Here is a 57,671-nt window from a genome sequence, read left to right on the forward strand (position 1 = left end):
GTACCGGTAGTCACTCCTACCGACTGTGTTACGGTCGGGGAACCATCCCCAAAATCCCATACCAATCTATCGGGAATATCTACTGCTCCTATCAACGATAATGTCAGGGAAAGCTTCGAACTGTTCTCGGTACAAACAAAAGGACTAGCCTTAGCTACAATATTAAACCATGAGGCCGCAAACGAAGGCAGCCCGATCCGGCATTGTCCGGTGGTTCCTAAAAAAGTATTGGGCAACTGATAGATTTTCAAATTATCATACTCATCCGGATTATCAATAACATACAAGTACCGTTGTTGATAAGCACACATATAAATACGCCCGTCAGGTGCCAGCTGGGGTGTATTACGATCAACCCCAAAACTAAAATATTTAGGAGTAACTGTAGTCGGGTCACTGGTAGCTAATAAAGCATCAAAATCAAATACATACAGAACTTTCGTTCCTCCGATATACAAATACTTCATCGAAGGCGAGAACTCCAGCCCATATGTGTTAACAAGTCCTGCAACTCTCCTCAAGTTAGAAAATTGTCCGGTACTGTTATCAAAATCACCGTATATAAATGTAGCGTCATTACCACCCCATGCAAAATGTTTTCCATCTGCAGTGAACTTTATATAACCACATGCCGAAGAATGTGTTATCGTAACTCCACTAGGAGCCTGTGTTACTACGGGAGTTGTTGCCTCAACACCACTGCTTGTTACCAACCACGCATTCAGATAAGAAGGATTACCACGCCCCGGAGCTACAACCCAGTAATCCACACCATTGGCATGCCTGATAGAGGTAACGCTCTCTCCTATACCTCCGCTTCCACCGGAAAGGGCTATATTTTTTTGACCGGAAATAACATCTCCCAAACCACCATTCAACGTCATGTCTATAACCGAACAAGACAGTCCGTTAGTCCAGTTTATATTGATAGCGACTGCGATATATTTATCGGCACTACCGGGATAAGGCAATATAATCCCTGATTGTGCAGAAGAGTCATGTCCTGTCAATCCCGTACCATTAGCCATTGCCGCATTATTCTTATTCCATATCGTCTTTCCATCCGAATAAAATAATAGGTTACCATCCTTATCTGATAAAGAGAAGCATCCTTCTTGTGTAACGATAGATGTATACATATATGTGGGTAATCCATCTAATGTAGCATTTGTTGTGCCGAGCAAACCTGTAGCAGTCAGGCTCTGGGTTGTATTCCACGTCAGGCCTATATTCTGCCCGAACGCCCAATTGTTAGCTTCTTTCTGCGCTAACATATCCGGAATCAGTAATAACCCGAATACAAACAATATAATTATCTTTTTCATTTATCCTTATTTTACCACAAATACAACATTCATAAACGAGTTATAGTCAGCTTCCAGAATCACATCGTAATTAACAACTCCACTTACACTGATACTATTTACTTTTAATACCGTATTATCATAATAAGTAATGTAATAATACAAATCTGTTGCAGCCGGAAAATAGGGTATGCTTACAGGAGCACCGGCACTTGAGGCAGTAGGGCTTCCGAATTGTTTTTTGTATTCGTCGTACAAGTCCAGACTTTTAGATGTTGCCAGCGTCGAAGCATCAATAGCTATAGAAGGCATATAAAATGACCTGACATGTGTATCCAGATCCATAAGGCAGACCCAAAGGGGGGCACTCTCCGATCCCGTATTCTGGGATATACACTTACGGTCGGTATCATATACCAACAAACCTTTAGCGGGAGTTGCGATCGCCAGTTTCTGCGCAGTAGTCATTCTGGGCAATAGGACGCCTTGATTATTACCGGGGCTTGTTATATCTAAAGCCGCACTTGAATGAGGGGTAGTAGTGTTGATTCCTACCTGAGCTTGTAAAGTTCCTATAACCGAAAGGCATAGGAGAGTAAAGAAATACTTTTTCATCGTCATCATATATTGAGTTGTTGTTCTTAATTTCCGAGATTTTCAGCCCTTTTATGTAAGAAGCTGTTCTTGAGTAATATAAAATGGTAACAGGGAACCATCGCAGCCCCCTGTCCCAATAGATAGTTGGAACATGATCAATCTGCTATTCAAAGTAGTATTCGAACGACAACAAAACAACAACGACCCTACCCGAAGTAAATTGACAGACCAACTAGAGTTAGTAAATGATAATATGTTTACACATTCAAAAAAGCGGACCCTCAAAGAGTCATTAAGACACATTTTAAAAAAACCATAAAGACACATAAATATTAAGTTATAATACTTCAAAATAAAAACTACTTTGAAATATAAAAAATATATATTATTTACGCTTGGATATACGTGTGTGGCTCTCTCTCTCTCTCTCTCTCTCTCTCTCTCTCTAATATTTCAGAGCACAAAAACAAGTCTAAATTGTTAAAATTCAGATTATTTTTTAAGCTCGCATGTAATGAGACATAAGCCATTACTCTTCAAAAAACGTTGTTTTATGAAGCAAATATAAGAATTAATTTTAATAAATAAATCTAAAATTCGGCTTAATAACAAAACCTAAGCGGAATCGTTGGTGGAACTTGTCATAATCGAGGAGATTTTCCCCGTAACCGTTATATAATTCGAAGAATAAATACTGATTTTCGTCACTGAAAATCCGGTAAGAACAATTTAAGGTTATATTGGCATTCATAAAGCCCGAACGGGGATTCACGACCAGACTGACATTGTATTTATCGCGCTGGTTATAGCTTACGGCAAACGTACCCCATCCTTTGTAGTGAACCAGGTCTTTGTTATTTTCTCCATCGACAAAAGGTATCCAAACCTTTCCGAAATAACTCCAGTGCCTGTTTATTTTGAACTGTCCCGAAAAGCTTATTTTATTCCAGCTTCTCGAAGCAATGCTATCTTTTCCGTTCGATTCGTGCTCCAATTGGAACGAAATATCACCCAAATATCTGTTGTTATGGATCAGAGGTTTACCCAGACCTACGGTAGGATTAAAATTCAGATCTCTGAATGGAAAGGACTCTTTAAAAACGTCCCAGATTGCCAATTGTGTATATGTAAGGAACAAATAAGTTTTGAAAGGTAAAATACTGTTTGTCAAACGTTGCATAACACTAATCTGAAACTTGGCATCCGAGTTATTACGATCCGGATTACGGAGGAGGTCAGAACCCAAAACGATATAATTATCTTTATATATCCCAAAAGAAGGAGTGTCATCAAAAGCCTTTATCAGGCTATCGGCAAGAAACTCGGGATCAGGCTTAAAAAATCGTTCCAGAACCTCATCTGTTCTGGATGTAAAACTAGAATGTGATTTTGTAGAATCATTCACTGCTCTCGTATGCTTTTGGGCATACCCGGTTTGCATTCCGACTAAAGCGAGTAAGGCTATAAACAACACTCTCAGCACATCTCGTTTCATAATAAATTTATCAAATAAAGTTTAAGATCTTGCCTGATCTCTAAATAATTTAAGTTAGTGTAATCTACCGGTCATTAACAACCTGATAACATACAATCTAATAACCAACATACTTACCAATAATACCGCTCTTCAGCCCTCAACTTTTAACAAGATCCTTCAGAACTTCGTAAGCAATAGGGCATGTACTTGTATTCTTTACTGTAAGCTTATATATCTGGGCGAACTTTTTTCTGTCGGTATGCGGATATTCACGGCAAGCCTTCGGTCTCGATTCATAGATCGAACAATAGTTATCAGGCATCAAAAAAGGGCAAGGCATTGTTTTAAAAACATAATCGCCATCCTCATCTATCCGTAAATACTCCGTCATCATATCAGATGGTTTCATGCGTAAAGCCTTAGCCATCCGTTCGATATCTTTATCGTATATCGCAGGGCCTAACGATTTGCAACAGGCTGCGCACGATAGACAGTCTATCTCCGCCGAATGCCGTTCGTGCAGATCATGAACAATAGAATCCATCTTTTCCAGACGTTTTTTATTCTTTTTATAGAATAATAAAAACTCCGGTTTATCCTTTTCTGCTTTAACAGCCAACGCGGCGTATTTGTCAGATTTCTCTTTCATCGAACCGGGTCATTTCTCCTGCCAAAGGCACACGCATTCTTACAATAATTTCTTCTCTCGAATATTTATGTCCCAGTAAGTACATAAGTTTCGCAATAGTGGCTTCCACAGTAGCATCATATCCGCTGACCACACCGGCCCGCAAAAGCTCACGTCCTGTCTCATACCGTTGCATCTCTACGCAACCCATTTCGCACTGAGTAATGTTAACAATAATCAAGCCACGTTTTACGGCATCTTGCAAAGCTTCTATAAACCACTCATAACGAGGAGCATTACCTGACCCGTAAGTTTCTAGCACAACGGCCTTTACACCCTCAGCATTGAGTATCGCTTCTACTGTTTTTTGATTAATACCCGGAAAGAGTTTAAAGATCACAATTTCCGAATCCATCAGATAGTGAAAACGTACCCGCTTTTCGTAATCGGGTTTCAATATCTTGCTTTGATCGTAGCGGATATGTATACCCGACTTGCCCAAAATAGGATAGTTATACGAGGCAAACGCATTGAAATTGTCCGCATTAACCTTTGTAGAACGATTCCCGCGCAAAAGATAATTCTGGAAGAAGATGCAGACTTCAGGTACTACAGGATTTCCTATAGAATCTTTATCTGCGGCTATTTCCATAGCTGTTATCAGATTCTCTTTGGCATCGGTACGTAATTTCCCGATGGGCAATTGAGCCCCGGTAAATACGATCGGCTTTTGCAGGTTTTCTATCATAAAACTAAGAGCCGATGCCGAATATGCCATAGTGTCAGTTCCGTGGAGTATAACAAAACCGTCATGAGAATCGTAATTCTCTTCGATCAGCTTAACAAGCCTTTTCCAATGGACAGGTGACACATCCGAAGAGTCTATTATAGGCTCAAAGACAATTGTCTCTATATGAAACCTAAATCGCTGAAGTTCGGGTAGATGCTTCGTCAGATGGCCGAAGTCGAAGACTTCTAAAGCCCCGGTGACATTATTCTCAACCATCCCGATTGTTCCTCCGGTATAAATCAAAAGTATATTGGCATTGTAATCAATCATGAAGTTCGAACCTGATAAATGTGTTATGGACGCTGCAAAAATACGATATTACGGCGAATAAAAACAAACAAAATGTCAAAATAATCAGAATTATTCCAGTTTCAACAGAACAAAACGATATTTTAACATCCATTCACCTATCATAAAGCAAGAGAAAGCACTTACTATCCCCCAGTGAACCTTTTATAAAGTATTATTGATAATCAGAAGACAAAACCGGAACTGTTTTTCAACCCTGCATATTTACCTAAAAGTGAGATAAGAAATTCAGCGGCCGGATAAAGATTCTCCTGTCCGTCATATCCGTTTATAATTGCAAGCAAATGTGTAGTTTGTATATCCAGCTTGGTACGTTCGTTATCGCTCGTAGGTGTACCTACCCCACCCAGAGCATCCCTATATACAGGTAACCCTTCTATATTCAGCATTCCTTTTCCTATTCCTTCATAAGGTTCTCCGGCCTGCCCAACCCCCAAAGTCAGCACGTTTCCTTCTATTTTATTCAGATCAAAGCCTCCGATAGAGTAACCGGTTTCAATCGAAACCAAATTGATTATATCCACCAATGTATCGATCTGATAAAGTTCCATGCCTCTCATTATCCGGCGACATAAACTTTCGGACGAAGGGCGATAGCGGTTCGGATCTTTACCAAACTGCTTATAAGCCTGACGGGTTGCCTCAATTGCCGGATGCTTCTTTATATCATCCATTGTATGTTGCAATTTATACACCCGGATACATTCGTTTATCTCCTTCCACAAATCTGCGTTATAAGGTGAATTTTCGACTTCGGCAACCACTGCTATCCCTGCAAAACCGGGACATTTTTTCTTAAATTCATCAGAAACATGTATCGATAACATAGAACTTTCTCTTTTCAAATCTTATCTTTAAAATAACGGCGCATCATTATTTTATAAATCAACGAATCGAATTTATTATACATCATTCCCATTTTCTTAAACTCTTCACGAGTATCAAACTCATGGTTATGGTACATATGTTTTAAACTTTCGATTATACGAAAAGCATGTACTTTCAGAAAACTACTCCACAAACTTCTCTTTATAAAAGATTTATCCTGAACAATCCCCTTCCTTATTATTGTATCATGATATGCCATAGCCAGCAAAGTTTCTTTCTTGGCACTGACATTGTCTTTTATGCGGTAGATTAGCAAAGGATGCTTATCCAGCCTGCAGATAGGATAATAGTGAGACAACTTGACATAGAAATCATAATCCAGATTCAGGTCAAACTCCTTGCTGAACCCACCCATATCAAGAATTGCCTGACGTCTGAAACACACTCCTGATGGAGGCCCTGCAATATTGCCCCAAATAAAATCCATCGTTTTCATCTCCACTATATCCACACTTCCTTCAGGCTGTACAGGTGCTTCGGTCATTTTCTGCATATCATAAACCATATAGGTGCTGCAATATGCGGCATAATAGGATTTGGTTTGCTCCAGAACCGACTTCATTACGGGTAGGGCATCAGGATATAGCATATCATCATCATGCAGCAGAATCACATTTTCGCTCTGAGCTAATGAGAACAGCCTGTTCCAAGTTCCGGACATTCCCATGTTCCGGGTATTTTTATAATAAGATATCCGTTCATCCGAATATTGCATTATCAGATGCTCAGATTCATCATTCCGCTCAGGGTTGTCATCAACAATCAGAATAGAAAAATCATCGAACCCTTGTTGAGAAAGAACACTATCAATAGTTTCCTTCAGCAGGTCGGCTCTCTTATGGGTAGAAATAGCTACAGTAAAAAAAGCAGTATTATTTTCACCTTTTTTTATCAGAAGTGTCTGAATATCTTCTGTTTCTTTAAAATTATTCTTTAATGCAAAAAAATCTCGATGTTGCTTTTCCATTTACCTATATCTTTGAAAAACAAAGATAACCATTTTTATATAAACCATCCCTTATATACCTCCATCTCAAAAAAACAAAGATACGGCATCTGTTATTTAAAACTTTTGGCTAACTTGCAACTTTTAGAATTCTTATATAAATATGGACTTGTACGACATACATACACATGATGCAGTGACGCCAAGTGCCGATGATGACGGCGTCCCGTGGCAAAGATTACATTATATATTAAATGTATATCCTCTCGGATTTGAATACGCTAAAGACAGCGAACTTTGCACATGGTTTTCCTGCGGAGTACACCCTTGGTACTCAGAAGATGCAGAACCCCAATTAAAATTTTTACAAGAAATAGCAAACGATCCACGCATCATTGCTATCGGCGAAACCGGATTAGACCGGCTGAAAGGGCCCGGCCTGCAAATACAGGAAGCAGTATTCCTGAAACAAATCGAGTTATCGGAAAAATTACATAAGCCACTGATTATCCATTGCGTAAAAGCATGGGATGAGTTGCTTCATATCAAAAAAACGGTTAAGCCTTACCAACCATGGATCATCCATGGATATAGAGGGAAACCGGAGTTGACCAGGCAGTTGCTTTCGCATGGATTCTTTTTCTCTGTCGGGGATAAATTCAATCCCGACTCGGTAAATGAAATTCCAATCGACAGGCTATTCTGTGAAACGGACGTATCCGACACTCCGCTTGTTGATGTGTATTCGAAAATTGCAGATTGTTTAGGTATTCCGCTCGAGATATTAGCTCGCCACATACAAGAAAATGTAATAAACATATTTAAACTCCCTGCCATCAACATGCCTTCTAAAGAAGCAATGCCGGTCGGAGAATAATCCTTTTCAGATAATAAACAAGCTATAAAAACTGAAAGCTTTTAACTGTCAGAACTTCCAATGAATGAAGAAGTAATTATTGAGATCAAAGGGGCTGTACCCCGTATGAAAAACCTTGCATTTAAATCTCCCCTGAATTGGAGCATACGGAAAAACGAAAACTGGGCTGTGGTAGGCCCGAATGGAGCAGGCAAAACCCTTCTCATAGATATACTCACAGCGAAACATGCCCTCAAAGCAGGAGAGATCAACACCCTCGGCAATCAGAGCATCAACAAGATAGTAAAATGTGTTGCATTCAGAGACATTTACAGTCTCGCTGATATACAAAACAGTTATTATCAGCAACGGTGGAATGCCGGAGACGAGCATGAAGTTCCTTTCGTCAAAGACTTATTTTCGAAAGGAGATAAGGCTTGGATGGACTCTTTAGTAGAAGCTTTCGGGATAGAAGACCTGATCGAAAAACCAATCAACCTCTTATCCAGTGGAGAGTTGCGCAAAACTCTGATCATCCGCTCCCTGATAAATAAACCCCGGTTGTTGATTCTGGATAATCCGTTTATAGGGCTAGATAAGAAATCAAGAGCTTTACTTAACGATGTTCTCGAAAAGCTATCAAAACTCGAAAAAGTACAGATAGGATTAATACTCTCCCATCCTAAAGATTTACCCCAGAGCATCACTCATGTATTACCCGTAAAGGACATGACACTTTTACCTGAAATGAGCGGTGATACTTTCAGAGCAGATCAGCAATTCCAGACAGAGTTATTCGGGTCAGCACCCAAAGGTATTACAGATCAACTTCTTTATAAAACAGAAAACATACCTTTTGAGAATGCATTGGAGCTCAAAGACATTTTAGTAAGGTATGGATCGCGCACCATACTCAAAGACTTAAACTGGAATGTAAAACGGGGTGAAAAATGGGCTTTACTGGGCGAAAACGGTTCCGGAAAATCCACCCTACTCAGCTTAATATCAGGAGATAACCCTCAGGCATACGCTAATAACATTACATTATTCGACCGGAAGCGCGGATCTGGCGAAAGCATCTGGGATATAAAAAAACGTATCGGATATATATCTCCCGAAATGCATTTGTATTATCTAAAGAATGTGCGCTGCCTCGATGTTGTCGGATCCGGATTTTTCGACACCATAGGTTTATACCGGAAATGCAATGAGGAGCAAGAAGCCGTAGCCTTAGAGTGGATGAAGGCGTTTGGTATAGACCACATTAAAAATGTATCGTTTCTCAATATCTCCACAGGTGAGCAACGGCTTGTGTTACTAGCCCGTGTATTCGTCAAGAATCCCGACTTACTCATTCTCGACGAACCGTTGCACGGACTTGACATATCGAATAAACAACATATCAAATCGATGATCGAAAAATTCTGTACCGAAGACAAGTCACTAATCTATGTAACCCACTATGAAGAGGAGATTCCGGACGTAGTTACACAACGGCTGACTCTGACTAAACGGACGGATTAAATAAACAACCCAAAAGGTCTGAGACCTTAATAAGATACAGTTTAACTACTATTTATATAAAAAGCCATGTTCTTTTTCGGTTTTTTATGTAAGTTTGCGACGATGAAAAGATTCGCCTTAGTATCAGCCTTTATATGCATATGTGTGCTCACAGTCAGTGCACAAACTCCGCGTTTTATCTTCGACAACGATAGTCTTATGCAACAGATAGAAACGCCTCAGGCTCAACCCAAACCACGCCCGATACCGACTGACTCTACAGCTCGGGCTTCGATGGCTGATTCGTTAAGTAAAATTCCTCCGGCTATTCCGGCATGGAACATCGACGAACGTTTCGGCGAACGCATTCCTATAATAATGGACACGATGTTCATTAATTTCCATAACGAAACACTGGTTGAAGGATATGATGTAGCTGTTGCCTATCTTGGAAATATAGGGTCGCCGGCTCAATCCCGAATATTTTTCAACAGACCCGAGACCTCTCAGTTTCCGGTGGCGGATGCATTCTATTTATATCACAAAAGACCGGGAAACCAACGTTTCATAGATACTAAAAAACCCTACTCCAATATATTTTATCAGACCGGAGGTAGTAGTTTGAGTAAAGAAGACCGCTTCTCTGGGGAGATGGCTATCAGCTTAAACAAAAAACTAAGCTTCGGGTTTAATGCCGATTACCTCTATGCACGGGGATACTATGCATATCTGGCAAATAAACAGAACAATTACGATTTATGGGCGAGCTATCGTACAGACAATTATCAGATGCATGCCTTTATCGCGAATAACAACTACACAAACGCCGAAAACGGTGGGCTTGCCGATGATGATTACCTAACCGGAAATGTCGGAGGTGCACAGATCAATACGAGTAAAACCCAAGAGTTTCCGGTCAATATAGAAAGTACATGGAATAAATTAAGAGGACGCCATATTTATTTAACCAACAAGTATAGCTTGGGTTATAGGAAAGACGACGACAGCGAAACATTTGTACCTGTGGCCAGCATTATCTTCACCAACAATTATACCGATCAGCAACGCCGTTTCCATACAAGTCAACCGGGCATCCTGAGTGATTATTATGGTGCTGCGACAGGCTCGAATACCAACTCGAGCCTGACTGTAATCGACGAAAGAATGTCCTACTGGTCATTCAAAAACACATTGGCCGTAGCTCTGAATGAAGGATTCAGACCATGGGTCAAATTCGGGTTAACTGCATTCATTGAACAAGACACCCGGAAATATCAAATACCCGGAGAGAAATATCCGTCATTTTCGAGTGAGCAATACTCACAAAATTCAACTACTATCGGAGGTGTTTTAAGTAAGGACAAAGGACGTTTTTTGCATTACAATCTATCCGCATCATTCGGGGTCCTCGGATATAACATCGGTGAATCGAGGCTTACAGCTGATATCAGTTCACGTATTAACATCAAAGGAAAAGATGCTATAATAAAAGCCGATGCTTATATAAAGAATTTGAAACCGACCTTTTTCGAGAATCATTTCATGTCGGCATATCGCCGTATAGACGAAGATCTCAGTGATGTAAGAAGAGTATATATCGGCGGTGAAATAATTATCCCACATACAAAAACACGCATCAAAGGAGGAGTCGAAAACATAGAGAACTACATATATTACCAAGCTCCCGACTCAGCAGTTGCCAATATAAAACAAGCAGGAAAAAGCATACAGGTAGTTTCCCTGCAACTCGACCAGAATTTCAGTTTCCGTGCCCTTCACTGGGATAATCAACTGGTATTCCAAACCAGTTCGGACGAAAGTGTACTGCCTTTACCTAAATTCAATGTATACAGCAATCTGTATATAAAGGTGAAACTAGCCAAAGTATTAGGAATACAGTTAGGCGTAGATGCCCGTTATTTCACAGAATATAACGGACCGGGATACGACCCTGTAACTCTACAATTTTACAATCAGGAAGACCAGAATATCAAAATCGGTAACTTCCCCCTGATCAATGCTTATGCTAATTTTCACTTGAAAAAGACCCGCTTCTTTGTTATGATGTATAACATAGGCAAGGATTTTAACAACTCGAGATATTTCTCGGCAGTCCACTACCCCATCAATCCAATGATATTCAAGATGGGATTATCATGGAACTTTACCGATTAACCAAAAACGACACAAATCATGGCTGGTAAACAAAAGAAACGTATCAGTTCAGCGGTAACTATTTCAATTATTATAATTGCCGGACTGGTATTATACAAATGCTATCCGCAAGCTCAAGAACGTGACTACCCGCAAATAGAGAAATCGGGAATATTGCATATTGTAACCAATATGGATCCTATCGGATACTTTGCCTCATCGGATACCATTGCCGGATATAACCATGATATGCTCGCAGCCCTGCAAAAATACACCAATATCAAGTTCGAAATCTCATTGGAAAACAGCCTCGACGAATCTTTTAAAGGATTACAATCAGGCAAATATGACCTGATCGCACGCAATATAGCGATCAATGCCAACCTGCGAGAATCATACAGCTTCGTTACACCGATAACATATAATAAATTGGTATTGGTACAACGCAAACCCGAGTATAACGAGGGTAAGGCCCCCATCCGCAATCATCTCGAATTAGGTAATAAAACCCTGCATATCCCGTTAAATTCGCCCAACAAAATCCGCATAGATAATCTGGCACACGAAATAGGCGACTCTATACATATCAGTGAAGACAGCTTGTATGAAGATGAACAAATTGTAATGATGGTAGCTTCGGGCGATGTAGATTATGCAGTCTGCGATATTCAAACGGCACAACTGCTATCTGCAAAATTCCCTGAGATCGATATAGCAACCGATATAGGCTTTACACACCTCGAAGGCTGGGCGGTAAGAAACCAATCTCCAGCCCTACGGGATTCTCTCAACATCTGGATCGAACGGTTCAAGCAAACTGATGAATACAAACTTATTCAGAAAAAATACTACACTAAATAAGCAAAACCGTCATTTTTTTCACCCGCAAATTACCGCAATTCAATCATAAACAAAGGGAAAGAGAATAAAAAGTGAACTTATCAATAGTATTTCATGAAAAAAGAATAAAAATGCTATGCTGACTTTGCAATAAGATAAAAAACAGTTACCTTCGTGTGGATTAATTTATATATCTGTGGAGTCTTTTTTCAGAACACATAAATATTTAGTCGAACATCTGGGTAATACTGTCGAAAGGCGTCTTATGGACGAAATCGACTGGAATCATCGTCTGATTGCCATCAAAGGAACCAGAGGAGTAGGTAAAACAACATTCTTATTGCAATATGCTAAAAAGTACTGCGATCTGGATAAGCGAGACTGTTTGTATATAAATATGAACAATTTCTCTTTTACATGTCGCGGATTATACGAGTTTGCAGAAGAATTCTTCTTTAAGGGAGGAAAAACACTACTCATCGACCAGGTATTTAAGTACCCGAACTGGGCAGCAGAATTGAGAAGCTGTCATGATAAATTCCCCGAGCTGAAAATTATTTTTACATGCTCGACTGTGATGAAGCTGGACGAAGAACCCGAACTCTCGCCAATAGTAAAACACTATAACCTGAGAGGATTTTCGTTCCGTGAGTTTCTGAATATCATAACCAACAGCAACCTCAAGCCTATTTCGCTGGAAGATATTATTTCCAACCACAAAGAAATTGCGACCGAAATATGTACAAAAGTAAAACCGTTGGCATATTTCAGAGATTATATACATCATGGGTACTACCCGTTTTTTCTGGAGAAAAGGAATTTTTCGGAGAATCTATTGAAAACCATCAACATGATGCTGGAGATAGATGTATTGTCGATCAAACAAATAGAACAATCGTATTTACCGAAATTACGTAAATTAGTCTATCTGTTATCTATCGCTGCTCCCGGAAAACCCAATATAAGCCAGCTTAGTGTAGATTGCGAAATCTCCAGAGCAACTGTAACCAATTATCTTGAGTACCTGAAAAGTGCCCGTTTGATAAACCTGTTGTACCGCGAAGGGGAAGAGTTTCCTAAAAAACCTGACCTGGTGTATATGCACAATACCAACCTGATATTCGCGATGAAACCGGGTGTGGCAGACGACCATGCATTACGTGAGACTTTTTTCTACAACCAGTTGCATCACAACAACTCTCGATTGAAGAAAGGACACAAAGCCGGAATATTTATTGTAGAAGATGAAGATAAGAAATTCCAGTTCAAGGTTGACGATTCGAAACCCAAAAGCAATAAGAAAGCAGATATATTCACTACTGCAGAAATGATGGAAATAGGAGAAGGCAATACGATTCCGTTATGGCTTTTCGGATTTCTATATTAAGCAAATAAAGATAAAGTTCAATAAAAGAAGTGAGCGTTTTTACATTAAGAACAACTGATTAATAGATATAATCCCTGCTACTTAAGGCTAAAAAGCTCACATTTAAACAGTTTCTATAAACAACTAAATAATCAACTATTACAGAGTATGGCAAAAGAAAAAAAATTTTTAACCTGTGATGGTAACCAAGCTGCCGCACATATCTCGTATATGTTCAGCGAAGTAGCTTCGATCTATCCTATCACACCATCATCAACTATGGCTGAGTACGTTGATGAATGGGCTGCCGCCGGCCGAAAAAATATCTTCGGCGAATTGCTAAAAGTACAAGAAATGCAGTCTGAAGCAGGGGCAGCAGGGGCTTTGCACGGTTCGCTTCAAGCAGGTGCATTAACTACGACTTATACAGCGTCGCAAGGTCTTTTGCTGATGATTCCAAATATGTACAAGATTGCAGGGGAGTTACTTCCTTCTGTATTCCATGTATCGGCACGTGCACTAGCGGCACAGGCTCTTTCTATCTTTGGTGACCATCAGGATGTTATGGCTGCACGCCAAACAGGATTCGCAATGTTCTTCTCGGGTTCTGTACAAGAAGTAATGGACCTTTCGGCAGTACCGCATCTGGCAACACTGGAAGCTCGTATTCCATTCATGAATATATTCGACGGATTCCGTACTTCTCACGAGATACAGAAAGTTGAATTGATGGAACAAGAAGACCTTATTCCTCTTGTAGATCAGAAAGCACTTAAAGAATTCCGTGAGAGAGCATTAAATCCTGACAAACCTGTAACCAGAGGTACCGCTCAGAATGATGACATTTACTTCCAGTCACGCGAAGCTTCAAATAAATATTATGATGCAGTTCCCGGAATTGTAGAAAAATATTTGACAGAAATCGCAAAAATCACAGGACGTAAATATGGATTGTTCGATTACTACGGAGCAGAAGACGCTGACCGTGTAATCATTGCAATGGGTTCTGTAACAGAAGCTATCAAAGAAACAATAGACTTCCTGAACGCTAAAGGCGAAAAAGTAGGTCTTGTTGCAGTTCACTTATATCGTCCGTTCAAAGCCGAAGCATTCTTGGCTGCTGTACCTAAAACAGCGAAGAGAATTTGTGTTCTTGACCGTACTAAAGAACCGGGAGCTGTAGGACAACCTCTTTATCTTGATGTTAAAGACTGCTTCTACGGAAAACCAGATGCTCCTACTATCGTTGGTGGTATCTATGGTCTTTCATCAAAAGATACAACTCCGTCTCAGATCATGTCGGTTTACGAAAATCTGGCAATGAACCTTCCTAAGAACGATTTCACAATCGGTATCGTAGACGACGTTACATTTAAATCTCTTCCTTTGAAAGAAGAAATTTCAGTTGACGACTCTAACTACGAAGCTAAATTCTACGGATTAGGATCTGATGGTACAGTAGGTGCTAATAAAAATACAATCAAGATTATCGGTGAAAACACCAATAAATATTGTCAGGCATATTTTGCTTACGACTCTAAGAAATCTGGAGGTTTTACATCGTCTCACCTTCGTTTCGGCGACCACCCTATCCGTTCTACCTATTTGGTTAATACGCCAAACTTTGTAGCTTGCCACGTTCCTGCATACCTGCATCTTTATGATGTAACTAAAGGTTTGAAGAAAAACGGAACATTCCTTCTTAACTCTGTATGGAGCAAAGAAGATGTAGGTAACTATTTACCTGACCACGTAAAAAAATACCTGGCTGTAAATAACATCAATTTCTACATAATCAATGCAACTAAAATTGCTACAGAAATTGGTCTTGGAGGTCGTACAAATACCATCCTTCAATCAGCATTCTTCAAAATTTCGAATGTTATTCCTTACGATCTTGCTGTAGAGCAAATGAAGAAATTCATTGTTAAATCATACGGACGTAAAGGTGAAGACGTTGTTAAGAAGAATTATGCAGCAGTAGACAGAGGCGACGAAATCGAAAAAGTAGACGTACCTGCAGAATGGGCAAATATCCTGGTGAAGAATACAGAAGAAGATAATGCTCCTGAATTTATCAAGCAAGTAGTTCGCCCTGTAAATGCTCAAAGAGGATATGATATCCCTGTATCAGCATTTGTAGGCCGCGAAGACGGAACTTGGGACAATGGTACTACTTACTACGAAAAACGTGGTGTAGCAGCATTTGTACCGGTATGGCATATGGAAAACTGTATACAGTGTAACCAATGTGCTTATGTTTGTCCTCACGCTACCATCCGTCCATTCGTTTTGGATGCCGAAGAACAAGCTAAAGCTCCCGAAAGCGCAACATTACTGAAAGCACAAGGAAAACAATTCGAAGGAATGGGATACCGTATTCAGGTAGACGTTCTTGACTGTTTGGGTTGTAACAACTGTGCAGAGGTTTGTCCCGGTAAAAAAGGAGAAAAAGCCCTTGAAATGGTCGAAATCGGAACACAATATCCGGAACAAGCCAATTGGGATCATATGGTTGCAAACGTAACCAGCAAAGCTCATTTAGTAGACATCAAACAAAACGTGAAGAACTCTCAGTTTGCTACACCTTTGTTTGAGTTCTCTGGAGCATGTTCAGGCTGTGGTGAAACTCCATACATCAAATTGGTGACTCAATTGTACGGAGACCGTATGTTGATCGCTAATGCAACAGGATGTTCTTCAATCTACGGAGGATCAGCACCTTCTACTCCTTATACAACTAACGAAGAAGGTAAAGGTCCGGCTTGGGCAAACTCTTTGTTCGAAGACAACGCTGAATTTGGATTAGGATATGCTTTGGCAAATATCACTATGCGTGACCGTATCGAAAAACTGATGAATCAAGCTATTGCAGGTGCTGAAACTCCAGCTAATGTAAAAGAACTATTCCAATCATGGATCGAAAACAAACACGACGCTGATAAAACCAAAGAACTTTATCGCCAGATACTTCCAATCATCGAAGCAGGTGCAAAAGACTGCGAGATCTGCAAAGAATTGCTTTCACTGAAATCATATATCGTGAAACGTTCTATCTGGATATTCGGTGGTGACGGATGGGCATACGATATAGGTTTCGGAGGTCTTGACCACGTTATCGCTTCCGGTGAAGATGTAAATATCCTTGTTCTCGATACTGAAGTATATTCAAATACAGGAGGTCAATCATCTAAATCGACTCCAGTAGCTGCTGTTGCTAAATTCGCTGCTGCCGGTAAGAGAATACGTAAGAAAGACCTTGGTATGATCGCTACTACATACGGTTATGTCTATGTAGCTCAGGTAGCTATGGGAGCTAACCAGATGCAATGTCTGAAAGCATTTAAAGAAGCGGAAGAATACAAAGGACCTTCATTGATCATCGCTTATTCTCCTTGTATCAGCCACGGATTACGTAAAGGTATGGGACAAGCTCAGGATGAAGAGAAAGCGGCTGTAGAGTGCGGATACTGGCATCTATGGCGCTACAATCCAATGTTGGAAGAAGAAGGTAAGAATCCTTTCACCATGGATAGCAAAGATCCTGACTGGACTAAATTCCAAGCATTCTTAGGCAACGAGGTACGTTATACAGCCCTTCAGAAATCTAATCCCGGATCGGCCAGTGAATTGTATGAAGCTGCTCAAAACAATGCTATGTGGAGATGGAAAAGCTACAAACGCTTAGCTGCCGGAGTATTCGATGTTGCAGATGAAACTAAGAATCTACCTAATGACTAATAAGTAAAGGTAAATTATAACTCAAAAAAGGATTGTTCGATGGGACAATCCTTTTTTTATGGACTATAGCGAGTCTAATATATTTGCGGAAGGGAAACTTTATAATTTCAAATATTGGATTCTCAGAGGGATAAAAAAACCCTGTTGTCACTGTCTTATACAAGAAGAAAGTAACGAGCTATAGATATAGTACACAGAAAAGCCTCTAAAATTCTAATTCTTAGAGGCTTTTGATATTGTTGTTTTGTTTAAAATCAGTTTTTACTTACTGAATTTCGTCTTCTGTACAATATAACTGATCCATAAATTATTACAGCGGCAAACAATGGCAATACAGCATCACCAACCGGCGAGCCAACCCAGCCACCACCACCCCAGCCGTTACCTCCGGGATCTAAATCATCATCATCAGTAGTACCTAATGTAGGAGCATCTGCACCTACCATATTGACGGCAATATTCTCGTTATAATATACCTCAGATGGTAATAAATCATCTGCAGCGAAAGCCAAAGAGTAATTAGTAATAACCAAAAAGGCCAGAACTAGCGTTGTTTTTATACTTTTCATCATCTTAGTTTTTAACGAGCCATGAATTTAGTTGCATATGACCTGCTTCCAGTCATTTTCACGATATAAGCACCAACATTAAATCCATCGTTGAATTCAAGCGAACTTCCCTCAACTTTTTTCCGATTTATTAGTCGACCTTGTATATCGTATACCGAAACAAAATTACCTTGATCTGAATCATTAAACCCTGATACAGTTAATTTACTATTATCATAATATGCTGTAATGTCCGTATTATTAGGATTAGTTACACCTGGATCAATACCACTTACTGGTCTAATGAAACGAAGTGTAAAACGATCTACCGCATCTGTTGGTTTTGTTGTGGTAGAGTATATCGCTCCATCACTAAGTTTAATGGATTTACTATCTCTTTTATCATCGAGCCATATCTCCTGAACTCTTTCTTTCGTATAATTCCTATAAGAACGAATCTCTATACTCTGATTCTCAGCAGCAGGGGTTAGATAAAGCGTTGTTGACACCGTACTTGTTGAAGATGTAACCGCTTCATCATTCTGTATAGATAAAAACTTCGATTCCAGAGCATTACCATCGGTATCTTTTGTATAAAGTAAATTCATATAAGTCTGAGACACATCTCCGCTCTTTGTTGTAGCAGTTGCAGAAGTTTCATCAGGGATTATAGATGTTCTAAGTTTTGTTATATCAACAAAATTTTTATTACTACTGATTTCATCGAATGTTCTCAAAACAACAGCAGTTCTATCTTCTTTTCCTGTTTTTACATCTTTTACCTGAAACAAGAAGTCATCTTTCGCATAATCTGTAGTACCAGATCTTAAGAACAAAGCATTGCCATCCAGAGATCTTGCAGATTTAGGTATGGTCATTGTCTTTCCTACCCCTGTTGTGTTCGCATAAACAACAAACATTTGCAAAGGACCGATCAATGTTGAACTACCTCCACCATTATCATACGTAATACTTGCTGTACCACCTACACCTCTCATCAAACGATACATATAACTAACTACAACCCATTTATTACCCAAATTCGCTTCTTTTCCGGGAGAGAGAAAGTTATAAGAACCTGACGCTGTAGAATTGGAATCCAAAATCCAAACACGGTTTGCAATATCACCATTAGTAGTAGTACCATTACTATATCCGGAAGTTACACCCCACGTAGATGAGCTTGTATTATACAATAGCGCATCTAAGTCCAATGGTGTTGTATACGGATTAGATAAATAATTGAACCCTGCCACTAATGCAGGAGCCTGAACATCATCATTATTCAAAAATTCGCCCGAATAAGCATCACTTGAAACAGAAGATACTGTTGACGTAGAAGTTACAGCAGTCAACGTTCCTGTTAGCTGGAATAAGTTATTTTTATTAGAGTTCGAATAAGCAAAACGGCCAAATTTATAACCATCTTTAGCTCTGTCTTCAAACTTTATTACAGATGCATACAAAGCATGAACATCAGTATAATCAGCTGAATTATCTCCTCTTAAATCAATTCCGACAACGTATCCACGGCCTCGTACTAGTTTTTCTTTCGGATCGGTATTAGTATTGCGATCTTCATTAAGAATTGTACCGCCTGTAGGTTTGAACAAGAAATTATACATAAAGTAGTCGGCATACATACTTTTAAAAGGACTACCAAATCCGGCAATCGGGTCTCCATCATTTCTCCGATTAGCATTATCTACTGCCTGTAAAGCCAGATTTACCTGCGTTGCGCCAAAATCATCTAAAGTAGATGTAGATGCAGTTCTAGCCGTATGAGTTTCAGTCCCATCAAGATATAAGTGAGCTAATATAGAAGCTTCATTATTAACTAATGTGCGGGTTGGTGGGGTATACAAAACATCAGTCGGAGTATTAAGTGGACGCGAATCCAAGATCAAACGTCCTGTATTCAACGTAATATTATGAGCATAAGCAGCTATAGCCGGACTTATTGTTACGTGTTTATTATTTTCGACAATAACATCAGGAAAATTCACATAATCACGACCTTTGGATTCAAAGATCATGGCTGAATTATCGACCTTAGCAGCAGTACTTGTTATCCATACATGTTGCGCTACCGGATTAGTAGCATGTGCTCTAAACACAAAGTTAGAGGCCTTACTTGTATCATAACCCCCTCCAGTAGCTTTAGGCCAACTAAAAACATTGGTACCTTTATTTCCTTCATCAGCCTCCTTACGATACAAATCACCTGTAAGAACAACTTGTGCGTTCTCCAGATACATATTAGCATCCTCAACCCCTTCGGAAATAAAATCCCCTCCGATATACAAGGCTGTATTGCTTCTGTTGGCTACGGTCGAAACAACCGACATTTGCCCTTTGTTATATAAATAAGGCACAGATTGTGCACTCAATGCGAGCGGGATGAATCCTACTCCGAGTAGTAAAAAAATCTTTTCCTTCATAAGTAGTGTTGGTTCAAAATGACAAGGCCACATTTCACCCTATCAATATGAGTTACATGCATAAACCATAAATACTATAAGAATTAAAAAAAACTTCAATTCTTAGACCACAAAGATACACAAATGATTAGTATTTAGAGATACCCCATAACAATCGAGACCAAATATTAACTTAATTTAACAATAAACAGCACCTAATTTTTAACTTAGCGTACACTTACGCTTTTATTTATGCCAAAACATTGAGAAATCAAATCAAAAGAAAGTAACATTTTTTAACTATATTCCAGTTCTATTAAACATATTTGTGTATTATGTGCAGAATCAAAGATAATCTTTTTTCTTACATATATGTTAAACGGTTAAAAAAAATAGGGTCGAAAACCGAAGAATAGATTTTCGACCCTTACAGTCTTGACTTTTTACTAAATAAGTTAATTAACTCAGTATATAAACTGAATAGTTAGATTTTTAGCTGCGGCTTCTGCTATAAGCGAAGCTGGTACTTGGGTTTCTAAAGCTTTACTTAGATTGATGGTTCTAGCAGGATTACTTCCCGTAGTATTATCCACCATATATTGCAGACTAGAGATATTTAAAATTGGGCTTGAAATATCAAGATCTAAGCTCACCACAGAACTACTATTATCATCTTTCTCTCCTCCTATCCCTTTTAAATATAATTCTTCAATAGATTGAGCATATTTAAACATGCCCTCAAAAGCCTCTCCGTTAGAAACATCTAATAAAGGTATACTTTTCAAACTACTACATGCCCAAAACATCCTTTGAAAACTAGTGCCACTAGATGTATCATAAGCAGGGACGCTCCTTAGTTTAGAACAATTCATAAACATAAGACTAAAATTTTTCCCCTTTGACGTATCTAACCAAGGCGCATCAAAAAGATCCAAACAATCATAAAACATCTCTTGAAAAGAGATAGCGTTACTTGTATTTAGATCTGGAACAGATATTAATCTGTTACAACGCAGAAACATATAATCAAAATAGACACCACTAGAAACATCAAATTGAGGAATTGTTTCTAATTTCTGGCAACGAGAGAACATTGAATTAAATAATATTCCATTGTGGGTATCATACTTTGGCACCTCTATAAGTTCTTCACAAAAATAAAACATATAGCTAAAATCAGTAATATTTGAAGTATCAAACATAGGAGCCTTTTTCAATTTTAAATAAATTGATGGAGGAAATTCAAACATCGAACGCGCACTTGTCAATTGCTTTCCATCTACCACATCTGGTAGTTCTTCAACCTGTGTTCCTTTTGCTGTTATTCGCAATTGGGTCTTCTCTTCATTTACCCACACAAAATATCCGGCATCTACCCAAGCAATCTGAATCGTATTCCCTTCTTTCTTGGGATAAAGGATAGCAATAAACTCCTTGTCTTTTTCCGACAGGTCGTAATTAGCCAACAAAGTAGTGGTTTCTTTACGTGTATAATAAGGCCAGATCATTATCGATTCCAAATCCACCTCATCGGTCTGCACAATAGTTGCTCCTGCCAAAGGGTCGAACACATATTGGCGGATAGTTTCCCAATCGAAATTTTCGTAATAGTCTTCGAACATACTTTCCCAATACGACTGAGCATAATATACTCCGTTCTTATCGGCTTTCCACCACGAGGCATCCCAGTCGCCATGGCGTTGTTCAAATTCCAATCCGAGAACCTGACCGAATACACGAAGCACGTCGCCCCTTATCTCTTCGTCGGTCATATATCCATCGTTAAATCCACCGAATACGGCCGTTGGCTCAGATTGGCTGCGTACCATCTTGGCATCGTTACCGGTATACGACCATGTAAGCCACGAATTGCCTTCCCAGTCGAAACCGATACGCACAAGGGCAGTTTCGGTACTTTCCACAAACTGGAATGTAACTCCTGCATACTGTTCCCATTCTTTGGCATACGACTTAATCTGTTCTACAAGTGCAGGATCATCGGGATTATTCAAAAATTTAACCGTGATAATCGGGTCTTGCGCCCAAAGCTTCATTCTGTCGGCAGCTCCACGTGTTTGCACTGTCCCCGTCACTTCTTTTACTCCGTACCATCGTACTTGCGTAGCAGTACGGTTTTCCGACGACTTTCCGTTCTGGTACTCGTCATCGTTACTACATCCCGTTACTATAAGAAGTAACAGGCTCATAAACAAAAAAGTGATTTTTTTCATGTGTTGTTTTTTGTGTTAACGTAAAATTTGGTCAAGACTGTTGTGGAACAAATATACTACAGCCAATCCATTTTAACAAAAACACACACATGAGTACTGTACGGATTTTATCTATACAACGAAGGAGTTCTTTGACAGGCGCAACATCACAAAGGGTAACAGAAAGGTGACAAAAGTGACACCTCACCATCCTGTATTCAAGAATAACAAACTATTAGACAAACAATTACGAGCAAAAAAAAAGAGAAATAAATACAGGAAAGTGTCACTTTTGTCACCTTTTGAGACATATACATTTCGTTATAAGACATTTACAGGAGTGACAGAGGTTACAGGGCTGTCACTTTTGTCACGGGCGAAAATAGAGGAGCGGTCCTTCTTCTGTTTTTATTATAAAAGTGATATATTTGCATGGTAAGCCGGGTATATAAATTCAATATCGAAGCAGATGAACAACCAGCAATTACAGGCATTCATACGTGCTTATCTCGATAAGCGTAATAAAGAGGTGGATTCGCCGTCGGATATCAATTCGTTCGCCGATTTTATGATACATTATTCGCAACGGTTCGGGGTCGACATTTCTTCGTTGGATATAAATTCATACACCATGCAGGCGATATCGAACAACAAGGCTGACTTTGCGAAAAAGGAAATGACTTCGCCCATCCTGTTATATGGTATCGAAAAGGGTTATCTGGATAACGAGATTGTAGACCTGCTGGCATCGTCCGGCCAGGCCAGTAAAATGAAGTTAAGCCCGAAACAAATAGCAGGCTGCGTGATTATTGTTTTAGTTGCCAGCATATTACTGGGCATTTTCGCCATTTATATCTAAAAAAACGGAGAGCCGATTACCTCTTTAGGAATAAAGCCCTACCTTTGACCTTAACCAACTAAAGAAGATTAAATCAAAATAACTTGTTATGCTATACACATTTTCAGAAGTTCTGGAGAAAGTAAACAATGAAGTAAAAGATCTTAAATTCGAGAGAAAACCATACTCCTTATTCGAACCGATCGAGTATATTCTCGAGATCGGAGGTAAACGGGTACGCCCCGTTCTTGCTACTATGGCTTACAACTTATACAAAGCCGACATAGAGAAGACTATTCCAATAGCTCTGGCTATCGAGATATTCCATAACTTCACCCTGCTGCACGATGATCTGATGGACAGGGCAGACAAACGCAGGGGAAAACCTACTGTGCATATCAAGTGGAACGATAATACCGCCGTCCTGTCGGGCGATGCCATGCTTATAGAGGCATATCGTGAGATAGCCAAATCCCCGAAAGAGGCTCTGCCTGAAATTCTGAACCTGTTCACCGACACTGCCACCGAGATTTGCTGCGGCCAGCAACTGGATATGGAGTTTGAGCAACGGTTAAATGTTACAACAGATGAGTATCTGGAAATGATCCGTCTGAAAACAGCTGTATTACTGGCCTGCTCACTCAAGTGCGGCGCTATGGCTGCTAATGCTCCTGAGTCGGATGCTGACGCTCTTTATGACTTCGGGATCAATATCGGGCTGGCATTCCAACTGATGGATGATCTGTTGGATGTTTATGGTGATCCGGCGACTTTCGGGAAACGTATCGGGGGAGACATTCTTTGCAACAAAAAGACCTACCTTCAAATAACCGCCCTGAAAAGTCCGGAAACGGGCAAGGAGATGCAAGACTGGATCAATAAAGAGGTATTCGACGAACAGGAAAAGATCGATGCGGTTACCGGGCTCTACAATAAGCTAAATCTAAAAGGATTGTCTGAGGAGATGATCGAATCGTATTACCAGAAAGGTCTGTCATGCCTTAACAAAGTACAGGTTGACGACAATAGAAAACGTGAACTACGAAATCTGGCAGAAAGCCTTCTGACCAGAAAATCATAACCCATATAAATGATAATAGATACTCATTCGCACATATATGACGAGGCATTCGCCGATGATATAGAAGATATAATACATAGAGCAAAGCTGGCACAGGTTGGCTTCATCCTATTACCCAATATAGATGTGGAATCTATTGATCGGGTCAATAACTTAGCTTCCAAACATAAAGGGTATTGTATCCCTATGATGGGGCTGCATCCTACGTCTGTTAGTCCCGATTGGGAAAGAGATCTGGAAATCATAAAGAAACAGTTTGCTCTTAATAGTTATTGCGCTGTCGGGGAGATAGGTTTGGATTTATACTGGGACACATCTCTTATCGAAGAGCAAAAAGCTGCATTCGAAGAGCAACTCCGTTGGAGTATAGAGTATAACCTGCCGGTTTCGATACATTGCCGCAATGCTATCTTGGAATCTGTTGAATGTATAGAGAAGGTAGGGGCAGAATCTTTACGAGGATCATTCCATAGCTTTGGAGGAAACAGCGAAGAACTACACGCTGTATTAGATCTTAAGAACTTCTATTTCGGGATCAACGGCACTGTTACCTATAAAAACTCGATGCTACCACAGGTTTTAGCCGAAACAGACCTTTCTCATATTATAGTTGAAACGGATGCTCCTTATCTTCCTCCTGTTCCATATAGAGGTAAACGGAATGAACCTTCGTATACTATTCACATAGTAGATAAGCTCTGTGAAATATACAAAACCGATAAAACTGAAGTAGAAGATATTACAACAAAAAATGCAAAAAAGTTGTTCGGGATAAACTAAGAATGAATATATCCCTTATCTTTGCAGCCGTAAATACGACAAGGAGAGGTGCTCGAGTGGTTGAAGAGGCACGCCTGGAAAGCGTGTAAACCCCTAAAGGGTTTCGAGAGTTCGAATCTCTTCCTCTCCGCTGATAATGAAAAAGATAAAAGATGATCACTTCCGTTTTATCATCTTTTTCTCATTGAAGACTAAGAACATTTTGTCTCAAATATTGTTTCTTAATAACCTTATATAGATATTATAACACATACCTAATCAGAACTCAGTACCAAGTTAAATCTTTTAAGTACTTTTGTTATAGGATATTTTAGGTATTTTAAATGCGCTCATTTATAATGAAGAAGGGACAAATTACAATTAAAGACATTGCTAAAGAATTGAACATTTCGGCTTCGACCGTTTCGAGGGCGTTAAATAACAACCCCGATATCAGCCCTGAAACCCGTGAGCTTGTCCAGAAATTTGCCAAAGAACATAAGTATAAACCTAATTCTATGGCAATGAACCTTCGCAGTAAACATTCCAACATCATCGGTGTTATTGTTCCCGAATTAGCAAACCATTTTTTCTCATCTGTATTATCGGGAATAGAATTAGTCGCCGAAGAGCACGATTATCAGGTAATTGTATGCCAATCTCTGGAAGACTACTCTAAAGAAGTACGGAATGTACAGACCCTGATTAAAGCCAGAGTTTGTGGAGTATTAATATCCCAATCAAAAACAACGACCAAATACGAACATTTTCAGGAATTAATTGACAACGATATACCGATCATTTTCTTCGACCGTATCTGTACAGGGATAGATACAGGTAAGGTTGTTGTTGACGATTATAGCGGTACATTCAATGCCACTGAATACATGATTAATACAGGATGCAAGCGCATTGCATTTCTGGGAGCTCCTCCACATCTCGAAATTTCGAAAAATCGCAAAAACGGATACCTCGATGCTTTACGAAAACATCACCTACCAATAGAAGACGACTTTATCTGTGGTGCAGACAATAAGCAATTGGGTTATCAGACTGCAAAAGAGTTGCTGTTATCGGTAAACAAACCAGACGCCTTTATGTGTATGAATGATTACACCGCGTCAGGTGTACTTGTTGCCGCAAAAGAGTTAGGAGTCAAAGTTCCGGAAGAGATATCTATATGCGGATTCTCCAATTCAAATATTTCTCAGGATACAGACCCTATGTTAACAACAGTAGATCAGTATCCTGCCAAAGTCGGAGAAGAGGCTATGAACCTGATTCTGGAGAAAGTAAACAATCCGGAGAAACAGGAGCGTAAGAACAGAATTATCAAAACAAATCTTATCATAAGAAACACGACTAAACAACTGCCTGAAAACGAAGAATAAAAACATTCTATAAATGGCACAAAAACCTCTTCTTAGCAACCGCCAGATCTGGGATATCAATCTCGGATTTCTTGGTTTGCAGATATGCCTGACTTTGGTTATGGCTAATACCAGCCGGATATTATCCAGCCTTGGGGCAAATATAGACCAACTACCGCTTCTATGGCTCGCTCCTCCTTTGGCAGGGCTTATTATACAACCGATAGTGGGGTATTTCAGTGATAAGACATGGACGAAATGGGGAAGACGTATTCCCTATGTTTTTATAGGAACAATTCTTACAGCCCTGATGATGATACTAATGCCCAATTCATTTGTTCTAAACAATGTGTTTTCGGTTATAGTAAGTATCACATTCATTCTTTTCTGGACTCTGGGTGCACTCAATGTCACAACACAACCCTATCGATCATTAGTTGCCGATATGGTAAATACCCAACAAACGAGTAAGGGATATTCCGTACAGACAATCCTTGCAAACATCGGAGGTATTGTTGGCTCTCTCCTACCCTATATTTTAACATTAATCGGTATCAGTAATCAAGTTGAAAGCAGTGGCAAAATAGCCGACACCGTAACATGGTCATTTTACATTGCTGCAGGTATTATATTAGTAACTTCGCTGAAAACCTGCTTTTCGGTCAAAGAATATCCTCCGCACTTATTCGAAAGCTATAACAACATTCACGCAGAGGATAAACAAAGCACCTCATATTCAACGAGGAAAGTAGTAAAAGCTCTTTTTCAGGTATCCATTGTTCAACTATTTGCATGGCTGGCATTCTTCATTATATGGGTTTATGCTACCGAAGGGTTAGCCGAATCGCTATGGAATACCAAAGACGCTTCCTCGAGAGGGTATAACGATGCCGCCAACTGGTATGGTGTCTTAAGTGGGATGTACAGTGTTGTTGCCACCGGATTTTCATTCTTTATACCCCAGCTCTCTCATAAATTCGGACTCAAAAACCTATATGCGTCAGCTTTGTTTATTGGAGGTTTAGGTATGATATCACTGTTCTATATCAAAGATCAGTATCTTATGTTACTACCCATGATAGCTGTGGGTATTGCATGGGCTCTCATTTTAACTATTCCTTTCACTATCATAAAAGATATCGCTCCGGCAAAGAAAATGGGATTCTACATGGGCATTCTAAATATCACCATAGTGGCACCTCAAATATTGGGTGGCCTTACGGGAAACTTCATTTTCAGAAATCTGGCAGGAAGCTCTTCCATCTTTATGATGGTTATAGCCGGTATTCTTCTATTTATTGGTGCTGCTTCGGTATTCCTTATCACTGATATAAGTAATAAGAAACAATAAAAAAAGTGTCCATAGAAAAGTTTTCACTAATCTATGGACACATGAACCTAGAACCTTAAATCAACCTTAGAAACCTTATAGTTTTTTCAATCCTTTAGTCGCAGCTTTATCAGCTTCAATCACACTGATAGCAAAACCTCCACCGGGAGCAGCTACCTGAGTCAACTTAGACTTATTAGTCACAACAACTTTGCGGATTGTATACGCTTGGGTATTTGTTTTATAGTTAGCATCTTTTGCATCAGCATAGATAGTCGCAATATATTCTTTACCCGGATCAAGGAAATCGAAAGTAAATGTAGAAGTATGACCTTCTTCGCTACTTGTATTACCGATAAACCAGTTGTTTGTACCTTTTGCTTTACGGGCAACTGTTACATACGATCCCGGCTCTGCCTCAATATACTTACTGTCATCCCAATCTACAGCCACATCCTTAATAAACTGGAAAGCATCAAGGAATCTGTTGTAATGTTCGGGTAAGTCAGCAGCCATTTGCAATGGGCTGTACATAGTTACATATAATGCCAACTGGCGAGCCAAAGTACTGTTTACATGAGAATGATTATTCGGGTTAAGCTCTGCAATATCCATTACAAAGATACCGGGAGTATAGTCCATAGGACCTCCGATTTGACGTGTAAATGGCAGTATTGTTGTATGGAAAGGTTTGTTTCCGCCAAAAGCTTCGTATTCTGTACCTCTTGCCGATTCATTACCGATCAGGTTAGGATAAGTACGGCTAAGTCCTGTAGGACGACTCGCCTCATGAGCATTAAGCATAATCTTATAATCGGCAGCTTTTTTCAATGCATACAAATAATGGTTATTCATCCACTGTCCATAATGATGTTCTCCGCGAGGGATGATATCTCCAACATAACCGCTCTTTACTGAATTGTAACCGTTTTCAGCCATAAATTTGTAAGCAGCATCCATATGTCGTTCATAGTTACGAACTGATGACGATGTTTCGTGATGCATCATTATCTTCACACCTTTACTCTTTGCATAATCGCGAAGTTCCGCTACATTGAAATCAGGGTATGGAGTAACAAAATCGAAAACATAATCTTTTGAGTTACCGAACCAGTCTTCCCAGCCAACATTCCATCCTTCAACTAATACCTGATCGAAACCGTGTTTTGCAGCAAAGTCGATATATTCTTTTACATGTGCTGTATTAGCAGCATGTTTTCCATTAGGTTTTGCTTTAGAGTAATCAGTTTCACCCAGTTTCACACTTGGAAAATCGTCGGTATATGCCCAAGTACTTTTACCTGTAATCATTTCCCACCAAACACCAATGTATTTAACAGGCTTAATCCATGATACATCTTCAAGTTTACATGGCTCATTCAAATTCAGAGTAATATCTGAAGCAAGAATATCACGTGCATCGTCACTTACTATAACTGTACGCCAAGGAGATAAACATGGAGCTTGTAAATGACCTTTATTTCCCTGAGCATCGGGCGTTAACCATGATTCGAAAATCATGTTTTTGTCATCCAGATTCAAATTCATCAATGAATAATCTACCAAAGCTGCTTCATGCAAGTTGATATATAATCCATCGTCACTCTTCATCATCAAGGCAGTTTGCACACCTGTTGGTGAAAAAGCTGTTTGAGAACTGTTTACTGTATATGCTTCTTTCATTAAGCCTCTGATCTCAGATAGTTTTGATTTTGTATAATCATATTCCTGAGTATCATAGTCTCCCGGAATCCAAAAAGCCGTGTGGTCTCCGGCCATTGCAAACTGAGTTTTCTCTTCCTTGATTATAAAATAAACCAAGTTCTTTTGCTGTGGAAACTCATATCTGAATCCTAACCCGTCATCGAACAATCTGAAACGGATAATGATATGACGGTCTGTATTCTTTTGATCCAAAGTTACAGCCAACTCATTATAATGATTGCGGATATTTTTAGTCTCACCCCAAACAGGTTGCCAAGTTTCATCAAAAGTACTTGTCTTGGTATCAGCTATAGAAAAACTATCATATAGCGATGTTTTAGGATCATAAGTACTTTCGTCAATCTGTCCTTTGCCTTCGAAATTATCGAAAGTGTAGGCTCCTCCTTCGCGTTTCAGTTCTAACCCTAATTTACTAGGCTTAATTACATCTTTACCCTTGTAAGTCAGGCTATACGTAGGAACGCCATTGCCCTGCAACGAGAACTTCATTACGAGATTCCCATTAGGAGATTTTAACTCCTGTGCAGATACTATACCTCCAATTAGGCATATGCACATAACTAATATTAGTTTTCTCATGATTACAATTAATATATTTATTTAGAGTATAATTTTATGATTTATCTGGTAATCCTTTTCATGGTAATACAAAGAAATATATTCCCATCTTATAAACTGCTGTCAATTTAACTAAAAAGAACCATTTGGAGTTGCAAACGTTTGCAGCCTATACGTGATAAAATCATAAGTTTTCGTTTCATTTCTTTATAAACTTACGAGTCATAAACTTATCTTCGAGCTGAACTTTGACGATATACACACCTTGTGATAATGTAGAAACATCAACACTCGACGATTGGCGCGACATAGCTATCAGGCTTCCTGATAAATTATAAACACTCATTTGTTTAGCATTGCCGGAATTATACAGCACATGGCTATCGGTTACTGTTATATCGGCAGAACTCTCCGACAATATATCTTCTGATCCGGCAACATCACCCTTATCTATATATAAGCGATACTCTCCCGGTTGTAATTTTTCAGAATAAGCTGTTGCTGCAGCAGAAATAGTTTCTCCTGTCATTGCATTATACCATGCTCCGCTTTTTGGTAAAGTAAGGCTTACTGTTGCTTCTTTCACATCGAAATTACCAATAAGGAATGCATTAAGGTCTGCACTTTTCCAAACGATATATTTCTGAGCTCCGGTGAGAGAATAATCCATATCCACACTTTCGAAAAGATCATTTTCTGACTTTAGCTTTATCAGTTTCGAATAGGCATCGTATAAAGCCTTTCTTCCCGTTACATCCAAATAATCCCATCGGATAGGTTTTTCTGAAACCCTGCAATCTTCTGAAATTGTCGTCCCGTCCGAACAGGTATTTATCGAATAATCATATCCTAATTCGCCAAACTGCCAGATCATCTTAGCTCCAGGTAACGTAAAGTAGAATGCTGCTGATAACTCAGCTCTTTTCAGTGCAGTAGCCAGATCTTTTACATTATATGAACCCGATGCGTTTCCATAAGTTAATGCTTTATACATTAGACGCTCTTCGTCATGGCTTTCCATATAGGCAACTAAGTTAGACTTAGCCCAGCCCCGTTTTGAATATAAAGCCCACGATAGATCCGTCTTGTCTCCATCAGTCCACGCCATCGTTGCTTCATTGTAGTTATTATTCAAATTGCCCCATAACATAATATCAGCATCAGCCAGTACTGTTTCTTCAGTATTATCTGCAAGATGCTCCATTATAACAATGGCATTAGCATTACGCTTGTATATTTCGGAAGTCATACGTTTCAATATATCAATACGGGATTGATCATATGCCCAACCATCACCTTCTTTATTCGTAAATCCTTTAGTAAAGTCGAAACGGAATCCATCCACTTTATATTCGCTCATCCAATAACTGTTGATACTGTCTACCAGAGCTTTGGTCTGGTCCGATTCGTGGTTAAAGTCATATCCCCAACTATAAGAGCTGTTAGGAGACACTGTGTTATACCATGGATTATCGGTAGAAGGCCTGCTGTTAGCATCATCCCAATATAGTTGCACAAAAGGTGACTGTCCGTAAGAATGGTTTAGAACCATATCAATAATCACGGCCATACCTCTTTTATGACATTCATCTACAAATTTCTTGAAAGCATCTTTTGTTCCATAATACTTGTCTACAGCAAAATAGAACGATGGATTGTAACCCCAGCTACTGTTTCCCTCGAACTCATTGACCGGCAGTAATTCAATCGCATTAATACCTAAAGCCTGAAGATAATCTAACTTAGCAATAGTAGATTCGAAGCTATGTTCGGTCGTAAAATCACGGATCAACAGTTCGTATATAACCATTTTATCTCTGGCAGGTAAGGTATAAGTAGGCGTACTCCACTGGTATGCAACCTGACCTGTTTGAAAAACCGAAACAATACCTTCTGCTTTCCCCGAAGGATAAGCTTTTAGGCCGGGATATACACTTGAAGGAATATACGAATCGTTCCACGGATCCAAAACTTTATCGGTATACGGGTCTGCTATTTTTAACGTCCCGTTAACTAAGTATTGGAAAGCATATTCTTTATTCTTCTCCAAACCTGATATAGTAATCCACCAATAGTCATCGGCTTTGATCATCTGATAGTTATTATCTGCCTTCCAATTACTGAAATCGCCGATAGCATATACATTATCCTTATTAGGAGCGTAAAGTACCAATGTTACCGTATTGTCATCTATATAGTTAATACCTGCCCTCACATCTGAAGGTAGAGGTTGAGATACAATATCCCCTTTTACTACAACATAGACACTGTCACGTACTACACTTGCACCCAGCGTAGCTTCGGCTATAAGCCAATGATTACCTTCGGTTGTAAAATTATAGGTATAAGATAATGATGTTATATTGGCAGACTTTGTAAGTTCTGTTTTATCGAGTAACAAACGGATAGTTGATGTGGACGAACTGTTTGCTTTAATATCGAGAGAGGTATTTTTATCTAACAGTTGATCTTTAGTCGGTTTTTCGAAGCTTACAATAAGCCCAACCTCATGTATATCTACAAAAATATCTTTTCCGTTGTCTTTTCCTTCTTTTGATCCATCAGCATTACGAAATACAAACGCAAGCTTCTGCACCTTTTCTCCATCGGCAACACCATAGTAAGTACGGATGTTAGGCGAAATAGTCAGTTTCCATTCATTACTACCTTGCGATACCAGTTTATATTTTGCACTATTGTCAAGCCATGTAGGTGCATATTTCCAATCGGAAGTAGATGAACTCTTATCTGTGATCACTCCTGTATGAGCATATACATCTCCTGAAAAGCCATCGAGCCCGGTACCGGTAGCATCAAATATTATTTCTGCGGACACATCATCCGTAAGAAATGTGGGATTAGTAGAAATGATTTGCGCCTGTAGCCAGAAAGGCAATAGGAACAATATAATCAGATTGTGTATTTTTTTCATGTAACTATATGTTTATAAGGTTTAAATTAATAAGGGAAGGAGTAAATAAAACTACTCACTCCTTCCCTGACACTATTTACTATAATTTTTATTTAAAGCTTAACCTCATTCTTATTTACTGAAGAATACATACAATCCTGTAAGGTCATTGAACTTCACAAAATATGTTCCATCTTCTACTACAAGATCATCACCCGTACCTCCACCGTAAGGGAATGTCTTTCCACCCCAACTCATAGCCCATCCTGCATCTGCTCTGAATTTCAGTTTACCTGCAGTAAGAGTAACATTGTCGGCTGTCCAGATATGAGGATCGTAAGCAGCTTTAGTCAGCTTAATAGTCCCGGCATCAGCCCAGCTATTAAATTCTCCGATAAGCTCAACATCTCCATATTCGGCAGCATCACTTGCATCGTATGGGGTAATAGTATATTTCAGATTCACAATATCTGCTGTAACAGTATAATAACCTGCAGCTGTAATATCTGTAATATTACCACCCGACGAAGAAAGAGTACCATCACTACCTCCATATGTAAAGTCCCAAGATCCGATATATCCTTGAGGTATGAATTTGAATTCACTACCAGACGCAAATAATCCTGTATAGGTATTTACTTCATCATTTGCAGTACGGAACATAACAAACTTAGTGTTTGAGTTATCCCAAGAGTTCTCACCAAACATATTACCGATCAAGTGAATTGCTTCGGGAACAGCCACCTCCTCATAAGGCGTCACTACCGCTTTAAATACATTCGATGCAGATCCCGGAATATATCCATCGCCATCACCTATTCTTGTAATAACTCTAATCTCAATGTTATAAGGCTCGTACGGAGTCAAATTAAATGTTTTAGCCAACATCGAGTTTAAATCACCCACTTTAATAGGAGCAGAATAAACAGTTTCTAATGTAGGCTCACTGACTTCAGCTACCTGGCTTAATATCTGAGCGTATTTAAAATTATTACCTTCAATATCTACTTGAACACAATAAGTAGGAACACCCAATCCTAATTCAGATTGTTTATATGAAGTCCAAGTTAAATCAAATACCGTATTATTTTTATCTCTTTGCAATAATTCGTAAGCCGTACCATTCTCCGGGTGAGTTAATGCCGATGCCTGATATTTAGGTATACCGGGCTCGTCGTCATCACTACATGAGACAAAGGCCAATACCGCAATCATTAAGAATAATATATTTTTTATTTTCATGATATTTCTCGTTATTAATTCTTACTTGTATAATTCATTTTGCACAAGAGCCGGATTACCTGCCAGATGTTTTGTACTGATAGGGAATAATTCGTATTTCTTATCAATATCCGTTCCATTCAGTACGCCACCTTTCCATGCCCAGTTGTAACCTGTAGCAAATTTACCAAAACGGATAAGGTCTGTTCTGCGTTGTCCTTCCCAGTACAACTCACGGCCTCTCTCATCCAATATATTTTGCAGAGATACGGAAGTAGCCGCAGATTGTCCTGTTCTGCTATGTGCATGTACTTTATTATAACTTGTAAGAGCGGCAGCACTATCTCCCAATCTAAGTTCAGCTTCTGCCTGAACCAGGATTATATCAGCTAAACGGAATAATGGAAAATCCGTATCAGTCCATTGTCCGATACCGTTAGGATTATCCGCGCCATCCCATCCTTTGTTAGTAAATTTCACAACCGACCATCCTTTTTGGAAGTTACCTAGTTCGGTCATATTCTGGTCTCTACTAGTCTTAAAGAATAACGCTCTTTTATCAGTCGACGTAAACAAGTTAGTCAATTGTTGCGTAGCTCTATTTCCCGCCCAAGCAGCATTAAAATCTAACAAACTGGTCATATCTCCGGAAGTAGAAGCAGCCATAACAAAGGTCATACCACCCCAGTCCTGAGCCTGAGTAAAGTCATAAGGCAATGTAAAGATAATCTCTTTGGACTGATCATTATCAGCACAGAATAGGTTCTGATAATTTGATTCCAATGCCAAGCCAGAATAAGAAGTCACTTTTTTAGCATAAGTCAAAGCATCATTCCAACGAGCCGTACCTGTATACACTTCTGCATTCAAATACATCTTAGCTAAAATAGATTGTACTAATTGATTTGTAACAAGGCCATAAGTAGAACTTGAGTAATCTTGTAATAACCCTCCTTTTTCAACTTCTAATAATTCACTCTCAATCCAATTAAACATACCTTCACGACCTAATTGTTCAGGTAAATAAGTAACCGGATGCTCTTCTGTAACCCATCCCGGATTTCCGTATACATCCATCAGGTAATAATAATTCATTGCACGCAATGTTCTCACCTGAGCACGCAATCCATCAAGATTAGCTACTTCTACTTTAGGAGTCACCGTATTTTTCAGAAACTCATTAGCAAACACAATATTCAACATACAACGTTGATAAAGCATATAGCCGATATAGTTATCCGGAGCTAAGAAGGTTTGAGAATAATTCTTCTCATCCTCGTCACTCCATGCACATTTCGCTTCATCAGAAGTTAGTTCCTGAATATTGAAATAGGTACGTAAAAACGTAGTCTTACCCTGGTCAGAAGAAGAAGGGATATCCCCACTTCCATCAGGACCTGTAAGTCCTAACTTACTGAATCCGGCATATACCTTTGCTACCAACATCGGATAGTTAGATGCATCGGCATAAGGATCCAACTCAATATTTGGCCCCTGAGGGGTTGTGTTAAGGTCGTCCGTACAAGCTGCGAAAGGCAAAGACAAGAGCAACGACAGACCTATATATAATATTTTTTTAGACTTTATATTTATATTTTTCATAAGATACTAATTATTAAAAGTTCAAATTCACACCAAACATAAATACCAAAGGTCTTGGATAAAGGTCATAATCGATACCATCGAAAACTTCCGGATCTAATCCTTTGTATTTAGTTATCACGATCGCATTCTGAACAGTCGTAAAAATACGGGCTGAAGAAGAAGAGGAAAGCTTAGCGAATTTCAAATTATTAAATGTATACCCTAAAGTAATATTGTCTATTTTCAGGAATGATGCATTTTGAACATAGTAATCAGACAACAATTGTCTTGATCTATAATCTGTATCCAAAGCCGATGTAGGCTTATTAGACATAAATGCACTATTAGAGTACAAAGACTCAAGGCTTAGATTAGCGCTATTAGCTTCTGTCGAGTTATAAACATAATTACCCAGTGAAACACGACCATTAAAACCAAAATCCCAGTTTTTATAAGTCCATTTAGAATTGAAGCCCATAGTTACATCAGCAGCCGGTTTTTTGTAGTAATACAAGTCGCCTTCGTCAACTACACCATCGCCATTTCTATCAACATATACACCTTCGATAGGTTTTCCGTTATCATCATATACTTGTTCATATACATAGAATGTTTTAGGAGCATAGCCGGTCATATATATCTGAACTTCTTTTCCTCCGTCACCTCCGGTAGAACCTAACTTGTCACCAACGTAATCTTCTTCTACAGCATTAGTTAGTTTAGTAATCTTACTCTTATTATAAGCAACATTAAATCCTACAAGCCATTCAAAATCTCTAGATACAATCGGACGAGCATTGATTGAGAATTCAACACCACGGTTAGTTAATTCTCCAATATTCTGAGGTAAGATTTCAGCAGCACTTGTTCCCGCAACTACAGGAGCTACCAAGTTCAGCAAATCGCTTGTTTTACGCCAATAGAAGTCTAACGATCCATTGATACGATTATTCAAGAAACCATAATCCAATCCGGCATTCCATGTAGCAGTAGTTTCCCACTTAAGATCAGCGTTATACCCACTAGGTCTCATTACATTCACCCAATTAACAGATCCATCAGAGTTTAGTCCCATTGGATAATATGCTTTACCTGCTCCTGTTGAATAAGATGGAGTAGATGGGTAGTAGCGATCGTCTCCTAAGTCTTGTTGTCCGGTTTTACCCCAACCCAAGCGTAATTTTGCATCGCTCACTACCGATACATCTTTTAAGAAAGGCTCATCTTTCATTTTCCAAGCCACTGCTGTAGCTGGGAATATGCCCCATCTGTTACCACTTGCAAAACGAGACGAACCATCATCACGAATAGTAAATGTAAACAGATACTTTTCATTAAATGTATAGTTTAAACGGCCAAAGAAAGACAACAGATAATATTCTTTATAATCGAAATAATCTCTTCCCGGAGTCACTTCTCCGATACTCGTTTTACGGTCTTCTTTCGATATATACCATTGGCCTTCATCACTTGTTTTCTTATAACGTTGCCATGAATAACCGGCCATTACATCAAATTTACTCTTCAAAGATTCAACATCTTTAAGATATTGAGTATAGAATTCAAATAATTGATTATTCTTTAAGTTTTCAAAATTCTTACGGAAACCGCTTTGTTCATCATTTAAAGAGAATGATGTCGGGTTAAAAGGATCTTTTACTTCCGCTCCGTTAGTAGAAGCAACATCAATACCTAAGTTCAAGTTAAATCTCAAATCAGGAAAGAAATGCAACTTATAATCAGCTTGGAAGTTACCGATAAAGTTACGTACATTAGCTCTGTTATTACGCATTTTGAGTATTGCCACAGGATTTTTTGTTGCTAATGATGATAATCCATCACCGTCTCTCCATGAGAAATATCCGCCCCACATACTACTTTCGTCCATTACAGATTGTGTAGGGTCAAATGCCACTGCAGAACCTACAGCTCCAGTATCAGCAAATCTGCTCTTAGAGTACATCCCTTTAGCGTTGATATTCAGCTTTAAATGGTCATCGAATAACGATGGCGAAAGAGATAAACTTCCGGTAACCCTATCCATTGACGATGTTTCAAGAATACCATCTTGTTTTGTATAACCAACTGAAGCACGGAAAGGAACCGATTTTCCGACAGACCCATAAACACTCAAGTTATGATCTGTACCCAGTGCGGTTTTAAATATCTCATCTTGCCAGTCAGTATTAGCTGTACCCAACATTCCTAATACTGTTTCTTTGCGAGAGTCATAAGCAAATCTATCAGCGACATATGCGCGATACTCATCTCCGGTCATCACGTCTACACTATTCCTTTTAGTACTTATAGACATATTACCGTTGTACGAGAATTTAAGAGCTCCGCTTGTTCCTTTTTTAGTTGTGATCAGGATCACCCCATTAGAAGCGCGCGAACCATAGATTGCTGTAGCAGAAGCATCTTTCAACACTGTAAATGTTTCGATATCCGCAGGATTGACTGTGCTCAAGAAGTTTGAAGACCCAGGCAGATCATTACTCATGATAACTCCATCAACAATAACCAAAGGGTCATTCTTCGCAGAAAGGGAAGAACCTCCACGAATACGGATAGTTGAACCATCACCGGGACGCCCTCCTGAAGAAGTAACATTTACACCGGCAATCTTCCCACCCAATAAATCTTGAGGAGAAGTAGCTAAACCTTTATTTTTTTCATCAATTTTGATTGCGACAACCGATCCGGTTGCATCGTCTTTTTTTACAGTACCATAACCGATAACTACGACTTCACTAAGAAGCTCAGAGTCGTCAGCCAGTCTTATAGTTATATTCTTCTGGCCAGCTACTGCCACTTCCTGAGCTTTGTAACCGATGTAAGAAATAACTAATGTGGCATTAGCCGGAGCATTCAACTGGAACTTACCGTCTAGATCTGTAACTGTTCCTGTTGCAGAACCCTTCACCAACACAGAAGCTCCAATAATAGACTCGCCATTGGAATCCAAAACAATTCCATTAACTACATTAGAAGAACCTCCTTGTGCATACATTGTCGAAACAGACAAAATTCCCATCATAAAAAACAGGAATAACGTAGCACAGCTTTTTTTCACCTTTTCCTTCATGTGCAAATTATTAAGATTAACGTAAATTATTTACGACTTAAAAAGATTTAAAATCTACCATTTTATTTTAAATCATGATACAAATATGAGAAACAGGGTCCCTTTTCAGAGAATAGAATAGGTATAAACAACCCTTTTAACAATGCAAACGTTTGCAAAGAAAATGCCCGAAACCACAATTTTTATAAAATATTTCTTTCAGCCACAACAACAAAACAAACATTTAATTCTAATTAAAGAAGTTAAAAAATGAGATGAATAACCTAACTCACATCTGTCTTTTAGATTTAAACAAAAGAAGAGCGGCTTTGTTCTTAAAAAAAGTGAAATTAAAATAACAAAACTCTAATTTAAAACTAATTACAAAAAGAAGAAAAGGAAGATAAGGATGAATAAAAGACACCTGAATAAAAAAGATAAATAGCATAAACGCAACACGACAAACAGTTAACAAACTATAATCCGCGATTATAGAAGTCATCCTCAAAAAATACAAAAAATAAGGGTTGCACTTTTGTGCAACCCTTCGAATATTTAAAATATGTTTTTCGATCAAAGTACGCCTTGAGCCATCATTGCTTTAGCAACTTTCATAAACCCTGCAATATTCGCGCCCTTCACATAGTTCACAACACCGTCAGCACCTTTTCCGTACTTCACACAATTCTCGTGAATGTCAGACATTATAACTTTCAGGCGATTATCGACTTCTGTTTCAGTCCAACTCAAACGCTCTGAGTTCTGAGACATTTCGAGACCTGATACAGAAACTCCTCCCGCATTAGCAGCTTTACCCGGTGCATATAATATTTTCGCATCGATAAATACATTTACAGCATCAGGTGTAGATGGCATGTTTGCACCTTCCGATACTGCTATCACTCCATTTGCAATAAGAGTCTTTGCATCATCACCGTTCAATTCATTTTGTGTAGCCGAAGGTAATGCTATATCTGCCTTTTCGTTCCAAGGTCTACCCCCTGCTACATATTTACAATTGTATTTTTCGGCATATTCACGAATACGGCCTCTGTACAATTCTTTCAACTCTTTTACATAAGCCAGTTTTTCGGCTGTGATACCTTCCGGATCATAAATATACCCGTCGGAATCCGATAGAGTCACAGGTATAGCTCCCAACTGAATCAGTTTTTCACAAGTATATTGAGCTACATTTCCTGAACCGGAAACAAGGCACTTTTTACCTTTAATATCAATATTCCGAGTTTTAAGCATCTCCAACAGAAAATAAACATTACCATATCCGGTAGCTTCCGGACGGATAAGAGAACCGCCGAAAGTAAGTCCTTTTCCGGTAAATGTTCCGGTAAACTCACGGGACAACTTCTTATACATACCGAACATAAAGCCAACCTCGCGACCTCCCACACCTATGTCACCGGCAGGAACATCGGTATCAGGACCGATATGACGCCAAAGCTCAGTTACAAAAGCTTGACAGAAACGCATGATTTCGGCATTCGATTTTCCTTTAGGATTAAAGTCAGAACCACCTTTACCTCCACCCATAGGCAAAGTTGTCAGCGAATTTTTAAATGTCTGCTCAAAAGCAAGGAACTTTAATATTGAGAGATTCACCGATGAGTGAAAACGTATACCTCCTTTATATGGGCCGATCGCATTATTATGCTGAACGCGGTATCCCATATTAGTGTGCACCTGGCCTTTGTCATCTGTCCATGTTACTCTGAACGAAAAAATGCGCTCCGGAATACAAAGACGCTCGATCAGATTTACTTTATCAAACTCAGGATGTTGGTTATAAACTTCTTCTATGGATTCCAGAACTTCATGTACTGCTTGATGATACTCAGGTTCATTTGGAAAGCGTCGTTTTAATTCAGATAAGATTTGTTCTGTCTTCATTTGAATAAATGGTAATTATGTTTATGATCTATGTAAGTTCTTCGATTAGCATTATGATATGCAAATATAAGTTTTTTTCAGAAGAAAGCAAGATTTACATTGCATTTAATAGAATAAAGTCTATATTAAAGATATAAAAAACACAAAAATGAGATTAAGAAGAAACTAAAAAATCAGCCACATGCATAAAAGAGATCATTTTGCCATTTCGAGAATACAATTTGACACAAAAAGAAGACTTATAAAGTATAGACACTATCTATTTAATAGCGTAACTGAATCTTAACTATAAAAAATGTCACATTTTTATGTAAAATGTTTTTTTAATTGAAAATAAGTGTTACCTTTGTAACATCAAATTAAGACGAAGAATACCATGAAGTTTATAACATATAGGTATGCTTTGTCTTTTTTATTTTTAGGTTAAGTTATCAAAAGGTTGTTTTTTATTTAAATTTTAGGTTATGAAAAGGTTATTTATTTTAGCAGCTGCTATTTTTTCTTTAAGTGCAGCATCTTTCGCAGGCAATGGTGAGTATGCATTTCTTTCTAAATTAACAGAGAAAGATAAGTTCGACGGGTTGGCAAGCTACCTTCAGGCAGATTTTGAACAACAAAGATATTTGAAAGAAATCTTTGCTATGTCTTCTAAAAAACTTGAAGCTGCAACAGTAGATGGCAACATTTCTGAAGCAGATGCACAAAAAGCTTTAGCATTCAACCTGGCAAACACCAAAAGCGTGCTAACACGTGAGCAGTATAAAAAATATCTTATTATGCTGAACATCACATCAAACAACAGTAAGAGTGGAGAATTTTTAGCTGAAAAATAAGCTAAAAATTCTATACTGATTACTTTCCCAAAGAATTTAATCAAACGCATTATAAAAAAGAGAGCCTAAATATTTAGACTCTCTTTTTATATCATTATGTATTGATCGGATATTATTTCAACAATTCTGCCACACACACTTTCAAGCTATCTTCCCACTCCGGAATAGTTATACCAAAAGTATCTTTAATTTTAGATTTATCCAATACACTGTATTGCGGACGGCTTGCCCGTGTCGGATATTGATCCGTTGTGATAGAACTCACCTTGCAAGTAGTAATACCTGCTGCCTGATGAATAGCCACCGTAAAGTCGTACCATGTAGTTACACCTTCATTTGAATAATGGTAAATTCCCGCTTCGAAATGTGAATTTGCCTCTGTATAGTCCAGAATACGAACTATAGCCTTTGCCAAATCCGCAGCATTCGTAGGTGTTCCTGTCTGATCAGCAACAACATTCAAGGCATCACGCTCCTGTCCTAATTTGATCATTGTTTTTACGAAATTATTCCCATAGATAGAATAAAGCCATGCCGTACGGATTACAATAGAATCGGGACAAGTTTCTAATAAAACCGCTTCACCTTCCTGTTTTGATTTTCCATAAACAGATTTAGGGCATACAGGATCAGTTTCGACATATGGCCTCGAACCTGTACCGTCAAATACATAATCTGTAGATACGTGAATCACTTTTGACTGATTGTTAGTCGCTGCAATACCTAAATTTCGGACTGCATCGCGATTTATTTTATAACAAAGGTCAATATCATCTTCGGCTTTATCAACAGCAGTATACGCTGCAGAATTTATAATATATCTGATCTTATTATTTTTCACAAACTCATCAACAGCCTGTAAATTTGTAATATCAAGCTCTGCAACATCCGTAAAAATAAAATTCAGGATATCATTATGCCCTACAACCGCCCGTTTTAGCTCACTACCCAACTGTCCGTTGGCCCCGGTTACCAATACATTCTTAGGATACATCTGAAAAATAAATGTATTTTTTGCCGTTTCATCCTGATCATCGGCCTGCTTATTTCCTGAAAAAAATGCCATTATATTCTAAATTTTAATTTAAATCTAATTCTCCGTCCTTTTCCTGTTTGTATTTCACAGACAATGCTCTCAACAGACTACTTATCTGAGCAATAGCTGCCTGAGTTTCCCCCGATACTTCTTTCTGCTGCAATCTCAGCAACAAATATCCGTATAAGGCAGAAAAACAAGTTTCTAATTCGGGGATACTTTTGTCTTCCGATTTAGTCCTCAACTCAACAATGAAAGGTAGCGTCTTGTAATAAACAGCTTTATAGTCGGGTTCTGACAGAGCCTTCAATAACCTCAAGTGAAAATCGGTCAGATCAATAATTACATTCTTATTTATTTGCAAGTGGCCTTTTTCTGCGACACCTTCATACCTCATCATATCGATCAACCCTTCGTACCAATCGGTCATTTCCTTCTTAACATCATCCGGTTGATCAAACTTTTCTATTACATTAGCCTTTATGAGTTCAATATCCAGTTTATTAGCACGGATCAAATCTTCGACCTGCCACATATACAAAAGATATTCCGCTATATTTTCTTTCTTTTTCTGTTTAGCTATCAGCATTGTAAATCAGCTTTTTTCTTCTTTGTTTTCAGAGTACAAAGATAACCCAGTTTATAAAAATCCAATAATCTAAGATAAGGTCTTTGCCCCTTTAAATTAGCCTCAATATAAGGCGACAACAATAAAAACAGATACGACATCAGTTTCTGTCCATAAAAAGTTCCGACTTTTTTATATGCATTCAGCAACCTTATGTCACTCACCCGGTCCATCTTTTCAAGATATGGCTCTATCGAGATCAAATTCCGGACAGCCGACTGCACTTTCTCCAGATACACATCAGCCCGATCCAGTCCTTTATGTAATAACGGATTGTCTATAAACTGAACATCTACTCCGTTATCTTGCAAGGTTATACCGAACAAGGTATCTTCATATCCATATTGTTTCAAACTATCATCAAAAGGATATTGAAGAAATATTTCACGAGGTATAAAAAAATTGAAACACGAGAAATACTTACCTACGCCTTCTTCCCGTTCTTTTCCAAACTTCCATCGAAGCAAAAACTGCGGTTCAGGACATATATCGGGATAAACACATCCACCAAAATACACTTTGCCTGTATTACAAGAGTCAATATATGTCTTTAAATAAGTATCCCTTACAATTTCTGCATCACTATCTATAAATAACAAATTGGGATATTGTGCCAATTGTCCAAGCCTGTTACGGGTATAAGCTAGTCCTCTGTTTTGCTCATTCTGGTGATAATAAACAAAACTTATAGCTGCCAAGCTCTTATTGCGAAGGCAAATTTCATTATTTGCAGAAGCATCATCCAAAAGTATTATTTCATACGGACATTCACCTTTGGATGCTAAAAGCGAAAGGTTTTGCACTAAAGCTGTAACATCAGTATTATAAACAGGGATACAAACCGAAATCATTCCGTTTCGATATCTTTTCTGAAGATACTAAAGTTGACACTGCCATATACTCTTTTCTCTGAAAAATACGGCAGATCCGAAAAATCATAAGCCTTAGAATGCTCCATTACGAAAACACCATTATCTTTTAACAGTCCTTTTTCGAGAACGAGTTTAGGTACTTCGGGCAGAAATTCCAGATCATAAGGAGGGTCTGCAAAAATGAAATCAAACTTCTCTTTACAAATGCTCAGATATTTGAAAACATCCATTTTGAATACTGACAATTCTTTAGCGTCGAGCTGCTTCTTCACTTTTTCTATAAAAGCATAATTTTGCGGAGATTTCTCTACACAGACAACTTTGGAGCAATCTCTCGACACCAGTTCCAAACTGATACCCCCTGTCCCTCCAAACAAATCCAAAGCCGTAAGCCCCTCCCAATCAATTGAATTACCTAGTATATTAAATAAACTCTCTTTTGCAAAATCGGTTGTAGGTCTTGCTTTAAAGTTAGGAGGTAAAGTCAGCCTCCGCCCTTTATATCTTCCACTGATTATTCTCATTTTGTTGATAAGATTAATAAGTCCAAAGGAGTCTTGCGAGCATCCTCTCCAAGAAACTCCACCTCGCTAGGCAACCCAATCATCTCTACCCGTCTTATGTAATCGCGTAACAGGATGAGTAGTTCTTCACCTAGTTTTGATTGAGATTCCATCATATATAAGAAATCTTTATTCTGATCAAATTCACACTTATCCCACAAATTCAGAATATAATAAAATACATTCTGAGCAGGTTCGCCGTTATAAGATACCATGTGTTTAAGATTCGAATATTGGTCGAAACAAAGTATATCAACAAACCGGTCGTGGCAGTTCAGATACATTTTAGCACCTTTATCTCCTATCCAGTTCTTCTTATCAGCATACCCCAACAAGATATCGGCATGATGCCATAACTGAGGATTATACAAACTCCGCATCAGGAACTGATATATACTCGCCTCCACACTATACAATACAATATTGTGCTGTATACGTTCTTTTCCGAGCAATATCTTATCGGCTTTCTTACAATGGGAAAGATTATACAGCTCTTTTTTCTTTTTCTTTTCAAATAGATACTGGGGAATCACTTCATATTCGCGCGAAACAAAGATCACATCTGTTTGTTTAAATGTCTGTGACAGGAAATTAAAGTCGAATATCATCCTTTCGATATTACTCTGAATATCGGAATCTTTCGAAAAAGAAGCCTCACGGTAACAATAGTCACCACCAATCTCGGGTTCACGGATAGAAAATGACCATCCTTCGGGATTTATCCGTATAGACAGTAAATATTTTTCCGGGTGAGATAAATCTATATTATCGGGTAAAAACATAATTGACTGGATACTTTTTTCTTAAAATAAGATGCAACATACGTTCTCTTACATAGCATTTTACATTCGCTACACGAACAATGCGATAATACAAATTTAGGAAAAGAAACTTTATATAGTAATTTTACAACCAATTTATTCGTAAAAGCCATGTCGTTAGATAATTTTTTCCTGAAACAAATAAAAAATAATTTTCAGTTCGAACCCACACCCGAACAGGGTGAAGCGCTTGAACTGATAACGCGTTTTTTATTCCAACCTCAATCCGACAGCCTTTTTTTACTCAAAGGGTATGCGGGAACAGGAAAATCATCCCTGATCGGATCACTGGTAAAAACCATGACCGAATTCAAACAGAAAACGGTTTTACTGGCTCCTACAGGACGTGCAGCTAAAGTATTTGCAGGTTATTCTAATCATCCTGCATATACCATCCATAAGAAAATATACCGGCAAAAGAGATTCTCCGATCAGGCAACCGATTTTGTCCCGACCGACAATCTACATAAAGATACGTTATTCATTGTAGACGAGGCTTCTATGATCGGCAATGACGGCATCGATTCTTTTGTATTTGGCTCAGGACGTGTTCTTGACGATCTTATTCAATACGTCTACAGTGGCGAAAACTGCAGGCTCCTCCTGATCGGTGACGAAGCACAGTTGCCTCCTGTAATGCAGGAAAACAGCCCTGCATTACAATTAGATACTCTGAGAGGATATGGGCTCGAAATACATAGCACGACTATGACTCAGATAGTACGTCAAGCCGGAAATTCGGGAATCCTGAATAACGCCACAGAAATACGAAATGCCCTATTGGAAGAAACAACTGGATTGTATCCGAAACTAAGAGTAAATGGCTTCGCCGATGTCAAGAATATTTCAGGAGAAGAACTTATCGATACCATTACCGCGGCTTACGACAAAGATGGTATCGAAGACACGATGATCATCACCAGATCGAACAAACGATCGAATATATACAACGAAGGTGTCCGTAACCGTATCCTGTACAGAGAAGAAGAACTAAGTGCGGGAGACTTATTGATGATTACGAAAAACAATTATTTCTGGAGCGAAAAAATCGAACAGATCGATTTCCTTGCAAATGGTGAATTAATAGAAGTACTCCGTGTGCGGAAAATACAGGAATTATATGGTTTCCGATTTGCTGATATACTTGTGAAACATCCCGATTATGAAATTGAGTTAGAGGTCAAGATATTATTAGACACATTACACTCCGAAACAACGGGGCTCTCTAAAGAAAAGAACAGCGAGCTCTTTTACAATATTCTCGAAGATTATTCGGATATCACATCGAAAGCCGAGAAAATGAAAAGAATGAAAATTGATCCTCATTATAATGCCGTTCAGGTAAAATACGGATATGCAACCACATGCCACAAGGCACAGGGTGGCGAATGGAAAAATATTTTTATCGATATCGGATATATTACAGAAGAACATTTAGGTGTAAATTTTTACCGATGGCTATATACAGCTATAACGCGGGCAACAAAACAACTTTATTTTGTAAATTTGCCCGAAGAGTTCGTCTGACATTACCATAATGTTAAGAAGAGAAAATAATACGGGTACAATGCAACATTTTGCAAAAATACTCATCTTATAATTGAATGTTAAATCTGAATGGAAGAGTTGCAACTAATAGAAGGATGCAAAAAAGAAGACCGGAAAGCGCAACAACTTGTATACGAAAAGTATGCAAGGGTGATGTACGGGATATGCCTTCGATATTCTTCTGATAGGGATGCAGCACAGGATTTATTACAAGACGGATTTATCAAAGTCTTTCTGAATATCAACTCTTTCGAAAACAAAGGTTCTTTTGAAGGCTGGATGAAAAGAATATTTGTAAACCTTGCTTTAGAAAATATTCGTAAAGAAAAAACGAAGAAGTTATATAACGACGAAGATATTGAAAACATTTCCGATATTGACATCATAGATGAAGCCACTGGAGATATTGACAGATTAACCGAAGATGAACTGTTGAAAATGGTACAAGAACTCCCGAAAGGGTATCGATCGGTATTCAACTTATACGCTATTGAGGATTACTCACATAAAGAGATCAGCGAAATGTTGGGGATAGCCGAAGGCACATCCCGGTCTCAATACATCAGAGCCAGAGCTTTATTACAGGAAAAAATCAGAGATTATTTTCATAAATAAATATTAATAATAACATCATCAAATACTTATCTTTACTAAAGGAATGAAACCGGAAAAAGATCATATAAAAGAGATTTTTAATTCGAAGTTAAACAACTTCGAAGCGATCCCTCCTGCATCTATGTGGGATAAGATCGATGCCGGCCTGACTTCCGATAAGTTGCAACAGAAACCGAAACCACGTAATATTATATTTAAGGTTGCCAGTTGGAGTGCCGGTATAGCAGCTGCTGTACTTGCAGTATTTCTACTTCTGCCCGATCAGACGGATAACGGTCATATTGCAGGAACATTCATTAATCAGCCGCACATCCCTGAAACAAATATAGAATCCAAAGACAAAATCTCTCAACCAGAGAGAACTGAAATAGATCGTAACAGTTTACAACAAAGCTACTCTAAACCTATTTTAGCAGAGATACCGAAAGCGAAAGAGCCTATTACCGAACTCAATCAGCCACCAGCTACTATAACAACAGAAACCGAAAATACAGATAAAACGGCAGGTACAGTTGATCAGAAAAATACCGAAGCTGCAACAACTCAACCGATACTGGCATCTGCCCAGCCTCAGAAAAAGGAGAAAAATACAGACCCTGATTTTGAGAAAAATCTGCAGAAGCAAATCGAAGCATTTGAAGCACAGGGCAAATCAGAAACGTTGTTTGCAGAAAACAAAACAGAGAAAACTTCATCTGAGAAGGAAAGCCTTAGTTTAGGTTTTAATGGTGGAGGTGCTTTTTCTAAGGCAGATGGTTATAAAAGGATAATAACCGCTTCGGCTAACGAAAATCAGCAAATGACTCTGAGAGCCGAAAATGTGAAATTAGAACACAATCAACCGATAACTTTCGGTGTGTCTATTAATAAGAAAATTAATAATAGATTATCTGTCGAAAGTGGAATTACATACACATATCTTTCATCAAAAGTAAAATCGAGTTTATCCACGAATTACTCTAAAAACGATATGCAGTACCTCCACTATCTGGGTATTCCTTTAACGATGAATTATAACTTTGCCGAATGGAAAAATGTACATTTCTATATCTCGGCAGGAGGTGCAATTCAAAAGGACTTCTATGGAAGGCTAAAACAATACCAGGGAGCTAATAACTTATCAGGTAGCCAAACACCTAACAATAAAAATATATCACAAAAAAACCCTCAGTTCTCTCTTAGCAGTTCACTAGGGGCCAGTTATCCTATTTATAAAAATATGTCGGTATACACATCTGTAGGAGGTGCATATTATCTGGATGCTAAAAATGAATATGAGACTATCTTCTCTGATAAGAAATGGCTATTAAATCTCAATTTAGGTATCAAGTTCGGATTTTAATATCTGCCACTAAACAGTAAAGTCTATCCCACATATAAAATAAATTACAAACTAATATCGTTAAATACTAAAAGCATTGAATTATGAAAAAAGCATTTATGAGCTTATTTGCAGCAATTGCGCTCGGAACATTACTCCCCTCTTGTCTTGGAGATGGAGGTGACTCAACATATTCCGGAGAACGTGAATTCGCTGTTGTAACTAGAAACGCAACAGACAATACTATAATAGAAGCTAAACTTTCGAGCGGAATACGTATCACCGGAGGTGACATCACCAGTTGTTCTCCCGGAGATGCAATACTTGTAACATATAAAGTAAATTTCAATAATTACATCGACGAAACAACTATCCGTGCAGATTATGCAACTATTGCCAGCGGCGACAGATTTCTTTCTGCAAGCCAAAAACGAATAGTCGAATCTCCATTCACTCAGACCCCAACCGAGGACAATAGCTTTACCGGCATTAATAATCCATCCGGATCATATGATCAATATTTCCTGGACAGATGGATAACAACTATAGGCGCACAGGTTCAGTCTGACCAAAATATAAGTTTCGAGCTATATTATAACGAAGATAATCAAGGATTGGAAAACACCGAACTGGCAGGACAAACTCTCCCTGACAATACAATTATTCTTGATGCCAAACTTGTAAAATCCGTATCTGACACACAAGGTAGCAAAACTGCTAAAACCCAGATTCTGGTAGCAGACCTGACTACTTTAAGGGCATTAAATCCTTTGAAAATAACAGGAACAACAAGCGGTACAGACATGAATATATGGCTGAGATACCCCAAATATAATTCGAATGCATCAAGCGATGATAAGAAATATACATTGGCTGTAATACAAAAAGCATTTATCCTGAGATATTATGCAAGTTCAAGCAACTAAGTTTTGAATCTCACTTTAAGATAAAAGAAAAGACGGTGATTTAAATCACCGTCTTTTTTATTTATCAATCAATATCGGAAGAAATTATTCTTCACCCTCTTAACACTAAAATTGCCTTTTCAGAATTCGTTAATACTTTACGGGAAATGCTTGGCATAAATATTCTCCCTAAAAGATTCCGTCTCCGGGTATTAAGGCAGATAACAGTTATATTCTCTTTCTCTACATACTCGCTTACAGCTGACGGTATATCCGGAGAATCTATAAGCTTATACTTAATATTCATCTGGGGATATAACCTATCAAAGTGTTTTTTCATTTCTCCTAGTTGCTCTTCCGACCACTTATCGTCTTGCCGGTTAATCCGGTTAATATGCATCAATGTTATTTCAACATTCTGAAAATGATTAGATGTAGCGACCAAAGTATTAAACGACTCTAAATCACGTTTCTGAAAATTCGTCAGAAAAGCTATACGCTTCATATCCGAAATCGATTTTACAGAAGAACTCTCAGGTACCGCTAAGACTGGAACATCAACCATCTCAATAACATCGGCAGTAACATTACCCAATACAGAAGTCTGGTTATTGTCTTTACCTTTCGTTCCCAGAACCAACAAAGAAGGCTTATATTCCAAAACAAAATTTTCGATTTCCTCTTCAACCACTCCTTCTCTCAAAGAGTAGGAATAGTTAACGGAAGGCCACTCCTTGTTGGCTATTTTATCGTCGATATCACAACACAACTCCAGTATCTGTTTCCTAACCTTACTTAATAAGCCTTCATCCGGAGAATCCTTCAGATTATCGGCAAAAGGAATATGAGAAGGAAAATATATATTATGAAAAACGTGCAGAATCTTCACTTTGGCATTTATCTGTTTTGCTATATTAAATGCGACCTGACAAGCTTTCATCGAATAGGATGAAAAGTCTACTGCCACTAAAATCCGCCTCCGGTTATCATCTATTTTTAATATATCCTTATCATTGTAATTAAAGAGTTGTTCGGCATGCATTATTGATAGTGCCCTGGATAGATCAGAATCATTTATTTTCACAGCATATCCGGTCAAAGCAGGAGTGTCCGGATCGTCATTATCTATCTTTTCCATGTATACTTCAATATTATTACTCTCAAGCAAGTTCTTTAAGATATTAGCTTTCTCGTAAGTATGTATGGCCAGAGTGAGTAGTTTAGCTTCCATTATTTTCAATTTTGTAATTACTCTACAAATTTAGCTAAAAACAATAAAATCCGTATGATCTTTTTTACCTCAGATATGATCTTTTTCGCACACGATAAAAAGTAAATTCGGACATTTTTACAGACATTTAGATTATCCGGATACTCCGAAATATGTAGATTTTTGCACTAAGAATAAACAGAATGAGAAGGAGTATAAAAACAGGCTTATTATTTCTAGTTTTAAGTTCTATCTTTTTGCAAAAGACTAACTCGCAAGAAATGGCATTTAAGGATAGTATCGAACATATAATCGAAGAACGGTTAAGGACAACAGTCTTTTACAAACACGATCAAATAGAAGTAGACGAAGAAAGTGTTCTTAAACTGGCCGATGCATTACCTGCATTCGGAGTATTTAAAGATACATATTTCAGTACCGGAATACCTCTAAACGAATCTGTCAACAAAAACACAGCTGATGTACTTTTCCAGATCAGCATACGCCAAAGGCTGACCAAAAGCCGCCTTCCGTTCAATTCATTTTTGTACCTTACATATACTCAAAAATCATTCTGGAACCTGTATGCAGAATCGGCTCCATTCCGCGACAACAACTACAATCCAAGCTTGGGTATAGGAAAATATATTATCCGTAACAACATTCTGAAAGGCGCTGTTTTCTTACAAGCGGAACACGAATCTAACGGAAAAAGCGATACAGAATCAAGAAGCTGGAATATGATCAGTTTCTCTGCTAAATATTACTACAATCTTCAACTTTCATTAGGATATAAGGTCTGGATACCATTTGTTGACGGGGAAGGAAACGGCGATCTCATTGATTATAGAGGCATAGCAACATTTACCGCTAATTATATAACCAAAAACAGGAAATGGTGGTTCGAAGGTGAACTGAATCCACGCAAAGGGATTGGAAATATCAATACAACCGTAACAGCATCCTTCAAGGTTTCGGACAGTGCAAATCAATATTTATACGCAAGATTTTATAATGGTACAGGCGAAAGCCTTATCGATTACAATAAATATAGTATCAACTTAAGAATAGGTTTTTGTATTAAACCTGACTTTGGCAGCATTTTTTAAGTACTTTGACAAATACGGAGAATATATCAGCTTTCGCGATATTCCACCGGAGTCATACCTGTACTCTTTTTGAAAAATCGCCCGAAATACGATGAACTGGGATAGTTCATTTCTTCCGAAATTTGCAAGACGGTAAGATTCGTTGATTTCAAGAGTATCTTGGCACTCAAAACCGAAGCATCTTCAATCCACGAATTTATAGAGCGACCGGTAACTTTCTTCAAAGTGGTGGATAGGTATTTAGATGTCAGGCACATCTTATCGGCATAGAATGTTGCGGTTCTTTCCGTTTTATGATGCTCTTTCAACAGCAAGAGAAATTGTTCTACAATCTCCTCATTCCGGGACGAAGCTTTCGCTTTCGACTCACTGCCAAGCTCTGCATACAGGGATGCGATAACCGTCATTAATGAAAACAATTGTCCTTTGAGCGTTTGTTCGAAATACTTATATCTTTTATTATTAAAAGTTTCGATAATAAAGGACCTGTATTTCAATAAATTTGTAAGATCTTCTTCCGATATCTTCAATACAGGCTGGTTTGCAATTCTTTGAGGTATATTAAAGTCTTTCGGCAAAACAAAGTCCGATATAAATTCGAAAGAAAAAGCCAGAAAATCGACAAATAAATCTTTTGAATAATCGAATCTTTCCACAACCTGATTAGGCAGTATTGTTATAATCGTGCTTTCGTCAACAGTATATTCCTTATAGTTGATACGTATCCTGTCGGAACCTTTACGACATATAATAAGGACAACCCCGTTAAATGAGAATGGATGATCTAAAGAGATATCGCTGATCGTATCGTTGCTATTTGCTATTACAAAGTTCTTTACAATATAGGATGATGAGGTTGAAATATCAGAAAATGTATACCTATTAATCTTTTTCGCCATTACACTACAGACTTTAAAAACAAAAACAAACACAAAAATAAGCATAAACCGCGAAACCAAAACTAAATAGCTGACCTCGTAAGATGGGTATGGTTAATACTTCAAAAAATTGGGTGCTAATGAATCATTATGCCCAATTTATCCTATTACTATTTATTCCTATTCTCCCATGCTTCTTTTGTATAAAACCATTTTTTCTTACACGGCTCACAATTTCGTATATAATATACTCATCCCCGAATATAACAAAAAAACGAGAATAGTAAATTTACTATCCTCGTTTCATTCAGTTGTCTCACTAGGACTCGAACCCAGACAAACAGAACCAGAATCTGCTGTGCTACCATTACACCATGAGACAATATTTGCATTGCTTTAGCCTTAAATCAAAAGCAATGCAAAATTATAGATACTTTTTTTATTTTGCAATCAATAAAAAGTAATTTTTCTTACCTTTTTGTGCTAAAATATATTTTCCTCCTATCAAATAAGAAAGATCGATAAGTTCTTCTGCATTTTCGAGCTTATTTTTGTTGATCATTACCCCACCCGATTGTACAAGTTTCTTCATTTCGCCTTTCGATGGAAAAACAGGAGCTATCTGGGTTAACAAGTCTATTGCATGTATTCCGTCTCCCAGATTTACCTTCGAAACTTCATACTGAGGTACTCCTTCAAATACTTGTAATAGAGTTTCTTCATCCAAAGACTTCAGGTCATCGGCTGTCGAGTTTCCGAACAAGATAGAAGAAGCTTTTACTGCAGCATCGTAGTCTTCGCGCGAATGCACCATTACGGTTATATCTTCCGCCAATTTCCTTTGCAAAGGACGCAGGTGTGGCGCGGCCTTTTGTTCTTCAACCAAAGCATCTATTTCATCCTTCGATAAAGCCGTAAATATCTTAATATAACGTTCTGCATCTGCATCACTTACATTCAACCAGAACTGATAGAATTTATATGGAGAGGTATAACGGCGGTCGAGCCACACGTTACCGGATTCTGTTTTACCAAATTTAGTTCCGTCAGCCTTAGTGATAAGAGGGCAAACAAGTCCGAAAGCTTCTCCTCCGGCCTTACGACGGATCAACTCTGTTCCGGTAGTAATATTACCCCATTGATCAGAACCACCCATCTGTATGCGGCAACCGTATTCGCTGTATAAATGCAAATAATCGTATCCTTGTAACAACTGATATGAAAACTCGGTAAAAGACATACCTTCAGATGATTCTCCACTTAGCCGTTTTTTCACAGAATCTTTAGCCATCATATAGTTCACTGTAATGTGCTTTCCTATATCACGGATAAAGTTCAAAAACGAATAATCTTTCATCCAATCATAGTTGTTAACTAACACTGCCTTATTAGGTGCATCTGATTCGAAATCCAGAAATTTCGCAAGTTGTTTTTTAATTCCGTTCTGGTTTCTCAGAAGAGTTTCTTCATCCAAAAGGTTTCTTTCCTGCGATTTCATCGATGGATCTCCAATCATACCTGTAGCTCCTCCTACTAATGCTATAGGACGGTGCCCGGCACGTTGAAAATGTCTTAAGATCATAACACTCACCAGATGCCCTATGTGTAGAGAATCTGCCGTAGGGTCGATACCTACGTATCCGGAGGTCAGTTCTTTTTGAAGTTGTTCTTCTGTTCCCGGCATGATTTCGTGGATCATGCCACGCCATTTTAGTTCTTCAACAAAATTCATCGAATTATATTTTATTCATACTCACGCAAAAGTACGACTTCTTTTTTAGATAATAAAAGAATAAATATATACAGAATAATTATGCATAAAACTTTATATCAGATAATCGCCGGTATATCGCATAAAAATATCCTTAAAAAGTAATTATTATTTTAATTTAACAAATAAAATATTATCTTCGTAACTCTATTTTTTATTCACCAAACAACACCTATTTTTATGATTTACGGTATTTTACTAATCATTTTGGGAATTTTGGCTATTCCTTCTTTGATTCTTTCCAAAAAGCCAGATGCTAAAGATTTATTAGACAAAATTACCCCTTATCAAGGCTGGATAGGATGTGTATTTGCATTCTGGGGACTTTGGGGTATTATCAGCTCGATCTTGAATCTTAGCTGGTTAGGTATAATCCCTGTGTACTGGATTATCTATTTATTAGTGGCATTACTTGAGTTCTCTCTTGGATTTATCATGGGATATTCTCTGATAACTAAGTATGCCTTGTCAAAGAATCCTACAGCTGCAGAAAAAGGAGAGCAACTACTTGCTAAATTGTTACCTCTGCAAGGAACTTTAGGTATTGTTGCTATCGTATTAGGTATAATACAAATTATCGGAAGCTTTATCTGGGTATTAGCTTAATAAACTGTTCGATAAAAGAGATAAAAAGCGATGAATTATCATCGCTTTTTTTATTTCCCATATTATTCTAAACTTAGAATTCCCCATACCGGAAAACAATCCTAAAAGTTAATTAACCTTTACGACCTTTCTTTTTCAAGTAACAGTCATACATGCCAAACCCCGATCAGAATCAGAACAAATAGTTATCAGGCTTCTTATTTGCCTAATATAAAGAGTATGGAAACCAGTAAATATAAAAAAACCGATAGACTCTAAATCTACCGGTTCTTAAATATTTAGAACAAATATTCTTCTTATTCAGAAACTACTTCGAAAGGAATTTCAACTGATACTTCCTTGTGTAATTTAAGAAGGGCTTTGTAAGCTCCTACTTCTTTCACTGCATCTTTGATCACGATTACCTTACGGTCGATTTCAAAACCTTGTTTAGCCAAAGCTTCTGCAACCTGAATATTAGTAACCGAACCGAAAATAGTACCTGTAGAGCTTGTTTTTGCTCCAATAGTCAAAGATACCCCGGCAACCTTTTCAGCAAGGGTTTGAGCATCTTGTTTGATCTTCTCTAATTTGTGAGCACGTTGTTTCAGGTTTTCAGCTAACATTTTCTTAGCTGATTCTGTTGCGATAACAGCTTTACCTTGAGGCAAAAGATAGTTACGACCGTAACCGTCTTTAACCGTTACTATATCATCTTTGTAACCCAGATTGGTTACGTCTTCTTTTAATATTACTTGCATAATTTTTCCTCCTTTTTTAATTATTTCATCATATCAGTTACGTAAGGAAGCAACGCCAAATGACGAGATCTCTTAACCGCTTGAGCTATACGACGTTGAAATTTCAATGAAGTTCCTGTAATACGACGAGGCAAAATCTTACCTTGCTCGTTTAGGAATTTCTTCAAGAATTCAGGATCTTTGTAGTCGATATACTTAATACCGCTTTTTTTGAAACGACAGTATTTTTTCTTTTTGACATCTACTGAAGGAGGAGTCAAATATCTGATTTCTGATTGTTGAGCCATGATTAATTTTCTTTTTTAGTTGATGATTTTAAACCTCTTCTCTTTTCTGCATACTGATGAGCATATTTATCCTGACGGAAAGTTAAGAAACGGATAACTTTCTCATCACGACGATATTGAAGTTCTAGTTTCTCAATCACAGCAGGTTCTGCATCGAATTCAATAAATGCATAAAATCCTGTAGATTTCTTCTGAATAGGGTAAGCTAATTTCTTAAGTCCCCAATTCTCTTCATTCACAATAGTAGCACCCTCACCAACAAGGATACCCTTGAATTTTTCTACCGCTTCCTTCATCTGTACATCAGACAAAACGGGAGTCAAAATGAAAACGGTTTCGTAATGATTCATAAATAATTAATTAAATCTGTTAAACAATAATGTTTTTCGAGCCGCAAAGTTATGATTTAATAGCCGAAAAACAAAATAAGCATACAAAACTTTTCTGAAAAAGACGAAGTTATTGTACTTTTGTAATTGACATGTAAATAATAAGATGACTGATGGAGCACGAGATAAATGAAATTATAGATCCTGAATATATCTTCCCAATCATCAACGGGAAAGTATCGATGGCAATAAACCGGAAGATGTACCGGAATTTCCGTAAAGAGGGAATAGACATTACACCCGAGCAATGGACTGTATTATCTTTCCTTTGGCGCCAGGATGGCGTTTCTCAACAAAAATTGTGTGATGCAACTTTCAAGGATAAGCCCAGCATGACCCGTTTAGTTGATAACCTCGTAAAACAAGGACTGGTAGAACGCCGTACTACACCCGTCGACAGAAGATCGAACCTGATATTTCTGACAAATAAAGGGAACAGTATCAAAGACAAAGCAAATCTGGCAGTAAACGATGCTATGAAGTATGCGTTTGCCGGAATAGACGAAGAAGGCCTGAATCAGGTACGCACAATGCTGAAGATTGTTTTTAACAATATACAGGAAAGCCTGCAATAAGCATACTCCCGGCAAAGAAACAAAAGCTAAGAGGG

Annotated in this window: 46 protein-coding genes and 2 tRNA genes (1 of these 48 cut by a window edge); 20 read left to right on the forward strand and 28 right to left on the reverse strand. The window is 38.3% G+C overall.

All coding sequences use genetic code 11. The features are described 5' to 3' along the window. The 7 genes from BUC12_RS04630 to BUC12_RS04660 all read right to left on the reverse strand — a co-directional run. Positions 1-1,325, reverse strand: partial view of a hypothetical protein gene (locus BUC12_RS04630; protein WP_062176305.1) — the 5' portion only. It extends 193 nt beyond the left edge of the window; only the first 1,325 of its 1,518 coding nucleotides appear in the window; the start codon lies at positions 1,323-1,325; its stop codon lies off the left edge, out of view. A gap of 6 nt (positions 1,326-1,331) precedes the next feature. Then, positions 1,332-1,919 (reverse strand): hypothetical protein, encoded by a 588-nt coding sequence (locus BUC12_RS04635; RefSeq protein ID WP_070808553.1) that lies wholly within the window; start codon positions 1,917-1,919, stop codon positions 1,332-1,334. Between the two features lie 559 nt (positions 1,920-2,478). Then, positions 2,479-3,396, reverse strand: coding sequence for a phospholipase A (locus BUC12_RS04640; protein WP_062176298.1), 918 nt, complete (start codon positions 3,394-3,396; stop codon positions 2,479-2,481). Between the two features lie 139 nt (positions 3,397-3,535). After that, positions 3,536-4,027 carry a YkgJ family cysteine cluster protein gene (locus BUC12_RS04645; protein WP_062176295.1) on the reverse strand — a complete coding sequence of 164 codons (492 nt, stop codon included), beginning with the start codon at positions 4,025-4,027 and terminating at the stop codon, positions 3,536-3,538. Continuing rightward, a complete protein-coding gene (locus BUC12_RS04650; protein ID WP_062176293.1) occupies positions 4,011-5,066 on the reverse strand; it encodes an asparaginase in 1,056 nt (351 codons plus the stop codon). Before BUC12_RS04650 ends, BUC12_RS04645 begins: the two co-directional genes overlap by 17 nt. A gap of 203 nt (positions 5,067-5,269) precedes the next feature. Continuing rightward, a complete protein-coding gene (locus BUC12_RS04655) occupies positions 5,270-5,932 on the reverse strand; it encodes a B3/B4 domain-containing protein (protein ID WP_062176290.1) in 663 nt (220 codons plus the stop codon). 14 nt (positions 5,933-5,946) lie between these two features. After that, the gene (locus tag BUC12_RS04660; RefSeq protein ID WP_062176286.1) at positions 5,947-6,960 is read right to left on the reverse strand and encodes a glycosyltransferase family 2 protein; all 1,014 of its coding nucleotides are present in this window, start codon (positions 6,958-6,960) and stop codon (positions 5,947-5,949) included. A 142-nt stretch (positions 6,961-7,102) separates the two neighbouring features. Between BUC12_RS04660 and BUC12_RS04665 the strand changes: the two genes are divergently transcribed. From BUC12_RS04665 to nifJ, 6 genes are all read left to right on the forward strand, one after another. Beyond that, complete coding sequence (locus tag BUC12_RS04665) at positions 7,103-7,816, forward strand: TatD family hydrolase (protein ID WP_070808537.1); 714 nt, start codon at positions 7,103-7,105, stop codon at positions 7,814-7,816. Between the two features lie 60 nt (positions 7,817-7,876). Beyond that, entirely contained in the window at positions 7,877-9,319 is a 1,443-nt protein-coding gene (locus BUC12_RS04670; RefSeq protein ID WP_062176284.1) for an ATP-binding cassette domain-containing protein, read from the forward strand. 198 nt (positions 9,320-9,517) lie between these two features. Beyond that, complete coding sequence (locus BUC12_RS04675; RefSeq protein WP_062176281.1) at positions 9,518-11,473, forward strand: putative porin; 1,956 nt, start codon at positions 9,518-9,520, stop codon at positions 11,471-11,473. An 18-nt stretch (positions 11,474-11,491) separates the two neighbouring features. Then, positions 11,492-12,313: a transporter substrate-binding domain-containing protein gene (locus tag BUC12_RS04680; RefSeq protein ID WP_062176279.1), complete on the forward strand. Its 822-nt coding sequence runs from the start codon at positions 11,492-11,494 to the stop codon at positions 12,311-12,313. Positions 12,314-12,488: 175 nt separating this feature from the next. Further along, on the forward strand, positions 12,489-13,679 hold the full coding sequence (locus tag BUC12_RS04685; RefSeq protein ID WP_062176276.1) for an ATP-binding protein: 1,191 nt from the start codon (positions 12,489-12,491) through the stop codon (positions 13,677-13,679). 147 nt (positions 13,680-13,826) lie between these two features. Further along, positions 13,827-17,399, forward strand: coding sequence for a pyruvate:ferredoxin (flavodoxin) oxidoreductase (gene nifJ / locus BUC12_RS04690; protein WP_062176272.1), 3,573 nt, complete (start codon positions 13,827-13,829; stop codon positions 17,397-17,399). 254 nt (positions 17,400-17,653) lie between these two features. On the opposite strand, the gene BUC12_RS04695 is transcribed toward nifJ, so the two are convergent. From BUC12_RS04695 to BUC12_RS04705, 3 genes are all read right to left on the reverse strand, one after another. Continuing rightward, entirely contained in the window at positions 17,654-17,971 is a 318-nt protein-coding gene (locus tag BUC12_RS04695) for a hypothetical protein (RefSeq protein ID WP_062176270.1), read from the reverse strand. Between the two features lie 8 nt (positions 17,972-17,979). After that, a complete protein-coding gene (locus BUC12_RS04700) occupies positions 17,980-20,388 on the reverse strand; it encodes a T9SS type A sorting domain-containing protein (RefSeq protein WP_062176267.1) in 2,409 nt (802 codons plus the stop codon). 443 nt (positions 20,389-20,831) lie between these two features. Then, positions 20,832-22,598, reverse strand: coding sequence for a BspA family leucine-rich repeat surface protein (locus tag BUC12_RS04705; RefSeq protein WP_062176263.1), 1,767 nt, complete (start codon positions 22,596-22,598; stop codon positions 20,832-20,834). 448 nt (positions 22,599-23,046) lie between these two features. On the opposite strand from BUC12_RS04705, the gene BUC12_RS04710 reads away from it, so the two are divergent. The 6 genes from BUC12_RS04710 to BUC12_RS04735 all read left to right on the forward strand — a co-directional run bounded on the left by BUC12_RS04710 (position 23,047) and on the right by BUC12_RS04735 (position 27,976). Further along, on the forward strand, positions 23,047-23,436 hold the full coding sequence (locus BUC12_RS04710; RefSeq protein ID WP_062176260.1) for a hypothetical protein: 390 nt from the start codon (positions 23,047-23,049) through the stop codon (positions 23,434-23,436). Positions 23,437-23,524: 88 nt separating this feature from the next. Then, the gene (locus BUC12_RS04715) at positions 23,525-24,496 is read left to right on the forward strand and encodes a polyprenyl synthetase family protein (protein ID WP_062176257.1); all 972 of its coding nucleotides are present in this window, start codon (positions 23,525-23,527) and stop codon (positions 24,494-24,496) included. Between the two features lie 9 nt (positions 24,497-24,505). Beyond that, on the forward strand, positions 24,506-25,276 hold the full coding sequence (locus BUC12_RS04720) for a TatD family hydrolase (RefSeq protein ID WP_062176254.1): 771 nt from the start codon (positions 24,506-24,508) through the stop codon (positions 25,274-25,276). A 42-nt stretch (positions 25,277-25,318) separates the two neighbouring features. After that, positions 25,319-25,406 (forward strand) — tRNA-Ser (locus BUC12_RS04725). A 208-nt stretch (positions 25,407-25,614) separates the two neighbouring features. Continuing rightward, a complete protein-coding gene (locus BUC12_RS04730; RefSeq protein ID WP_062176251.1) occupies positions 25,615-26,646 on the forward strand; it encodes a LacI family DNA-binding transcriptional regulator in 1,032 nt (343 codons plus the stop codon). 13 nt (positions 26,647-26,659) lie between these two features. Next, positions 26,660-27,976, forward strand: coding sequence for an MFS transporter (locus BUC12_RS04735; protein WP_062176248.1), 1,317 nt, complete (start codon positions 26,660-26,662; stop codon positions 27,974-27,976). Positions 27,977-28,051: 75 nt separating this feature from the next. On the opposite strand, the gene BUC12_RS04740 is transcribed toward BUC12_RS04735, so the two are convergent. From BUC12_RS04740 to BUC12_RS04765, 6 genes are all read right to left on the reverse strand, one after another. Continuing rightward, positions 28,052-30,259 carry a glycoside hydrolase family 97 protein gene (locus BUC12_RS04740; protein WP_062176245.1) on the reverse strand — a complete coding sequence of 736 codons (2,208 nt, stop codon included), beginning with the start codon at positions 30,257-30,259 and terminating at the stop codon, positions 28,052-28,054. Between the two features lie 178 nt (positions 30,260-30,437). Next, positions 30,438-33,170, reverse strand: coding sequence for an alpha-amylase family glycosyl hydrolase (locus tag BUC12_RS04745; RefSeq protein ID WP_062176241.1), 2,733 nt, complete (start codon positions 33,168-33,170; stop codon positions 30,438-30,440). 111 nt (positions 33,171-33,281) lie between these two features. Beyond that, positions 33,282-34,391 carry a SusE domain-containing protein gene (locus tag BUC12_RS04750; RefSeq protein ID WP_062176238.1) on the reverse strand — a complete coding sequence of 370 codons (1,110 nt, stop codon included), beginning with the start codon at positions 34,389-34,391 and terminating at the stop codon, positions 33,282-33,284. Between the two features lie 21 nt (positions 34,392-34,412). Beyond that, positions 34,413-35,972 carry a RagB/SusD family nutrient uptake outer membrane protein gene (locus tag BUC12_RS04755; protein ID WP_062176234.1) on the reverse strand — a complete coding sequence of 520 codons (1,560 nt, stop codon included), beginning with the start codon at positions 35,970-35,972 and terminating at the stop codon, positions 34,413-34,415. 13 nt (positions 35,973-35,985) lie between these two features. Beyond that, positions 35,986-39,042 carry a SusC/RagA family TonB-linked outer membrane protein gene (locus BUC12_RS04760; RefSeq protein ID WP_062176231.1) on the reverse strand — a complete coding sequence of 1,019 codons (3,057 nt, stop codon included), beginning with the start codon at positions 39,040-39,042 and terminating at the stop codon, positions 35,986-35,988. A gap of 552 nt (positions 39,043-39,594) precedes the next feature. Beyond that, the gene (locus BUC12_RS04765) at positions 39,595-40,929 is read right to left on the reverse strand and encodes an NADP-specific glutamate dehydrogenase (RefSeq protein WP_062176227.1); all 1,335 of its coding nucleotides are present in this window, start codon (positions 40,927-40,929) and stop codon (positions 39,595-39,597) included. A gap of 464 nt (positions 40,930-41,393) precedes the next feature. Between BUC12_RS04765 and BUC12_RS04770 the strand changes: the two genes are divergently transcribed. Next, entirely contained in the window at positions 41,394-41,762 is a 369-nt protein-coding gene (locus BUC12_RS04770; RefSeq protein WP_062176224.1) for a hypothetical protein, read from the forward strand. Between the two features lie 112 nt (positions 41,763-41,874). Here BUC12_RS04770 and rfbD read toward each other — a convergent pair whose 3' ends face one another. The 5 genes from rfbD to BUC12_RS04795 all read right to left on the reverse strand — a co-directional run bounded on the left by rfbD (position 41,875) and on the right by BUC12_RS04795 (position 45,643). Then, positions 41,875-42,756, reverse strand: coding sequence for a dTDP-4-dehydrorhamnose reductase (gene rfbD / locus BUC12_RS04775; protein WP_236689363.1), 882 nt, complete (start codon positions 42,754-42,756; stop codon positions 41,875-41,877). Positions 42,757-42,841: 85 nt separating this feature from the next. Continuing rightward, a complete protein-coding gene (locus BUC12_RS04780) occupies positions 42,842-43,387 on the reverse strand; it encodes a DUF4924 family protein (protein ID WP_062176216.1) in 546 nt (181 codons plus the stop codon). Next, the gene (locus tag BUC12_RS04785; protein WP_062176214.1) at positions 43,381-44,277 is read right to left on the reverse strand and encodes a glycosyltransferase family 2 protein; all 897 of its coding nucleotides are present in this window, start codon (positions 44,275-44,277) and stop codon (positions 43,381-43,383) included. Before BUC12_RS04785 ends, BUC12_RS04780 begins: the two co-directional genes overlap by 7 nt. Beyond that, positions 44,274-44,822, reverse strand: coding sequence for an RsmD family RNA methyltransferase (locus tag BUC12_RS04790; RefSeq protein ID WP_062176208.1), 549 nt, complete (start codon positions 44,820-44,822; stop codon positions 44,274-44,276). The genes BUC12_RS04785 and BUC12_RS04790 overlap by 4 nt, the downstream gene beginning before the upstream one ends. Then, complete coding sequence (locus BUC12_RS04795) at positions 44,819-45,643, reverse strand: DUF3822 family protein (protein WP_062176205.1); 825 nt, start codon at positions 45,641-45,643, stop codon at positions 44,819-44,821. The genes BUC12_RS04790 and BUC12_RS04795 overlap by 4 nt, the downstream gene beginning before the upstream one ends. A gap of 150 nt (positions 45,644-45,793) precedes the next feature. Here BUC12_RS04795 and BUC12_RS04800 point away from each other — a divergent pair, with 150 nt between their 5' ends. The 4 genes from BUC12_RS04800 (at position 45,794) to BUC12_RS04815 (ending at position 50,092) form a co-directional block, all read left to right on the forward strand. Further along, positions 45,794-47,209, forward strand: a complete 1,416-nt coding sequence (locus BUC12_RS04800; RefSeq protein ID WP_062176202.1) for an ATP-dependent DNA helicase — start codon at positions 45,794-45,796, stop codon at positions 47,207-47,209. A 90-nt stretch (positions 47,210-47,299) separates the two neighbouring features. Beyond that, on the forward strand, positions 47,300-47,845 hold the full coding sequence (locus BUC12_RS04805; RefSeq protein ID WP_062176197.1) for an RNA polymerase sigma factor: 546 nt from the start codon (positions 47,300-47,302) through the stop codon (positions 47,843-47,845). Positions 47,846-47,888: 43 nt separating this feature from the next. Beyond that, a complete protein-coding gene (locus tag BUC12_RS04810; RefSeq protein ID WP_062176194.1) occupies positions 47,889-49,187 on the forward strand; it encodes a porin family protein in 1,299 nt (432 codons plus the stop codon). Between the two features lie 83 nt (positions 49,188-49,270). Beyond that, positions 49,271-50,092, forward strand: a complete 822-nt coding sequence (locus tag BUC12_RS04815) for a delta endotoxin C-terminal domain-containing protein (protein ID WP_062176191.1) — start codon at positions 49,271-49,273, stop codon at positions 50,090-50,092. Between the two features lie 91 nt (positions 50,093-50,183). Here the strand turns inward: BUC12_RS04815 and BUC12_RS04820 are convergent, their stop codons facing one another. After that, positions 50,184-51,302, reverse strand: a complete 1,119-nt coding sequence (locus BUC12_RS04820; RefSeq protein WP_175552605.1) for a universal stress protein — start codon at positions 51,300-51,302, stop codon at positions 50,184-50,186. Between the two features lie 260 nt (positions 51,303-51,562). Here BUC12_RS04820 and BUC12_RS04825 point away from each other — a divergent pair, with 260 nt between their 5' ends. Beyond that, on the forward strand, positions 51,563-52,390 hold the full coding sequence (locus BUC12_RS04825; RefSeq protein ID WP_087880243.1) for a phospholipase A: 828 nt from the start codon (positions 51,563-51,565) through the stop codon (positions 52,388-52,390). 26 nt (positions 52,391-52,416) lie between these two features. Here BUC12_RS04825 and BUC12_RS04830 read toward each other — a convergent pair whose 3' ends face one another. From BUC12_RS04830 to tyrS, 3 genes are all read right to left on the reverse strand, one after another. Continuing rightward, positions 52,417-53,289, reverse strand: coding sequence for a helix-turn-helix domain-containing protein (locus BUC12_RS04830; protein WP_062176185.1), 873 nt, complete (start codon positions 53,287-53,289; stop codon positions 52,417-52,419). A gap of 290 nt (positions 53,290-53,579) precedes the next feature. Next, positions 53,580-53,650: transfer RNA gene (locus tag BUC12_RS04835), tRNA-Gln, on the reverse strand. Positions 53,651-53,707: 57 nt separating this feature from the next. Continuing rightward, positions 53,708-55,000 carry a tyrosine--tRNA ligase gene (gene tyrS / locus BUC12_RS04840; RefSeq protein WP_062176182.1) on the reverse strand — a complete coding sequence of 431 codons (1,293 nt, stop codon included), beginning with the start codon at positions 54,998-55,000 and terminating at the stop codon, positions 53,708-53,710. Between the two features lie 219 nt (positions 55,001-55,219). Between tyrS and BUC12_RS04845 the strand changes: the two genes are divergently transcribed. Further along, the gene (locus BUC12_RS04845; RefSeq protein WP_062176178.1) at positions 55,220-55,645 is read left to right on the forward strand and encodes a hypothetical protein; all 426 of its coding nucleotides are present in this window, start codon (positions 55,220-55,222) and stop codon (positions 55,643-55,645) included. Positions 55,646-55,941: 296 nt separating this feature from the next. Here the strand turns inward: BUC12_RS04845 and rplI are convergent, their stop codons facing one another. From rplI to rpsF, 3 genes are read right to left on the reverse strand one after another with little or no spacing between them, the layout of a single operon-like run. After that, positions 55,942-56,385 carry a 50S ribosomal protein L9 gene (gene rplI / locus BUC12_RS04850; RefSeq protein WP_062176174.1) on the reverse strand — a complete coding sequence of 148 codons (444 nt, stop codon included), beginning with the start codon at positions 56,383-56,385 and terminating at the stop codon, positions 55,942-55,944. Positions 56,386-56,405: 20 nt separating this feature from the next. Beyond that, positions 56,406-56,675, reverse strand: coding sequence for a 30S ribosomal protein S18 (rpsR, locus tag BUC12_RS04855; RefSeq protein ID WP_175552611.1), 270 nt, complete (start codon positions 56,673-56,675; stop codon positions 56,406-56,408). Beyond that, on the reverse strand, positions 56,675-57,022 hold the full coding sequence (gene rpsF / locus BUC12_RS04860; protein ID WP_062176171.1) for a 30S ribosomal protein S6: 348 nt from the start codon (positions 57,020-57,022) through the stop codon (positions 56,675-56,677). Before rpsF ends, rpsR begins: the two co-directional genes overlap by 1 nt. Before the next feature lie 152 nt (positions 57,023-57,174). Here rpsF and BUC12_RS04865 point away from each other — a divergent pair, with 152 nt between their 5' ends. Further along, positions 57,175-57,636, forward strand: a complete 462-nt coding sequence (locus BUC12_RS04865; RefSeq protein WP_062176168.1) for a MarR family winged helix-turn-helix transcriptional regulator — start codon at positions 57,175-57,177, stop codon at positions 57,634-57,636. Positions 57,637-57,671: the final 35 nt, after the last annotated feature.

The sequence above is a fragment of the Indolivaga macrotermitis genome (assembly GCF_900128985.1).
In the GTDB taxonomy this organism is placed as follows: Bacteria; Bacteroidota; Bacteroidia; order Bacteroidales; family Dysgonomonadaceae; genus Dysgonomonas_A; species Dysgonomonas_A macrotermitis.

Bases quoted from the DNA above. Each gene is read 5' to 3' on its own strand.
- BUC12_RS04820 (WP_175552605.1), bottom strand. From the start codon at position 51,302: ATGGAAGCTAAACTACTCACTCTGGCCATACATACTTACGAGAAAGCT.
- BUC12_RS04670 (WP_062176284.1), top strand. From the start codon at position 7,877: ATGAATGAAGAAGTAATTATTGAGATCAAAGGGGCTGTACCCCGTATG.
- BUC12_RS04640 (WP_062176298.1), bottom strand. From the start codon at position 3,396: ATGAAACGAGATGTGCTGAGAGTGTTGTTTATAGCCTTACTCGCTTTA.
- nifJ (WP_062176272.1), top strand. From the start codon at position 13,827: ATGGCAAAAGAAAAAAAATTTTTAACCTGTGATGGTAACCAAGCTGCC.
- BUC12_RS04780 (WP_062176216.1), bottom strand. From the start codon at position 43,387: ATGCTGATAGCTAAACAGAAAAAGAAAGAAAATATAGCGGAATATCTT.
- BUC12_RS04810 (WP_062176194.1), top strand. From the start codon at position 47,889: ATGAAACCGGAAAAAGATCATATAAAAGAGATTTTTAATTCGAAGTTA.
- BUC12_RS04730 (WP_062176251.1), top strand. From the start codon at position 25,615: ATGAAGAAGGGACAAATTACAATTAAAGACATTGCTAAAGAATTGAAC.
- BUC12_RS04645 (WP_062176295.1), bottom strand. From the start codon at position 4,027: ATGAAAGAGAAATCTGACAAATACGCCGCGTTGGCTGTTAAAGCAGAA.
- BUC12_RS04635 (WP_070808553.1), bottom strand. From the start codon at position 1,919: ATGAAAAAGTATTTCTTTACTCTCCTATGCCTTTCGGTTATAGGAACT.
- BUC12_RS04815 (WP_062176191.1), top strand. From the start codon at position 49,271: ATGAAAAAAGCATTTATGAGCTTATTTGCAGCAATTGCGCTCGGAACA.
- BUC12_RS04825 (WP_087880243.1), top strand. From the start codon at position 51,563: ATGGCATTTAAGGATAGTATCGAACATATAATCGAAGAACGGTTAAGG.
- BUC12_RS04680 (WP_062176279.1), top strand. From the start codon at position 11,492: ATGGCTGGTAAACAAAAGAAACGTATCAGTTCAGCGGTAACTATTTCA.
- BUC12_RS04830 (WP_062176185.1), bottom strand. From the start codon at position 53,289: ATGGCGAAAAAGATTAATAGGTATACATTTTCTGATATTTCAACCTCA.
- BUC12_RS04720 (WP_062176254.1), top strand. From the start codon at position 24,506: ATGATAATAGATACTCATTCGCACATATATGACGAGGCATTCGCCGAT.
- BUC12_RS04760 (WP_062176231.1), bottom strand. From the start codon at position 39,042: ATGAAGGAAAAGGTGAAAAAAAGCTGTGCTACGTTATTCCTGTTTTTT.
- BUC12_RS04735 (WP_062176248.1), top strand. From the start codon at position 26,660: ATGGCACAAAAACCTCTTCTTAGCAACCGCCAGATCTGGGATATCAAT.
- BUC12_RS04845 (WP_062176178.1), top strand. From the start codon at position 55,220: ATGATTTACGGTATTTTACTAATCATTTTGGGAATTTTGGCTATTCCT.
- BUC12_RS04740 (WP_062176245.1), bottom strand. From the start codon at position 30,259: ATGAGAAAACTAATATTAGTTATGTGCATATGCCTAATTGGAGGTATA.
- BUC12_RS04765 (WP_062176227.1), bottom strand. From the start codon at position 40,929: ATGAAGACAGAACAAATCTTATCTGAATTAAAACGACGCTTTCCAAAT.
- BUC12_RS04715 (WP_062176257.1), top strand. From the start codon at position 23,525: ATGCTATACACATTTTCAGAAGTTCTGGAGAAAGTAAACAATGAAGTA.
- BUC12_RS04745 (WP_062176241.1), bottom strand. From the start codon at position 33,170: ATGAAAAAAATACACAATCTGATTATATTGTTCCTATTGCCTTTCTGG.
- BUC12_RS04705 (WP_062176263.1), bottom strand. From the start codon at position 22,598: ATGAAAAAAATCACTTTTTTGTTTATGAGCCTGTTACTTCTTATAGTA.
- BUC12_RS04650 (WP_062176293.1), bottom strand. From the start codon at position 5,066: ATGATTGATTACAATGCCAATATACTTTTGATTTATACCGGAGGAACA.
- BUC12_RS04700 (WP_062176267.1), bottom strand. From the start codon at position 20,388: ATGAAGGAAAAGATTTTTTTACTACTCGGAGTAGGATTCATCCCGCTC.
- BUC12_RS04750 (WP_062176238.1), bottom strand. From the start codon at position 34,391: ATGAAAATAAAAAATATATTATTCTTAATGATTGCGGTATTGGCCTTT.
- BUC12_RS04655 (WP_062176290.1), bottom strand. From the start codon at position 5,932: ATGTTATCGATACATGTTTCTGATGAATTTAAGAAAAAATGTCCCGGT.
- BUC12_RS04795 (WP_062176205.1), bottom strand. From the start codon at position 45,643: ATGTTTTTACCCGATAATATAGATTTATCTCACCCGGAAAAATATTTA.
- BUC12_RS04695 (WP_062176270.1), bottom strand. From the start codon at position 17,971: ATGATGAAAAGTATAAAAACAACGCTAGTTCTGGCCTTTTTGGTTATT.
- BUC12_RS04710 (WP_062176260.1), top strand. From the start codon at position 23,047: ATGAACAACCAGCAATTACAGGCATTCATACGTGCTTATCTCGATAAG.
- BUC12_RS04865 (WP_062176168.1), top strand. From the start codon at position 57,175: ATGGAGCACGAGATAAATGAAATTATAGATCCTGAATATATCTTCCCA.
- BUC12_RS04800 (WP_062176202.1), top strand. From the start codon at position 45,794: ATGTCGTTAGATAATTTTTTCCTGAAACAAATAAAAAATAATTTTCAG.
- BUC12_RS04665 (WP_070808537.1), top strand. From the start codon at position 7,103: ATGGACTTGTACGACATACATACACATGATGCAGTGACGCCAAGTGCC.
- rfbD (WP_236689363.1), bottom strand. From the start codon at position 42,756: ATGTATCCTAAGAATGTATTGGTAACCGGGGCCAACGGACAGTTGGGT.
- rplI (WP_062176174.1), bottom strand. From the start codon at position 56,385: ATGCAAGTAATATTAAAAGAAGACGTAACCAATCTGGGTTACAAAGAT.
- BUC12_RS04675 (WP_062176281.1), top strand. From the start codon at position 9,518: ATGCAACAGATAGAAACGCCTCAGGCTCAACCCAAACCACGCCCGATA.
- BUC12_RS04785 (WP_062176214.1), bottom strand. From the start codon at position 44,277: ATGATTTCGGTTTGTATCCCTGTTTATAATACTGATGTTACAGCTTTA.
- BUC12_RS04805 (WP_062176197.1), top strand. From the start codon at position 47,300: ATGGAAGAGTTGCAACTAATAGAAGGATGCAAAAAAGAAGACCGGAAA.
- BUC12_RS04790 (WP_062176208.1), bottom strand. From the start codon at position 44,822: ATGAGAATAATCAGTGGAAGATATAAAGGGCGGAGGCTGACTTTACCT.
- tyrS (WP_062176182.1), bottom strand. From the start codon at position 55,000: ATGAATTTTGTTGAAGAACTAAAATGGCGTGGCATGATCCACGAAATC.
- BUC12_RS04755 (WP_062176234.1), bottom strand. From the start codon at position 35,972: ATGAAAAATATAAATATAAAGTCTAAAAAAATATTATATATAGGTCTG.
- BUC12_RS04770 (WP_062176224.1), top strand. From the start codon at position 41,394: ATGAAAAGGTTATTTATTTTAGCAGCTGCTATTTTTTCTTTAAGTGCA.
- rpsF (WP_062176171.1), bottom strand. From the start codon at position 57,022: ATGAATCATTACGAAACCGTTTTCATTTTGACTCCCGTTTTGTCTGAT.
- BUC12_RS04660 (WP_062176286.1), bottom strand. From the start codon at position 6,960: ATGGAAAAGCAACATCGAGATTTTTTTGCATTAAAGAATAATTTTAAA.